Source organism: Nocardia brasiliensis, from assembly GCF_042691675.1.
In the GTDB taxonomy this organism is placed as follows: domain Bacteria; phylum Actinomycetota; class Actinomycetes; order Mycobacteriales; family Mycobacteriaceae; genus Nocardia; species Nocardia brasiliensis_D.
Map to the genome: position 1 here is coordinate 1,817,738 of NZ_CP170507.1, position 57,671 is coordinate 1,875,408.

Below are 57,671 nucleotides of genomic sequence, written 5' to 3' on the forward strand. Positions count from 1 at the left end.
GCCGGGGCGGGCGGCGCCGATCATCCGGCCTGCTGGTGTCGGACCCGCACCGGCGCGGGCCGGTAGACCATGATGTTTCCGTGCGTCCCGGCCGGCCCGGGTGGTGGTTACCTGTCGCTCGTCTCGAAGGAGAGGGTCTGCACGATGCCATTGTCACGACGGAAATTCATCGGCGCGGCAGGGTTGGGTTCCGGCGGGATGTTCATCGGGTCCCGGGCCGGTGCGGTACCGGAGTCGGTCGCGGAGCCGACACCGAAGGTCGTCCCGCCCGGCGACCCGGAGTACGCACCGCTCACCCTTCGGGGCTACAACCGGCGGTTCGTTGCCCGACCCGCGAAGATCTATCTGCCCGCGGACGCCGAAGAGACCCGTTCCGCGGTGCGGAGCGCGGTCGCCGAGGGATCGCGGATCGCGACCCGTTCCGGTGGGCACTGCTTCGACGGCTTCGTCGACGACCCGGAAACCCGGGCGATCATCGATCTGAGCCGGATGCGCGGGGTGTACTTCGACGACCGTCACAACGCCTACTCCGTGGCCGCGGGCGCGGAGATCGGGGCGGTGTACGCGGCACTGTTGCGCGGCTGGGGCGTGACAATTCCGGCCGGGATCTGCCTGGGGGTGGGCATGGGCGGCTATTTGAGCGGCGGCGGTTACGGTCCGCTGTCTCGGCGGCTCGGGCTGGCCGCGGACCATGTGTACGGCGTCGAGGTGGTGACGGTCGACGCGACCGGCGCGGCGTCGGTGGTGGTCGCCACCAAGGACGGACCGGATGCCGATCTGTGGTGGGCGCATACCGGGGGCGGTGGCGGCAATTTCGGTGTGGTGACCCGGTTTCTGCTCCGTTCGCATGATGCCGACGGCACGGACCCGGCGCGTTTGCTGCCGAAAGCACCGGCGAACATGATGACGGCGCGGCTGGTGTTACCGGTCGCGAGCGAAGCGGCGTTCGTCCGCTTTGTCGGGAACTACTTGGCCTTCTTCGAACGGAACAGCCAGCCGGACAGCCGATTCGCCGGCCTCTACGGACCGCTGCATGTCAAGCCGTTCGCCGGGTCCTGCGACATTCTGGTCCTGCTCGATGCCGATGCGCCCGAGGCACGGTCCTGTTACGACGAATTCGTCGCGGCGGTGAGCGAGGGCGTCGTACCGCCGCCGATCGCGCTGCCGCTCGAGCAGAAGTCCTACGCGGACACCGTGGCGCAGGTGTATTACGCCAAGGGCGCGCAGCCGCCTCGGGTGAAAGTGAAGGCGGCGTATCTGCGTCGGTCGTACACGCCTGAGCAACTGCGGACGTTCTACCGGTACCTGACCGATGTTCGCTATATCGGTGAATCCCAGCTGGAATTCCTGCCTTTCGGCGGCGCGATCAATGCCCGGCCGCCCGGAGCGACCGCCATGCCGGTGCGTGACTCGTTCATGAAGATGCTCATTCACGCGGCATGGCGCGCACCGGCGGACGACGACAGATTCATTCAGTGGGCTCGCGAGATGTATCGCGATGTCTATGCCGCGACCGGCGGGGTTCCGGTGCCCGGCGAGGTCGACGGCGGGAGCTACATCAACTACCCGGATCCGGACCTTCGGGATCCGCGATGGAACACGTCGGGGATCCCTTGGCACACCTTCTACTACCGCGACAACTACCCGCGGCTCCAGCGGATCAAGGCGAAGTGGGATCCGCTCGACACCTTCCGGCATCAGCTGTCCATCGATCCGAATGAGTGACCTGTTCGTACGGCGGTCTCGGCTCAGGATTCCGGCAGCATCGACGGATCGGTGCTGCACGCCCGCAGTCGCCCCAGCATGGCGGCCCGGGACTGGGCGAACGCGGCGTCGCGATCCAGCAGGCGCGCGCGGGTGACCGCGGCATAGCCGAGCGCGTCGAGTTCGAAGGCGAGGACACCGGGATCGGTATCCGGCCGTAGCTGTCCGGCGTCGAGTGCGGCGCGAATAACGGAGTGCACGAACGCGTCCCACTCGCGAGCGAGCGCGACCAGGCGGTCGCGTACCGGGCCGGGTCGGTCGTCGAACTCGTGCTGGATGGCCACGAAAAAGCAGCCGCCGGGCAGTACCAGGTCGGCGTAGAACGCCAGGCGCGATTCGTGCAGCGCCCACAGCTGGCCTATCCCGGCCGGTGCTCGCAGCGCGGGTGTCACTACCTGTTCCACCCACTGCAGGCGTGCGCGTTCGATGGCCGCCAGCTGCAGCTCTTCCTTGTCGCGCCAGAGCGAGAACAGGCCGGATTTACTGACGCCCGCCTCGGCGGCGACCTGTCCCATGCTCAGTCCGCCGAGCCCTTCGACGGAAGCCAGCGAGACCACCGCGTCCAGCACTACGGTTCTGGATCGTTCGCCGCGAGCTCGGCGCCCGTCGGCCGGGTGCCTGTTTGTCATGTGAACATCCTATCGCAATAAGTCCGACCGATCGGTCGGAATAGTGGAGAGGTGTGCGAATTCAACGCGTGGGCGGGGCAGGAGTGGGCGCCTGACCCCGGGAGATCCACCGGAAGCGTACGTCCCATGGTGGATGGCGAAATGGGGGATTCCCCTGAGGCAGAAACGTATTCGTTTCGGATACCGTCGAGGTATCGAAATTGCCGCTCGAAATTGTCTGCCCGCCAATGCTTTAGACGTTTCGCGAGCAGGAATGGCCCAGTAGGCGGCCGCGGTGGAAAGAGTCTGTTTATCGGATCCGAACGCGATAGGTGCGTTCCCTGGGAACAAGAGGTCGATCGTGTCGATGACAAGTGTGAGCACCGGTAGGGCTCGACGGATGATGGTGCGAACCGTGGTGGCGGCGACCTTGGCGCTGGCTCCCGCCGCTGTCATCATTCCCGCGGCGTCCGCCAAGCCGTGCGTCACGCCGACGGAGATCGGCTGCCACGGCGGCTTCCACCACGACCCGCCCAAGAGCGGCCTCGATGACGACTTCTTCGGCTACGGCATGGATGGCTTCGATGGTTCCGGCCGTGACCGGTTCGGCCGTGATCGGTTCGGCTATGACCGAAGCGGTTACGACCGGTGGGGCTATGACCGAAGCGGCTATGACCGGAATGGCTTCTCCCGGCAGGGTTGTGCCCGGAACGGCGCGGACCGTCCCGATGCCGATCCCGTCCAATGTGAACGGTTGCGGTCGCGTCCGGCCACCGGCAGCAGCTCCTGACGGTTGCTGCTCGGCGGCGCTCCGAGGAGCCCGACTCGCCGAGCCGGGGTATCGCCGAAGCCGAGCGCCCCGGCTGTCGAGTTCGCTAGTTTCTATTCAGACGGTCATCGTCTTATCGAGTCTTCCGGCTGGTAAAGGGGATCCGTGATGAATGCTGACTGCTCCGGCTCCGAACGGGACGCGGACCGGTGGCGTACGACGGCGCGGCGGCGCGCGTTTCGGGCGGTGCTGGTATCGGCCGTCATGGCGGTCGTGTTCAGCGCCGTGACCGCGTGTGGCGATGAGAGAGATCAACAGCCGACCGACGCGGCGGTAGTGCAGACCCGGTCCGGGCCGGTGCGCGGGACCGTGACGGCCGACGAGCGCGCGTTTTCCGGAATCCCCTATGCGGCGCCACCGGTGGGCGAGTTGCGCTGGAAACCGCCTGTGGCACCGGCTGTTTGGTCGGCGGAGCGAGACGCGACCAAGCCGGGAGCCGAGTGTCTGCAAGCCGAAGACGCCGGTCGGCTCACCGGCAGTGAGGACTGCCTGTTCCTGAATGTGTGGACACCCAGTGGCGCTGACGACCGGAAACGCCCGGTGCTGGTGTGGATCCATGGCGGCGCGTTCACCACCGGCAGCGGAAGTTTGTACAACCCCGCGCGATTGGTGCGCACCGGCGACATGATCGTGGTGACGATCAACTACCGGCTGGGTGCGCTGGGTTTCCTGGGGCATCCGGCGGTGGCGCACGAGGACGGGCAGGTCGGCAACTTCGGGTTGCTGGATCAGCAGGCGGCGTTGCGCTGGGTGCGTGACAATATCGGCGCGTTCGGCGGCGATCCGGCCAAGGTGACCATTGCCGGTGAGTCGGCCGGCGCGATGTCGGTGTGTGACCACTTGGTGTCACCGGCCTCGGACCGGCTGTTCCACGGCGCGATATTGCAGAGCGGGCCGTGCGAAATGCAGACCGAGCGGCAGACCGCGGTCGCCAAGAGCGAGGAATACGCGGCGACGATCGGCTGCCCGGGTGCCGATGCCGCCCCGGTAGCACGGTGTCTGCGTGTGATACCCGCTGAGCAGGTGGCCGCGACGCCGTTGCACTTCACCGGGGAAGCCGGTGTCGGTCTGCCCAGTCCGATCTATGGCCAACCCGTGCTGCCGGACGACCCGATGGTCGCGTTCCGTGACGGCAAGGCCGCGAAAGTGCCGGTACTGATCGGCGTGAACCGGGACGAATACACCTATTTCGTTGCCGGACAGACGATCACCGCCGAGCGTTATCCCGACCTGTTGAAGATGCTCGGCCCGCATGCCGACGCCGTCGGCGCGCAATATCCGCTCGACCGCTACGCGCAACCGGAGCTGGCCTGGTCGGCGGTGATGACCGACTATGTCTTCGCGTGCCCGATCGCCGACAACACGAAATCCCTCACCCGTACCGGCCCCGTCTACGCCTACGAATTCGCCGACCAGGATGCCGCACCGCTCCCCGGGTTACCGTCCCCACCGCCCTTCCCCTTGGGCGCGGCCCACGGCTTCGAACTGCCCTACCTGTTCGACCTCGACCAGACCCCGTCCCCGGCCACCCCGGCCCAAAAAGCACTGTCCGACAAGATGATCCGCTACTGGTCGGCATTCACCCACACTGGCGACCCGAACACCGACGGCCTCCCGGACTGGCCCCGCCACACCGGCGACCAGTCCCTGGTCCTGCACCCCGACACCACCGCCACCACCAACATCCCCGAAGCCCACCACTGCGCCCTCTGGACCCAAATCCCCACTCCATGACAGGTGTGGTCGTTCGTCTCGCGGGGGCGACGCTGACCTTGCGGCCGCGCCACGGCCTGCGAATGATCGCCCGGCGCAGGTAGGCATCACCGGGGTATCCGCTGCCGTCGGGCACGACGAGCTGACCATATTGTCCGCCGCACCCTTCGACGAGTTACCGGTGCTGACGGGACCGGCGGCGACGGCGCTGCGGGCGGAGCCGGGTGGTGGCCTGGCGCCAACCGCGTCCGGACCGGCCGCCGGTGTACATGAGTAGTGCCCCGATGATCAGGACGACGATGCCCGCGCCGGTCATCAGGGATATGCCGAGTAGGAGTCCGGCGAGCAGCAGGGCGGCTCCGAGAGCGAGACGGCGCCGAAATTCATCAGTAGATAGCGGTTCTCCAACGTAGATATCTAGTGTAGACCTACACTGTTGACACAGCGGTCCGGACGGCGTCTACTCAGAGGACGACCGAGTAGCGATGTTTCGGTCGCCGCGGATAGCGCCCAGTCCGTCGTGGCTGTCCGGATTCCCGACCCTGTCGACATCAGCTGGATCCGAGGCGGCACCGATGACCGAAACGCCGACACCGACTCGCGCGAGAACTCGACGCGCACACCGCCCTACCGATGACTACGACCAACTCGAACCGCTCTTTGCCCAGCTCGTAGCGTTGGCCGCGGGCGATCCGCGCCGGACTGCCTTGCGGGAGGCACTGATCAAGCGCTCCCTGCCGTTGGCCGAGCACATCGCCCGCAAGTACGCGGGTCGTGGCGAGAACTTCGACGACCTCCTGCAAACCGCCAGGGTGGGTTTGGTGGCGGCGGTCGATCGGTTCGACCCCGAGTACGGTGCGTCGTTCGTGTCGTTCGCGGTGCCGACGATCATGGGCGAGGTCCGTCGCCATTTCCGTGACTTCACCTGGGCCGTGCGAGTACCGCGGCGGCTGAAGGAGCTCCAACTGAAGATCGGACCGACCGTCGACCTGTTGTTCCAGCGACTCGGCCGGATGCCGAAAGCCGGGGAGATCGCGGCGGAACTCGATGCCGACATCGTCGACGTGACGCAGGCGATGATCGCGAGCAATGGCTACCAGACATCCTCGTTCGACGGTGCGGCCGCGAACGACGGCGCGGGCGCATCGCTTTCGCTGCTGGACACTCTCGGCGTGGAGGAACCGGCCTTCCGCACCGTCGAGGATGTGCTGGCGGTGCGGCCGTTGATCGCGGCGCTGCCGGAGCGGGAACGTGAGGTGCTGTTCATGCGTTTTTTCGCGGCGCAACGCCAAGCCCAGATTGCCGCGCGTTTGGGCATCTCCCAGATGCAGGTCTCTCGCATCCTCGCGCAGACTTTGAACTCGGTGCGGGAGAAGGCGTTGCGCGACTGAGTCGGCTGGCAGCCGACCGCCGCGGCGGCAAGATCAGTACCAGTGATGTGCTTGCCAGAACTCCCAGGCGCGGATGGGGTTGCCGTAGCGCTTGTTCATGTAGTCGTAGGTCCAGCGGATCTGAGTTACCGGGTTGAACGCCCAGTCGGGCCCGTGGGTACCCATCTTTTCGGGCGGGAGGGCTTGGCCGAGGCCGTAGGCGCCGCTTTCCGGGTTGATGGCGAAAACATTCCAGCCGCTTTCGCGGGTGATGATGTTGTCGAACGCCCAGAAATGGTGCGGCGGCACGATTGTCATCGCAAGAATTTTGACCGTTGCCCGGGGTAGGGATAGCGAGGAGCCGGCCGAATGGGTTTCCCAGGTGCGCGATGGCGTCGCGCAAATCGGGGGCGCATCGGGAGCCGCGCAATCCGTGGCGACGGCGTTTGCCGGAGCGGCGCAGAGAAAAAGCGCACTGACGGCTGCTGCGAGGGTAGGAATGAAGTACCGCATCGTCGATTCGGTCCTTTCGTATCCACTGATTGAAACTCGAAGCCGGTCGTGCTAATTCAGCAAATCACTAGTGACCGGTGTTGTTGCGCAGCCGCTCCGGAGTGTCATTCAAATGAATGCGGAAACATGGCCGCGTGGCGACGCGCGACAGTGATGTGTTTCAGCTATTGTGGCTGTTCATGACGACTACCCCGGGTCGGACTCGAATGCGAAGCCGTCTCGCCGTGTCGGTGGTGGGTGCGATCGTGGCGGTGCTGGTCTCGCCGCCGTTGGCGACCGGGCAGCCGGCACCGGAGGCCGAGCCGAAGACGACGCCGAAAACGGCGCCCGAGGCCCCGCGGGCGCCGGCGCCGCCGCGCATTCGCGGCACCAACTGGGCCGGATATGTGGTCACCGGGAGCTTCAAGAGCATTTCCGCGGAATGGGTAGAACCCGAGGTGACCTGCACCGAAACCGGCGTTATTCAGCGCGTTGCGCCCTGGGTCGGCTTGAACGGGACGCTGGTGAACGGCAAGCAGGCCTTGCCGTTGATGCAGACCGGTGCCGAAGCGATCTGTGTGAGTGTGGCGGGTGCGCTGGCGTCGCTGCCCGGGCTGGCCATCGTGAACCTGGCGAGCGCCACCGTCGTCAATAATCCCGCCTGGTTCCGCAATGCGATCAGGGCCGCGGAAAGTGCGAACACCACGCTGGGCCGGGCCACGTCAGATGTGTGCGCGGGCATCGGCAGCGCTTCGGCCCAAGGTGCCACGGTATGTACACAAGAGACGTATCGGATGGCGTTATGGGAGGCGTACCCGGCGAATCCGGTGATATACGAGGGCGTGACATCGGCGCCCGGTGACAAAATGCGGGCCTCGGTCAGCTTCGACGGCTCCGCCTACACCATGACGGTGGCGAATCTGACCCAGAATTGGACGCGGACCACCGTCGCGGAGTCCGACGCCCCGGCATTGAGCGCGGAAATCATTGTCGAAGGTCACCTCAACAGTGCCCTGCCATCGTTCAGCCCGATCACCTTCACCAACGTGCAGATCGACGGAAAGCCGTTGACGGCCTTCGAGCCGGTCAGCTATTCGATCGGCGCCACCAACGGTGAACTCGGTCCTGGTCCGATCTCCGAGGACGGCACCAGCTTCACCATCGCCGAATAGGCGGGCTACTCGCCCGCAGGCGTGCGGCCGTCAGTCGAGATCGGTCGCGACCTCGGTGGCCGATGCGGCGATCGCGCCGGGCGTGCGGTCGCAAGCGGCGCCGCAGGGCGTTGCAAAACGACGAGAAAGCCGGACCCCGCGGTCTGATGCGGCACCCATCGCAGCGCAATCAGCGAAACATTAAGAGTCCCGCGATATCTCGGTCAGGATATGCGCCACGCTGCTAACGTGGGCCGTCCCGGGGCCGACGGTAGACCGGCTCTGCTGACAGGTGGAGATAACGCATGGCACAGTCCGGAATGAAGGAACTTATCACCCTCGGGCACGAACAGAAGTACATAACGCATGCTGAGATCAACGAGTATGTTCCGGAAGCCATCGGTGATCGGGATCAGTTCGTCGGCATCATCCAGATGCTCGACGCCCGGGGTATCCCCGTGTACGAGTCGGATCCCGTCTCCGGCGAATAGCGCCGGGTCAAGCGGGCAGTAACTCCGCGATCAGTTTCTCGATCCGATCGCGAATCTCATCGCGGATGGGTCGCACGGCATCGATGCCTTTGCCCGCGGGATCCGCGAGCACCCAATCTCGGTAACTCACCCCGGGAAAGTACGGGCAGGCGTCGCCGCAGCCCATGGTGATCACCACGTCGGAGGCTGCTACCGCGTCGGCGGTGAGGATCTTCGGCGACTGGGCGGAGATGTCGATGCCGAGTTCGGCCATGGCCTCGACCGCGGCGGGATTGATCGAGTCGGCCGGTGCGCTGCCGGCCGAGCGGACCTCGATGGCGTCTCCGGCCAGGTGGGTCAGGAACGCCGCTGCCATCTGCGAGCGGCCCGCGTTGTGCACGCAGACGAACAGAACGCTGGGCTTGGTTGCCATGGTCGGCCTTTCGATTACCGGGTCGGGGCGTCGTTGCGGCGCCGGACAGCGCGGTCGGTGCCGCTAGACGGCGGAGCTGACGGTGGAGGCGTTGTCCCGGAACCGCTTTCGCAGCGCGAGGGACACGTAGACGAGGCCGACGAGGACGGGTACCTCGATGAGGGGCCCGACGACTCCGGCGAGTGCTTGGCCCGAGGTGGCGCCATAGGTGGCGATCGCCACGGCGATGGCGAGTTCGAAGTTGTTGCCCGCGGCGGTGAACGCCATCGTGGTGGTGCGGGCGTAGCCGAGGCCCATGACGGCGCCGAGCAGGTAGCCGCCACCCCACATCAGGGCGAAGTAGATCAGCAGCGGGATGGCGATCCGTACCACATCCAGTGGCTGCGAAGTGATCTGCTTTCCTTGTAGCGCAAAGAGAATCACGATCGTGAACAGCAGCCCGTACAGCGCCCACGGCCCGATGCGCGGGAGCAGCGTCGACTCGTACCAGTCACGGCCCTTGGCGCGTTCACCCAGGCGGCGGGTCAGGTATCCGGCGAGCAGCGGGAGGCCGAGAAAGATGAGCACCGACTTCGCGATCTGCCACGGCGAGGTGTCGATGGTGGTCTGTTCCAGACCGAGCCAGCCGGGCAGCACCGACAGATAGAACCAGCCCAGCACGGCGAACATGATCACCTGGAATACCGAGTTGAGCGCGACGAGGACCGCGGCGGCCTCCCGGTCACCGCATGCCAGGTCGTTCCAGATGATCACCATCGCGATGCAGCGGGCCAGGCCGACGATGATCAAGCCGGTCCGGTACTCGGGCAGATCCGGCAGCAGCAGCCAGGCGAGCGCGAACATCAGTGCGGGACCGAGCACCCAGTTCAACACCAGCGAACCGACGAGCAGGCCACGATCACCGGTGACCGTGTCGAGGCGGTCGTAGCGAACCTTGGCCAGCACCGGGTACATCATGATCAGCAGCCCGATCGCGATCGGCAGCGAGATGCCGTCGATCTCGACCGCGCTCAGTGCGTCGCCGAGCCCGGGGATCAGCCGTCCGAGCCCGAGTCCGAGTACCATCGCGACTCCGATCCACACCGGCAGGAACCGGTCGAGCGTGGACAGCTTCGCAACGACACCCTGCTCGTTGCCCATGGTGTCCACGCTCATGCGGTCACCCCGGCCGCGGTGCCGCTTTCGGTCAGCAGCACCTGCGAAAGTCGTTGCAGTGCTTCGGGAAGCACTCGGTAATACACCCAGGACGCGCGGCGCTCGCTGTCGAGCAGTCCGGCCTCGCGCAGCACCTTTAGGTGATGGGAGATCGTCGGTTGGGTCAGGTCGATACCCTCCGACAGATCACACACGCATGCCTCTTGTCCTTCGCGGCTGGCGATCGCACTCAGCAGGCGCAGCCGAATCGGATCCGACAGCGCCTTGAACACCCCGGCCAACGCACCCGCGGCCTCGGCGGTCAGGGGTTCACGCACGATCGGTGTGGCGGTACACGACTGCACCGGCGTCACCACCAGCTTTGACTTCGACATTCGCCTATATTGATCGATATCTAATCCATGAGCAAGCAAACAGTCGGTGAACCTCGCGCGGCCGCCGAGTGCAACGGCACTCGGCGACCTCAGTTGATCGGCGATCGCCGCTCGATCAGGACCGTGTCGTGCCACACGTCATCCAACCGGGCGATGCGTTCGCGGATGCCGACGGTGCGATACCCAGCGGCGTGGTGCAGCGCGATGCCGGCCCGGTTCTCGGTGAAGATCGCCGCCTGCAGGGTCCACAGTCCGGCGGTGTCGGCTTCGGTGACCTGCTTGTGCAGCAACGCTTTTCCGACCCCGCGGCCGCGGTAGCCGTCGCCCACGAATACCGCGGTTTCGGCGACGCCCGTGTAGCACTCGCGGGTGGACACCGGGCTCGCGGCGGTCCAGCCGACGACTCGGCCGTCGATCTCGGCGACCCAGCGGTGCTCGGGCAGCCAGTGCGCGTCGAGGCTGGCGCGACTCGGCACGGTGGTTTCGAAGGTGGCCAGGCCGGTGCTGATGCCCTCGGCGTAGATGCGGCGCACGGCCGTCCAGTCGGCGGGTCGGAGCGCCCGGACGGTGACGTCGGCGGGTACCTCGTCGGGGCAGCACGGGCGCGGGGCGAGCAGGCCCATGACCGCGTCGGCGGCGTGCGGCAACCCGGCGCAGCAGGCCTCGTTGACGGTGACGATGGTGGCCGTGCCCTCTTTGTGCAGGCGGACGAATCCGACGTCGGCGAGTTTGCGCACGTGATGCGAGGTGGTGGACTGGCTGGTGCCGAGGATTTCGGTCAGCGCGCCGACGGTGATGCCCTTCGGGGTGGTGGCGACCGCGTGTAGCAGGCGCACCCGTACCGGCTCGGCCAGGCAGGCGAACCACTCGGCATAGGTGGTCGCCTCGCCGGTGGGCAGGACCTGGGCTCGGGGTAACGCGATGGCCATGGCCGCCAGTATATCGATCTGGATCGATGGTTGCATCTATCGACCCCGGTCGATACTCTCTGCATTGATTAATCGATACGGATCGATGAAAGATGGTGTGCGATGAATGCCCTTCCTGTCGTTGTCGTTGGAGCGGGCCCGGTCGGGCTGGCCGCTGCCGCCGAACTGACCGCCCGCGGGCTGCCGGTGCTCGTCCTGGAGCGCGGGGACCGAGCGGGGGCCGCGGTGGCGCAGTGGCGGCACGTTCGACTGTTCTCCCGGTGGGCCGAGCTGATCGCGCCCGCCGCCCGGCCGCTGCTCGAATCGCGGGATTGGCAGCAACCCGACCTCGACGGGTACCCGACCGGTTCGGAATGGGCAACGCGGTACTTGAGCCCGCTGGCCGAGGCGCTGGGGGACCGCGTCCGGTTCGGTGCGGAGGTGATCGGCGTGGCCCGGCGGGGGCGGGACCGGGTGGTCGATGCCGGGCGCGACACCGAACCGCTGGCCGTGCACGTTCGTACCGCCAACGGCGAGGAACGGATCGCGGCCCGCGCGGTGATCGACGCGTCGGGAACATGGACAACACCGAACCCGCTCGGCGGTGACGGTCTGCCCGCCATCAGGGAAACCGCTGCGGCGGACCGAATTTCTTACCGCGTCCCGGATCTCGCCGCGCCGGACACCGCCGCTCGGTACGCGAACAAGCACGTCGTGGTCGCCGGAAGCGGGCACTCCGCGCTCACCGCATTGGTCGCCTTCGCGGCCCTCGCGGACGAACATCCGGCAACCCGGCTCACCTGGCTGCTACGTCGCGGCGACATCGGCGCGACGTTCGGTGGCGGACAGGCCGATCAACTCCCCGCCCGTGGCGCGCTGGGTCTACGGGCACAGTCCGCCGTCGAGGCCGGACGTATCAGCGTGGTGACGGGATTCCGCACCGAAACCGTCGAACGCGACGACTCGGGTCGGCTGATACTCGTTCCCGCCGAGGGAGATCCGGTAACCGCGGTCGATGAGGTCGTGGTGCTGACCGGGTTCCGCCCTGATCTGTCGTGGCTGTCGGAAATCCGGCTCGGGTTGGACGCCACCTTGCAGGCCCCGACATCGCTCGCACCGCTGATCGATCCCAACGTCCACTCGTGTGGGACTGTGTATCCGCATGGGGTGAAGGAACTCTCGCATCCGGAGCCGGACGTTTTCCTGGTCGGTATGAAGAGCTACGGCCGCGCCCCGACGTTCCTGGCGATGACCGGCTACGAGCAGGTCCGCTCCATCGCCGCCGCGCTGGCCGGAGATCAGCAGGCCGCCGAACGGGTGGAGCTGGTGCTGCCCGAAACAGGCGTCTGCGGTGGGTCCGGGCTGTTCGACGCGCCCGCCGAGGAGTCGAGCGGCGGCTGCTGCACCGCTCCGACGGAGGCGCACGAGTTGTCGTTGTCCGCGCCGGTCGCGATCCAGGACCTGACCCTCTCCGCCACCACTTCCCGCTGAACCCCTGTGCTGGAAGCTGTTTCGGCGCCATCGGTGCCCGCCGCAACCGATACCGGGTTGCGGCGGGTGCTACTGGTGCTGTGCGTCACCGAGGTCACCAGCTGGGGCGTCCTGTTCTATGCCTTCCCTGTACTGCTCGGCAAAATAACTACCGCCACCGGCTGGTCGGCGACCGCATTGACCGCCGCGTTCTCGGCGGGACAGCTCCTCACGGCGCTCGTCGGGATTCTGGTCGGGCGGTGGCTCGACCGCCATGGTCCGCGCGGGGTGATGACCGTGGGTTCGCTGCTGGCTGTCGCGGCGCTGGTCCTGGTGGCGTCCGCATCGAGCCTGCGGTGGTTTTTCGCCGGGTGGCTGCTGGTCGGCGTGGCGATGGGGGCGGTGCTGTACCCGCCCGCCTTCGCGGCACTGACCCGCTGGCACGGCCCGGACCGGGTCAAGGCGTTGACCGTGCTGACCTTGGCCGGGGGACTGGCCAGCACGGTGTTCGCTCCGCTCACCGCCGCGCTGTCGGCGCATTTCGACTGGCGTGCAACCTATCTCGTGTTGGCGGTGATTCTCGCGGTGGTCACCGTGCCGGGCCACTGGCTCGGGCTACGGCTGCCGTGGCCGCCACGCCCGGCCGCTGAGCCCGGGCCCGCGCACCTCGCCGATCCGGGCCGAATCGGGCGTAGTCCCGTATTCCTCACGCTGGCAATCGCATTGAGTATTACCGCGTTTGCCTCCTTCGCCGTGATCGTGACCATGGTGCCGCTATTGACCGAACGCGGCATCGATAGCGGCACCGCCGCGATGGCACTCGGTCTCGGCGGCGTCGGTCAGGTCGCCAGTCGCCTCGGTTACGGGGCGCTGGCGAGTCGCACCAGTGTCCGCACCCGCACGCTGCTGATCCTGCTCGCCATCGCGGTCACCACCATCCTCCTCGGCGTGCTCACGACCGCGGCGGCGTTGATCGCCGCGGCGGTCCTGGGTGGCATGGCCCGCGGCGTGTTCACGCTGTTACATGCCACCGCCATCACCGATCGCTGGGGCACCGCTCATTACGGCCACCTCACCGGGCTGCTCTCCGCCCCGCTCACGATCACCAGGGCGCTGGCGCCGTTCGCCACCACCGCACTGGCGGCCGCGGTCGGCGGCTACGCCGCTGTTTACCTGCTGCTGGGCGGACTGGTCTCCGCCGCCGCAGTCCTGTCGTTGGTAGCTATCCCGAAACATGCACGGAAAGAACCACTTTCATGATCGACGCCTCGTCATCGGTGCCGGACAATCCGGCCTCACCGCCGCCCGCACACTGCAGAAGCACGGCCTCGCGCCGGTGATTGTCGAAGCCGGACCCGAGCCGACAGGCTCGTGGTCGCACTACTACGACACAGCCGGAATCGTGGCCGCCACCGGGTCGTTCACCAACCCGCATATCCCCGACCCGCCCGGCCGAGACGAATTCAGCGGTGCTCTGCCGCATGTCGCCGACTAGCTCAATCCCAAACCCTATGTGGGGCAACGCATTGTCGTCGTCGGGGCAGGCAACTCCGCCATTCTCCAACACACTCCGCGGCGTCCACCGCGATGCCGACCATGTCATCGGCGCGCTGGCCGCGCATGTCAAGAAGGCACCGGCAATGGTCGGGTTGTAGTGCCCACGATTGAACTCGCGGAACGCGGGGTATGCGGCGAGTAACGGGCTGGTTCGGGCTCGGTTCGCGGGTAGGCGGGCCGGGTCCGAAGCGGTCCGGAAGTCGCACCCGGCATCGTCAATGGCGACGAGCCACTCAATGTCGAGCAGGCACGGCGGGGCGGCTATACAGTTGGATCGTTCGGCGTTGCGGTAGTTGGATACCGTGCTCGCCCCTGAGAAAGGGGACACGGTTGTCCTTTCCGTTGCAGAATTCCGACGGCACCTTGCCGGAGCACGTCGCGGTTTCCCTGGGCTGGGATCCGTCCGATCAAGCCCTGTTCGTCGATTTCGACGGCACGGTCACCCCGGGCAACCGTATCGACTTGAATTCAGCGGCTTTGGTTTTCGCCGGTGAGGTACTGGTGGACACCGTCTACCACGAGCAGTTGGTGTCGCGAGACGGATCGATCTCGCACAGTGGGGACAGCCCGACGGGGGAGGGCGTGGGGGACAACGAGGTGATCACCGTCGATCTGGCGCGGTTGGCACCCGAGGTGACGGCCGTGATTTTCCTCGTAACCTCCTATTCGGGACAGAGTTTCGGGCAGATCGACAACGCGTACTACCGGCTGCTCGACACCACGCCCGGCACCGAGATCACCCGATATCTGCTGAGCGGTGGCCCGCACACCGGGCAGGTGATGGGCAAACTGCTTCGTACCCCACAGTGCTGGTATTTCGTCGGGATCGGCGAGGGTATCTACGCGCATCACCTGTCCGAAGCGGTCCCGCAGATGGCGCGGTATCTGCCATAGCGTTGAAAAGCGCCGTCAGAGGGGCTGGAATCCGGCACCGATCTCGCCGCGAGCGTTCAAGTCGTGCACGATGGCGCTGATATTGGTACCGACCTCGGGACCGAGACAGCCGATGCCGAGATAGGCGTTCACCATGCCGACCAGCGTGGTGCCGACCATGACGGGCGCCCCGGAATCGCCCTTCATCACACACATCTGGGTCCAGGTCTCGGTGTTGGTGGCACGGACATCACCCCAGGCGACGCCGCAACTCGTTCCGGTGGTGCTGCCCCGCTTGCACACCACCGTCGGGAACTGCGCGGGCGCACCGAGCCCGGTGATGGTGGTTCCGCCGACCCGGTTCACCGGAGTGACCCGCTGCTCATCGAATTCGATGACCGCGTAATCCAGGGTGCGGTCGGAATAGACGAACCGGCCCACCGCCGTGCCGTCGGGATCGGCCTCGACGACGACGGTCGCGCCCGGCTCTCCGCAGTGTCCCGCGGTCAAACCGACCAACCGCTGCGCGCTGTCCCGGCCGATCGTCGTCAGCGTGCACCCGGCCCGCGCGTCGACCACGATGCCGGAGCCGCCGCCGATCGTCGGTGGCGTGTCGGCTGCCTGGGCTTGCGCGGACGCGGATCCGGCGGCGAGCACTGCGGCGGTGGCGGCGAAGGCGAGCGCGGTTCGTGTCATGGGCATGACTCCTCTGGTTCGGTCGCCCGGCACCGTCGCACCGGGGTGTTCGCGACATTCCCGACTCGACCGATTCCAAACGGGCTATGTCGCAACCGAATTCACATAGGCGCTGTGGACCTCCGTCAGGTATTGCCGATGCGGGCCGCCCTCAGCTGACCAGCCCGCGCCGGATCAGCAGCGGCTCGATCGCGGGCGCGCGGCCACGGAACGACTCGAAGGCCGCCAGCGGGTCCACCGATCCACCCCGGGACAGCAGTTCGCGTCGGAACACCGTGCCCTTCTCACGGATCGACGTGGCACCGTCGTTGAACCAGTCGACCGTGTCCGCGTCGAGCACCTCGCTCCAGATGTAGGAGTAGTAGCCCGCGGCGTACCCGCCCGAGAAGATGTGCGCGAAGTACCCGGTCCGGTACCGCGGCGGAATCGCCTCGATGGCCAGGCCCGCTTTTCGGAGCGCCGCTTCCTCGAACGCCTCGGCGTCGGCTCCGGCCAGCGCCTCGGCTCCGGGTACGCGGTGCCATGCCCAGTCCAGCAGTGCGGCACCGAGGTATTCGACGGTGCGGAAGCCCTCGCCGAACCGCTCGGCCGCCACCATGCGCTCGACCAGTTCGGCGGGCATCGGCTCGCCGGTCTCGAAGTGCCGCGCATAGTTGGCCAGCACGTCCGGCTGAGCCATCCACATCTCGTTCACCTGCGAAGGGAACTCGACGAAGTCCCGCGGCACCTCGGTCCCGGCGAAGAACGGATATCGCACATCCGAGAACAGCCCGTGCAGCGCGTGCCCGAACTCATGGAAGAGCGTTCTGACGTTGTCCCAGGTCAGCAGGGCAGGTTCGGCCGCGGGCGGCTTCACCACATTGAGGTTGTTCACTACCACCGGCAGCGTTCCCAATAGCCGGGATTGGCTGACGAGCTCGTTCATCCAGGCCCCGCCGTGTTTCGACGGCCGGGCGAAGAAGTCACCGAGGAACAGCCCCAGCGCGCTGCCGTCCGCGTCGAACACCTCGAAGACTCGGACCTCAGGGTGGTAACCGACCAGATCCTCGCGCTCCCGGAAGGTGATCCCGTAGACCTGCTCGGCGGCGAAGAACACCCCGTCCCGCAACACCCGCTCGAGCTCGAAGTAGGGGCGCAGTGCCTCGGCGTCTACCGAGAACCGTTCGGCGCGCACCCGTTCCGACCAGTACAGCCAGTCCCAGGAGCGGAGTTCGCCGTCGTGGTCGGTCGAGTTCGCCCGCATTGCCGCCGTCAGCTCGGACGCCTCCCGCTCCGCGTTGGCCACCGCGGGCGGCACGAGCCGCCCGAGCATTTCCTCCACCGCCTCGGCCGAGCGTGCGGTCTGGTCCTCCACCGCGTACGTCGCGTGATCCGGGTAGCCGAGCAAGGCGGCGCGTTCGGCCCGCAGGGCGGCGATCCGGACGGCGAGCACATCATTACCGTCCGCGCCGAATCCGCGCCCCAGCGAGGCCGCCATCATCCGGCGCCGCACCTCCCGGTCGGCCAGTTCCCGCAGGACGGGCTGGTTGGAGACGTTCTGCAGGCTGAGCGCCCACGCCCCTTCGCGGCCGAGCGACCGCGCGTTCTCGGCCGCGGCGGCGACCGCCGCGGGAGCGAGTCCGGCCAGTTCCTCGACGTTCTCCAAGACCAGCACCGCGGCGTTTCTGGCCGCCACATTGTTCTGCCCGAATTCGGTGGCCGCCGCGGCGATTTCGGTGTTGAGCGCGCGCAACCGAGCCTGCCCGTCGGCGTCGAGTCCGGCACCGGCCCGGACGAACCTGAGGTGGTACTGCTCCAGCAACCGCAATTCCTCGGCGGCCAAGCCGAGTTCGTCGCGGCGTCCATACAGCGATTCGATCCTGGCGAAGAACGCGGGATCGAGATAGATGGCGTCCCGGTGCGCGGCCAGCCTGGGCGACATCTCGGCCTCGATCGCGTCGGTACCCGGGCTGGAGTCCGCGGAGGCGATATTGAAGAAGGCATTGGACACTCGGGTGAGCAAGGCTCCCGAACGTTCCAGCGCTACTACGGTATTGGGGAACGAGGGCGCGTCGTCGACGGCGGTGATGGCGGCGACCTCGGCCAACTGCTCTGCCATGCCGCGCTCGAACGCGGGCACGTAGTGCTCCTCGCGGATCTCGGCGAACGGCGGCAACTGGTAGGGGAGCGTGCTCGGCTCGAAGAACGGGTTGCTCGTCATAGCTGAAACCTTATGCCGGAACGGTGTACGACGGTGTGGGCGCTGCTACCGGTCGGAAGTGTCTGACTAGGATTGGCTTCTTTGTCGGTCCGTGGGCGTGTGAAGGGAATCCGTATGGCTCGCAAAGTGGTTGTGACGCTGGTCGACGACTTCGATGGGGAGTCGCAGGCCGAAGAGACGGTGATGTTCGCCGTCGACGGTGTGGGATATGAGCTGGACTTGTCTGTGCTCAACGCCAGCAAGCTGCGTGGTGTCTTCGAGGAATGGACACCGCATGCCCGCAAGGTCGGCCGGGTGCCGCGCGGCAAGAACGGTGCGGTGCGTCCAGCGGGGGATCGGGCGCAGACCGCGGCGATTCGGGATTGGGCGAAGCAGAGCGGTATCGAGGTGTCGAGCCGGGGACGGGTATCGGCGGAGGTCGTCGAGGCGTACAGCAAGGCGAACGCCTAGTCCGAGTTCGACGTAGCGGATCGCGTGCTCCGACCGGCGTCTGTCGCCGGCGGCACGCGATCTTTTTTCTCGGCAAGGTTATGCCGTATGCCATATTGCCTACTCAGCGGACTAGCTGTTACCGTGCGTCACGTCAAGGTCCAGACGCGCGCATAACCGAAGGTCACGGGCTCGCACAGACAGCGGAGAAGGTCATGAAGAGTGCCTGGGTGTACGGCGTTGTAGTCCTGGTTCTAGGTGTGACGGCTCTCTTCATAGCCCGGCTGCGGCTGAGTGAGATCCCGGATTTGGCGATCGGGCATTCGACCCCGCCGCCGGTGCTGGGGCGGCCGAGCGAACAGGTCATCGACTACGAGATCGACGGGCCGAGCGGAACCTCGGTGCGGCTGTCGTATCTCGATGCACAGGGCCAGGTTCGCGATGTGTCGACCGGCCTGCCGTGGCGGACCTCGATGCGCACCGACAGGCTGACCCTGCCGACGGGCGTGGTCGCGCAATCGGATGCCGATCATGTGTCCTGCCGCATCGTCATCAACGGGGAGCCAAGGGACGCTCAGGTGTCGGATGGGCCGTTCGCCGCGGTCAACTGCAAGGTGCCGGTGTCATGAGCGCCGTGCGGGCCCGGCTGCGGGAGCTACTCGTCAAGATTCGTGGCGAGTTCGCGGTGCCGTTCGACAGGCAACATCTGCGCCGCAGGCCGGGCCGACCGATTCTCGCGCGACTGATGTACACGTTCTCGGTGCCGATCATCGCCGTGTGGTTGATAGCGGCAGGCGGGCTCAATTTCTTCGTTCCCCAGCTCGAGACGGTGGTCAAGGGACATGCCCAGTCCTTTCTGCCGGACGAGGCCTCATCGGTGCAGGCGATCGTCAAGATGGGCCACTATTTCGGCGGGGCGGGGACGAACAATTTCGTCTATGTCCTGCTGGAAGGGGACGCCCCGCTCGGCAATGACGCGCACCGCTATTACACGGCGCTGCTGGATCGCCTGACTCAGGACAAAGCGCACATCAATTCCGCGATGGACCTGTGGTCCAACCCGGACTTCTCTCCGGCGAGTGAGAGTTCCGACGGAAAGGTGTCGTATGTGCTGCTCAACCTGGCGGGAAATATGGGCACCGCCATGGCCATGGAATCCACCCAGGCGGCCAGGGACATCATCGCCGATTACCCGCCGCCACCAGGGATCAAGGTCCATCTGACCGGTCCCTCCGCGGTTGTCAACGACGAACTCGTGGCGATCAACGATTCCATGTTGCTGCTCATCGTCGTGTGCGCCGGGCTGGTCGGGGCGGTCCTGATCTGCGTATACCGTTCGCCGATCACGGCGGCGATGCCGCTGCTCACGGTCGGCATGGGCCTCGCCGTCGCCCGGCCCGTGGTGGCCTACTTCGGCGAGCATCAGATGATCGGTGTCTCGATCTTCGCGTCCGCGCTGCTCGCGGTGATCGTGCTCGGGGCGGGCACGAACTATGGCATTTTCCTGCTCGGTAGGTATCAAGAGGCCCGGCGTGCCGGTGTGGATCCCGAAACCGCGTATTACACGGCGCTGCGCGGGGTTCTGCACATCATCGTCGCGTCCGGCCTGACGGTTGCCGGGGCGACGGCCTGCATGTCCTTCACCAGGCTGGCGATCTTCAGCACCTCCGGGTTGCCCTGCACGATCGCGGTGATGGTCACCCTCGCCGCCGCACTGACGCTGGGGCCCGCGCTGCTGGCACTCGGGAGCCGCCTCGGCTTTTTCGAACCGCGCGCGCAGTCGTCGCAGCGTAGGTGGCGGCGGATCGCGACCACCGTGGTCCGCTGGCCCGGCCCGGTGCTGGTCGCCGCCCTCACCGTGCTGGTGCTCGCCATCCTGGTGCTGCCCACGTTCCGGCCCAGCTTCAACGAGCGCATCGCGCAACCCAGCGACTCGCTGGCGAACCAAGGATTCGCGGCAGCCGACCGCCATCTACCGCCGAATATCATGGCGCCCAGCATCTTTCTCGTCGAATCCGATCACGACCTGCGCAATCCCGCGGATCTGATCGCACTCGCGAAACTGACCAATGCCGTGTTGAAGGTCCCCGGAGTAAGTGCGGTGCAGGGGATTACGCGTCCGTTGACGACACCGTTGGAGCAGGGCACGCTCACCAACCAGGCGGGTTACATCGGCAACCGCTTCACCCAAATGACGACCATGCTCAGCCAGCGGCTCGACGACCTCACCACCCTCGCCGGGCGCATCGATCAGCTGAATCTCACGGTCAAAGGTGTGGAAGACGCACTGAGCACTGGCAAAGCGGGCTTCGACGAGGTGAACAGCAATGCCGCCGCGCTCCAGACCGACGTTGCCGGAGTGGTCGACAAACTGAACTCGTTGCGGGATACGGCCGGGCCCGCAAGACAATTCGTCAGCTCGATCCCGCAATGCCATGACGTGCGGGCCTGCCAGGCCGCGCTGACCGGGTTCTCTCTCTTCGACGATGTCGGCAAGCTCGACACCGTCGTCGACGGTCTGGTGCAGGGCGTGCATTCCGCCTCGCAAGCCTTCCCGCAGCTCGCCGCGCAGCTGGCGAGCGTCAAGGACTTCATCGCACAGGTGGAAGGCATTCTCGCGCCATTGCAGAGCACGCTGAACATGCTGCTCCCGCAGGTATCGGACATCAGCCAATTCCTGGGAGAAGTCAGCAAGAGCTTCACCACGGGAGACCCCGACGACTTCTTCTTCATGCCCAGCCAGGCATTCGACAGTCCGCTCTTCAAGAGCGCACTGCCCTATTTCTTCTCGCCGGACGGCAAGGTGACCCGGATGATCGTCACACCGCAGATGGAAGGATTCAGCCGCGAGGCAATGGATCTCAGCGCGAAGATCATCCCGGCGTCCTTGCAAGCGATGAAGGGCACCTCGCTGGCGGGCAGCACGGTCAGTATCGGTGGACCCGGCGGCACGCTGCTCAATATCGAGGCCTTCGTCCGCGAGGACTTCATCACCAGCGTCGTCGCCGCGTTCGCGTTCGTGTTCTGTGTGGTCCTGATCCTGCTGCGCAGCCTCGTCGCGGCCGTCGCGGTGATCGGCACGGTGGCACTGTCCTACCTGTCCGCTTTGGGCCTGACCGTCCTGATCTGGCAGCACCTCATCGGCAATCCGTTGCACTGGTCGGTGGCGCCGGTTTCGTTCATATTCCTGGTCGCCGTGGGCGCGGACTACAACATGCTGCTGGTGAGCAGATTCAAAGAGGAGCTCGCAGCGGGCATCAATACCGGAATCATCCGGTCGATGGTCAATACCGGCGGGGTGGTCACCACCGCGGGGTTGGTATTCGGTTTCACGATGTTCGCCATGCTCGTCAGCTACGCGCACAACATCGCCCAAATCGGCACCACCGTCGGGATCGGGCTCTTCCTGGACACCCTGATAGTCCGGTCCTTCGTGGTCCCCACCATCGCGGCGCTGGCCGGTCGCTGGTTCTGGTGGCCGATCAACATTCAGCGGACCGCGACAACTGGCCGACCGTGATACACCGGACAGTATGCGGTTGCTGATCATCTCCGACACCCACGTGCCCAAGCGCGCGCGGGATCTGCCGGAGTTGTTGTGGCGCGAGGTGGACGCGGCCGATGTGGTCGTGCACGCGGGCGACTGGGTCGAGGTGGCGTTGCTGGATCAGCTTGAGGCCCGCAGCAAGCGCCTGATCGGCGTGTACGGCAACAACGATGGCCCGCGGCTGCGCGCCAGACTGCCCGAGATCGCCCGCACCGAATTGGCTGGGCTGCGGCTGGCGGTGGTGCACGAAACCGGACCCGCGAAGGGCCGGGAGCAGCGGTGCGCACGGGACTTCCCGGATACCGATGTGCTGGTGTTCGGGCACAGCCATATTCCGTGGGACAGCGTTGCCGAGAGCGGACTGCGGCTGCTCAACCCCGGTTCACCCACGGATCGACGACGGCAGCCCGAGCACACCTACCTGACAGCTCGGGTCCGTTCGGGTCGGCTGTGTGAGGTGGAACTGCACGCCATTCCGCCGCGGTGAGAGCTCACCGGGTCGCGAGGTAGATCGTGTTGCTCGATCGGCTCCCGGTGAGCGGGTTGTCGAAGAACACCCGCTGGGCTTCGACATCGGTGAAGACGGCTTCCAGGGTCGCCACGAATTGGTCGTCCGGGGCGTCGTCGGACCACAGGGCGAAGGTGCCGCCCGGGGCGAGAAACGCGGACATGGCGCGCAGGCCGTCCGGGGTGTAGAACGCGCCGTGCGGGTGATGCAGCACGTGGCGTGGTGAGTGGTCGATATCCAGCAAGATCGCGTCGTAGGTCCGGCCGGGCTGATCCGGGTCGAACCCCGCCGGGCCCGCGGCTGCCGCGAAGAAGTCCGCGCACACGAGCGTCACCCGGCTGTCGGCGGCCAATCCGGCAGTGTCGGGCAACAATTCGCGATTGTGCCAGTCGATGACCGCCTCGGAATATTCGACGACGGTCAGTGTCCGAATCCGTGGATCGGCCAGGGCTTCTCGTGCGGTGTAGCCCAAGCCGAGTCCGCCGACGAGCACGTCCAATTCCTCGCCGGGGGTACGAGCCAGGCCCAATCGGGCCAGCTCGCATTCCGCGACGGTGAACAGACTCGACATCAGGTACTCGTCGCCGAGCTTGACTTCATAGACATCGGTGCGCGCGGTGGGATCGAACCGGCGGCGCAGGCTGATCTCGCCCATCGGCGTCGGCTGCCAGCCGAGTTCCTCGAAGTGTGCGCTCATCGCAGTGACGATAGGCCCAGGGAGTCGACTGCCCTCGGCCGCGGCTTGCTGCCCAGTGGTCGCTGGTTGGAGGACGCATCTACTATCGACACATGATCCGGCTGACCGATCCGCGGCCAGTGCCTTCTGCTCTAACCAGCCCTCGGCCGTTGCGGCCGACGGCGGATGATCTTCCCGATGATCGTCTCCGTGGCTGGCTTGTCACCGCATTCCTTACCGTCATCGCGGCGATTACGCGTTTCATCAATCTGAATTATCCGACCGATGGTGGATATCCGGTATTCGATGAAAAGTATTACGCATCCCAGGCTTGGGAGATGTTGACCAATGGGATGTGGATCGATGACAATCCCGCGTTCCCGGTAATCGTTCATCCGCCGGTCGGTAAGATGGCGATCGCGCTCGGTGAAGCGATTTTCGGCTACAACGCATGGGGCTGGCGGTTTTCCGCGGCGGTAGCGGGAACTCTGTTGGTGCTGATCGTGATCCGGATCGCGCGGAGGTTGGCCCGGTCGACCATGGTCGGCGCGATCGCGGGTATTCTGATGGTTGCCGACGGGGTCACTTTTGTGCAATCCCGCATCGGTATGCTGGACATCTTTCTCGCGTTGTTCGCCACTGCGGCATTCGGCTGTCTCGTGGTGGACCGTGACGAAATTCGGGCGCGGATGGCACACGCCGATGTGGCCGGTCGCACCACCTCGACGCCATATGGTCCAAGGTTAGGGGTGCGCTGGTGGCGGTTCGGTGCCGGCGTATTCCTAGGGCTCGCCTGCGGGACGAAATGGTCGGGCATCTACTTCGTGGTCGCGTTCTTTCTGCTGTGCCTGGTATTCAGTGTGACCGTGCGGCGTTCCTACGGGGTGACGCGGCCGTGGGTCGGTACCTTCGTGCGCGACCTGGTCCCCTCGGTGTACGCACTGATCGTCATTCCGATGGGTGTCTACCTCGCCTCGTACGGCGGTTGGTTTGCCAGTGAGACCGGCATCAACAGATACGCGGTCGGAAATCAGATCGGAACGGGCGGGTTCTTTTCTTTCGTTCCCGATGCGCTGCGATCCCTCTGGTATAACAGCGGCGAAGTTCTCAACTTCCACACGCATCTGACGAACTCCGCGGGCAACCATCATCCCTGGGAATCGAAGCCGTGGACTTGGCCCATGGGGCTGCGCCCGATGCTGTATTACTTTCCTGACCCCGGTACCGCGAGTGGCTGCGGCTATTCGCCGTGCGTGAAAGCCATGATGCTCCTGGGGACACCCGCCATCTGGTGGCTGGCATTGCCGGTGCTCTTGTGGGCGGCTTGGCGATCCATCACTCGTCATGACTGGCGATACGCGACAGTACTTGTCGGCTACCTGGCGGCATGGCTGCCGTGGTTCGTGTCGCTGGATCGGCAGATGTATTTCTTCTATGCCACCGCGATGGCGCCGTTCCTGATGATGCTGCTCGCGATCGGGCTCGGCGATATCATCGGCCGGGCACCGCATTCCGACGAGCATCGGCGATTGCGGCTCCTGACCGTATGCCTGTATCTCGGCATTGTGGTGGCCAACTTCATCTGGATATGGCCGATTCTCACGGCGATGCCGATTTCGATGGATACCTGGCAGCGCGAGTTGTGGTTGCCGAGTTGGCGGTAGCGTGTCAGCCGCCGTTCGGCGGTGTACAGCGCCCGCGCAAGGTGGGCACGCCGGGTCCCATGAGGTCGTCGCAATAGGCATGTCGGCCGGCCATTGCCATGGTGAGCGCGATGGTCGTCCCGCGCACCAAGGGCCCGGTGCCGACGGCGAAGGGGCCGTCGGTCGCCTCGAGGCGTAGGCCCTCGATGATGCCGCGGCTGGCAACGGTGAAATCGCGACCGGCGAAGAACCGCGCAACCTCGGTGGTCGCCGCGACCGACGGTGTGCGCGTCAGCCCGAGCGGCCGCCGAATGTCCTGGGCATGGACAACCACCTCCCCGAGCCAAGCCGCCGTATGCCCCGAGGGCGCGGTGGTGGACGTGACGACCGCCCGGAACCGTTCGAGTGTTTCGGCCGGCGTCGCCCCCCGATGCTCGGCTAGTCGCCGATCATTGTGCCGATCGAAATCGAAGCGGGCACCGAGCACACTCACCAGCCACCGCATCCGCCCGACACTCGCCCCCGCGGTGAGGTGCGCAACAACCTCCTCCACCACCCAGCGCCCACACAACGACCGCCGCCCCCACTGCCCGTCATCCAGTCCCGCGAGATCCTCGGCCAACGCGGCCCGTTCCGCATGCGCCATAGCCCAAAGACCCTCGCGAGACACAACATCCGACACCAAGCATTCCTCCACTTCGAACGAAGCCGCCGAGCAAAGACGACCCTGCGACTGATCCGCTCCCGTTGGGCGCGCGGTTCATCATTCGAGACGATCGCGCTCGCTCGAATTCATCGGTCGTGCGGGGAGTTGCACCATTTGCGTGGATTCAGACGTCCATGCCGGTCAGGCGGGGCGATCGACGGCGTAGACGGTGACGGGATGACCCGCGAGAGTGTCCTGGCGGCGCGGCGTGAACCCGATACGTTCTGCGACCCGGACGGATTGGTCGTTGCCTTCACGGATCATCGCGGTGATGTAGTCGAGGTCGAGTGTGTCGAATCCCCAGTCGAGGCAGGCTCGGGCGGCTTCGGTGGCGTAGCCGCGTCCCCAAGCAGCGGGATCCAGGGTCCAGGCCGCCTCCACTTCGTCGAACTGCTCCCAGTAGTTGAATCCGCATCGGCCGATGAACTGGCCGGTATCGTTCAGCAGGATCGCGAACAGTCCGTGACCACGTCGGGCCCATTGCCGTTCGACTTCGGCGAGGCGTTGTACCGCGCGTTCACGCGGGTATGGGTCGAGGAATCGGGAGACTTTCGGATCCGCGTGTAGGGCGACGAAGGCGTCGACATCACCGGAGGTCAGCGGGCGCAAGGTCAGTCGATCGGTACTGATCACCCGGATGAGCGTAACTCGACGGTCGGCGAGCCACGGGAGGCGCCGCCCGGTGGTGGAATGACTTTGTGGCCCGGCCAACTACTTGCCGTCGTGGCGGTGGCCGATTTCCTTGGTGAGGGCGATGACGTCGGTCAGCATTGCGGGTGGTTGGCTGCATTCGTCGGTGGTGATGTTCTTGGTGGCGCCGTTGCTGTAGGTGACGGTCACGGTGAAGGAGAAGGCGTCGCGGCAGTCGTTTTCGGTGTAGGTGTCGTTCAATGCCAGGAACTGCTCGCTGCCGACCATGTCGAATAGGGGGGCGCGGCGCTGGTTGTCGACCTGGGCGTCGACGGTGTAGACCTCGTTGACGCCGGCGAAGCCGCCGGTCTGGTTCACTTCGACCCGGGTGGGCTCCGAAGTCCCTGTGCCGGGCGGGGTTCCGCCGGAGCCGCTGCAAGCCGCCGCCGTGAGGAACAGCGTGACGACTACCGCGGCCGGAAGAAACAGCAGTTGTGCGAGATGACGGCGGGACCGGAATTCGCCCATACCGCACAGTATCGGCGCGCGGAGTACGGCGAGGCAATGGAACTCTTAACTGGGGAAGCTTTGAGTGACTCCCGGGAAGCTATGACGCGCGTCACGTGATGTCACGTCTCGGGGAGTTGCGTTGTCCCATGGACATGACTGATCCCAACGATACCACCAAGGTCGTAGTCGTCGGCGGCGGCTACGCCGGCGCGGTGGCGGCCAATCATCTGCGGGTGCGCGCCGACATCGACGTCACCCTCGTCAACCCGCGCCCGAACTTCGTCGAACGAATTCGCCTGCACCAGTTCGTGGCCGGTACCAGCGAGGCCACCGCGGACTACGACACGCTGCTCGGTGACGGCGTGCGGCTGGTAATCGACAGTGCCACCCGCATCGACACCACCGCCCGGACCGTGCGCCTCGCATCGGGCCGCGCACTCGACTACGACTACGTCATCTACGCGGTGGGTAGCACCACCGCGCCCCCTGTCTCGGTGCCCGGCGCGGCCGAATTCGCTTACCCCATAGCGGAATGGGAGCACGCGCAGCGGTTGCGCGCCGCCCTCGACGAGGTGCCGCCGGACGCCCCGATCACCATCGTCGGCGGTGGGCTCACCGGCATCGAGACCGCCGCCGAGCTGGCCGAACAGGGCCGCGTCGGCACGCTGGTCTGCGGCGGTCTATTGGCTCCTTCGTTCGTGGCACCGGCCCGGCGGTCGGTGGCCAAATGGCTGGCCGGCCACGGAGTCGAGGTGCTCGAATCCGCGAAGGTGGCCGAGGTGCGGCCGGACGAGGTGGTACTCGCCGACGGCACCGTGCTGCCCAGCGCTGTCACCATCTGGACCGCCGGCTTCGCGGTGCCGGAGTTGGCCGCCCGCTCCGGCCTGCGCACCGACGCGCTCGGCCGTCTCCGCACCGACGAGACACTGACCAGCATCGACGACGACCGCATCATCGCGGCAGGTGACGCCGCCGCACCGTCGGGCCGGCCGCTGCGGATGAGCTGCCAAGCCGCCGGACCCCTCGGCGCCCAAGCCGCCGAGACCGTGCTGAGCCGCGTCGCCGGGGCGCAGCCCGCCGAGTTGGACGTGGCGTTCGTGGGTTCCGCTGTGAGTCTGGGGCGACGGGCCGCTACCGTGCAGTTCGCCCGCAAGGACGACACGGCGGTGAACTTCTACATCGGCGGCCGTCTCGGTGCGCCGCTCAAGGAGGCGGCGTGCAAAGGCACGCTGTGGGGAATCCGCCGAGAAGCCCGTAAGCCGGGCTCGTACGTTTCGCTGAAGGGCGCTGGCAACCGGCCGGTGACCGAGGTGGTCACGAACTCGTGATCACCGGCGCCGAGCGGTTCGCCCTGCCGCTGGCCATGAGCGCCTACGAAATACTGCACCCCGCAACCGAATCCGACGAATCGCTGCAAGGTCAGCCATTGAAAGGAACCCATCATGAAGGCAATCATCGTGTGCACCTCGGTATCTCACGGCAACACCAAGCGGATCGCCGAAGCCATGGGCCAGGTCCTCGACGCCCGTGTCGTCGACCCCGAGCAGGTCGACATGGCGGAGCTCGCCGCCTACGACCTGGTGGGGTTCGGCTCGGGTATCTTCCAGATGTCCTTCCATCCGCGGCTGCGCCAGTTCGTCCGTTCGCTCCCGAAAGAGCAGCGCCGCAAGGCATTCGTCTTCGCCACCAGCGGAATGCCCGAACCGCGTTTCCGGCGCTACACCCGCTCCTTCGCGCGCCTGCTCGAACAGAAGGGCTTCGAAGTAGTCGACACCTTCACCTGCCGCGGCCTCGACACCTGGCTCCCGTTCAAACTCGTCGGCGGCGTCAGCAAGGGACACCCCGACGCCACCGACCTGACAGCCGCGCGCGCGTTCGCCAAAGGACTCCGAGCCCGGATCGGCGCCACATCCTGATTGGTCAGGTCCACTTTGACAGCGCAGATTCGGTAGGCCCTGAGCCGTATCTCGTCCAGGCCCTGGCATCTTCTGTCACTTAGTGACATTCTGGCGTTTAGTGACGACCAGGAGAGGATCCCGTGCCTGACGCGACGACAACCGAGTCTCGACCCGGAGCGATGAGTGAGCATCGGCGCAGGCGCATCCGTCTGGAGATCTCCCGCGAGGCTGCACGCCTGTTCTGGGCCCAGGGCGTGGCCGCCACCAGCGGCGAGCAGATCGCGGAGGCGGTCGGGCTGTCGGTGCGCACCATCTGGCGGCACTTTCGCACCAAGGAGAGTTGCGCCGAGCCGATCGTGGCCAAGGGGGTCGAGTGGTTCGTCGAGGCGTTGCGCCGCTGGCCACCGCAGCTTTCCCTGGAAGAGCATTTCGCCGAGGTGCGGGCAACGATCCGCCGCACGCCGGAGGAGTCGGCCGATGACCTGGCCGGGGTGCGGATGATCGTGCTGGCCGAAACGGAGCCTGCGATCCGCTCGGCCTGGTTGATGGCGTGTGATCAGGTCGAGCGCGAGTTGGTCGCGATCATCGCGAGCCGACTGCGCCGCCCGGTCGCCGATGTCGAGGTGCGCAGGCACGCGGCCGCGGCCACCGCCGCCATCCGGGTGCTCAACGAAGCCTTCAGCCCTGCCGTTCTGGCGGGTGGCGACCTCACCGAAATCCCCGAGCCCTTCGAAGCCATGGCACGCGCGGTGCGGGTCGCCACCAGCGGGGTCGTCGGCGACCCCGTCGAGTCCTGAAAGCGGTAGCGACATGGCTTTACCCGAATTCATCTCGGTAGCGGACCTTTTCGACCCGCCCACCCGCGCGGCGGCGTCGATCTCGCCGGACGGTAAACGGATCGCCTATTTGGCGCCCTGGCGGAACCGGCTGAATGTGTGGGTCCAGGACCTCGATTCGGCCGAGGAACCGCGATGCATAACCGCCGACGCCAACCGCAGCATTTACGACTTCCACTGGACCGACGATCCACGGTGGCTGCTCTACGCCCAGGACGACAACGGCGACGAGAACTGGCATCTGTACCGCGTCGACCTGTCGCACCCGGCTGCCGCGGCGGTCGATCTCACCCCGTTCCCCGGCGCGATGATGCTCAGCCTCGAGCTGCCCCATGGCCGGCCCGGCACCGCGATCGTCACGCTGAACAGCAGGAAGGTCGACGAGTTCGATCTCTACGAACTCGACATCGCCACCGGCGCATTGACGATGCTCGTGCAGAACCCGGGTCGCGTCGGTGGCTGGAAAGTGAGCCACAACGGTGATCTGTTCGCCTGGTCGATGACCGACGACGGCGACCTCGAGTTGGCGCAATGGGACAGTGCCACCAACACATTGCGCCGAGTCGCGGTATGGGGCGGCGTCGATTATCCGATGGGTGTCTCACCGATCCAGATCACGCCGGACGGCACCGGGGCGTGGGTCGGTTCCAATCGGGACACCGACCGTACGCGCCTGGTCCGGGTCGACCTGACCACCGGGCAGGAGACCGAGGTCGACAGCCACCCGAGCTTCGATCTCGATTCCTCGTCGCCCCTCATTCTCGACCGGCACACCGGAAAGCTGATCGGGGCACGCTATCTCGGCGAACGACAGGTGATCCACGCCCTTGACCCGGACTTCGCCGCTGTGCTGGCGAACTTGCCCAAGCTGTCCGACGGCGATATCGGCACTCTGTCCTCGGACGACAGCGGGCAGCGGTGGATCGTCGACTTCGAGCACGACCGGGACCCGGGCGTCACCTACTACTACGACCACGCCACAGGCGAGAGCCGACTGCTGTTCCGGCCCTATCCCCACCTGGATCCCGGATCGCTCGCGCCGATGGCACCAATCACCATCCCTTCGCGCGACGGGCTAAGTCTCCCTTCGTATCTCACGCTGCCGGTCGGCGTGGAGCCGCAGGGATTGCCGTTGGTGCTGGTGGTGCACGGCGGTCCGTGGACGCGGGACCGCTGGGGGTTCGACGGTGCGGCGCAACTGCTGGCCAATCGCGGATACGCGGTGCTGCAGATGAACTTTCGCGGATCGACCGGTTACGGCAAGGCCTTCGTCAAGGCCGCCATCGGCGAGTTCGCCGCCAAGATGCACGACGATCTCCTCGACGGCGTGGCGTGGGCGGTCGAGCGGGGGTACGCCGATCCGGATCGCGTCGCCATCTTCGGCGGCTCCTACGGCGGTTACGCGTCGTTGGTCGGTGTCACCTTCACCCCGGACGTTTTCGCCGCGGCCATCGACTACTGCGGTATCTCGAATCTGGCGAACTTCCTGCGGACCATGCCCGCGTTCTCCCGGCCCTTCATGGCCAACAACTGGTACCTGTTCGTCGGGGATCCCGACGATCCCCGGCAGGAGGCGGACATGCTGGCTCGCTCACCGATCACCCGAGTCGACCAGATCCGCACGCCGCTGCTGGTGATCCAGGGCGCCAACGACGTTCGTGTCGTACAAGCCGAATCCGACAACCTCGTCGAGGCGCTGCGGGCGCGCGGCGTCGAGGTCGAGTACCTGATCAAGGACGACGAAGGCCATGGCTTCGTGAATCCGGAGAACGTCATCGACCTGTTTCACGCGGTCGAGCGTTTCCTCGCACAACACCTCGGCGGTCGCGATATCCCCGGGCATCGGAGAACGGCCGCGAACGACGTGGTCGGTGAAGCGGAATCGGCCGCCTAGTCAACAGAGCCCGTGCGGCGCAACACCATTCACCACGCGAAAGCATGAAAGGACATGACGTGCCCAACTATCGAGTCAGCTCCACCACCGCGGCACCCGTCGAGACCGTGTGGGGTCTCCTGATCGACGGTCGTAGCTGGCCCCAATGGTCGTCCGGGCTGGACGAACTGGTCGAGGAGCGCTCCAGCGGACTCGATCCGCACGGCCACGACGGGGTCGGTGCCGTCCGCGCGTTCCGTACCGGTCGGGCCGTCACCGGTGAGCGACTGACAGAACTGGTGCCGAACCGCCGCCTCTGCTACGAGGACGCCTTCAACTTCGCGATGAAGGATTACCGGGCCGCCGTCGAACTGGAGCCGACCGCCGCGGGCGGTACCACCATCACCTGGCACGGCACCTGGCGAATGCGGCCCGGCATCGGTTGGATCATGCCCTTCGTCCTGCCCCGGGTGATGCAGCGGATGGCGGACGACCTCGCCGAATACGCGGCCAAAGCGACTGGGGTGCATGACCGGCGACCGTGAGACTCTCAGGCGGCGACTGCTGCACCACTGCGGCCGCCGCCCGCCACGACGGCACGCACTCGCGCCACCTAGATGCTCATGGATTCTCGGATCGCTCCAGTTCTCCCGCCATCTTGGCGCCGATATCGGACAGCCCGAGCCCCAGCGCCCGCGCCATCTGCACGGGGGCGAGCTCCACGCCGGTCAGCCGACCGGCGCGCGCGGCGAACTCGACCGCCATCAGCGAATCCATGCCCAACTCCAACAGCGGCGTCTGCACATCGACCGCGTCGGGGGACACTCCCATGACCACAGCGAGTACACCGACCAGTTCGGCGGTGACCGCGGCGGGGCGTTCACCGGGCGGCAGTGCCACGATCCGCGCGCGCAATGCCGCCGACCCGCTACCCTCGGTGTCCGTTCCCCGGGCGTAGTCGGCGAAACGGGCCGACCGGGTCACCGCGGGCGTCGTGGCGGCGGCTGCCGCCCAGTCCATATCGACGATCGACGCGTGCGCAACCCCGAGCCGCAGGCACTCACCGAGGTAGTCGGCCCCGGTATCCATCGGTATCGGCCGCAGCCCCACGGCGGCGAGGTACCGCACGGTTTCGCTATCCGCCTCGGCCATGCCGCCGCCCGCCATCGAGCCCCAGTCCAGGCACAGTGCGGGCGCGCCGCGCCGGCGGCGGTGCTGCGCGAACGCTTGCAGCGCGGCATTGGCCCCGGCGTAGGCCATCTGCGGGAAGCCGCCGAGCAGCGCACTGACCGAGGACCAGAGGACAAAGCAATCCAGCTCGATCCCGGCCGTCCGCAAAGCGCTGTCGAGGTTGCGCGCGCCGTCGACCTTTCCGGCGAAGACCTGCGCGATCCGCTCCGGTGTCAGCGACTCCACGGGGGTGTTGTCGACAATGCCCGCCGCGTGGAAGACACCGCGCAGCGGTATATCCCGCGCCACAGCGCGCGCAACGAGAGCCGTCACCGCGTCGTAGTCGGCGATATCGGCCTTCTCCTCGACCACTTCCACTCCGGCGGCGGCGAATTCGGCCAGCTGCCGCTCGGCGTCCGCACCGGCCGCGCCCCGGCGGCCGACCAGTACGAGATGGCGTGCACCCGCCCGCACCAGCCAGCGCGCCGTCGCGAGACCGAAGGCACCGAACCCGCCGGTAACGAGATAGCTGGCAGCACAATGGATCCCGATCTCCGGGACACGGCGGCGGACGGAGGGACGCTGGTCGAGGTCGAGCACCACCCGTCCGATCCGCTTCGGCCGCACCACCGCCTCGAACGCCGCCGCAACCTCGGTGCTCGGATACACCTGGAACGGCAGATGCTGATAGATCCCCGCCTCGAGCTTCGCGACCAATTCTTGGGTGTATTTCCGAATGACCAACGGCCGGAACCGCATCAGGCGATCGAGGTCGACCGCGACGAAGGACAGATTGCGGTCGAACGGCCGCAGATCGATGACGCCACCGCCGTAGATGTCGGCTTTGCCGATTTCTACGATGCGCCCGAACTCCGCCGCCACATTGAGGTTCTGCCGGACGAATTCGCCAGGAACACTGCTCAATACGACATCGGCGCCGTACCCCTCGGTGATCCGCAGGACGTCGTCGACGAAGGTGACCGTCCGTGAGTCGATGACATGGTGGGCGCCCGCCGACAGCGCGTAGGCCCGGCGCTCCTCGCTACCGGCCGCCGCGATGACCACCGCGCCGAGCCGTCGCGCCACCTGGATCGCGGCCAGTCCGACACCGCCCGCGCCGCCGTGCACGAGCACGATCTCACCGGACCGGATGCGCGCCGCTTCGATCAGCGCGATCTCCGCGGTGAGAAAGGGCACCCATGAGCTGCATACCCCTGGTTCCCAGTGCGATGGCACCACGACCGCGAAGTTCTGATCGGTGGTGAGGAACCGGCGTGCCATATCGGGAGCGGACACGAGGACTCGATCCCCGACGGTGACGTCGCTGACTCCCGGACCGATATCGACCACGGTGCCGGTGCCCTCGAGGCCGATCCCTTTTCCGAAGAACGTGCCTTCCAGGTACTCATCGGTCAGCACGCCCAGCACTTTGTAGGCGTCTTTCGCATTGAGTCCGAGAGCGTCCATGCGGATTTCGATTTCGCCGTTGCCCGGTGGTGTGCGGTCGGTTTCGCGCCAGGCCAGGTCCTCGAGCAACCGCGTGCGAGGTGGCTCGAGCACGAACGACCCTGCGGAGTCGTCGGGTGCGCGCTGTTCGTCGCGGCAGCGCAAATGCTCCGCGAGGGTGCCACGGACACAGTGCGCCCATCGGGTGCCCGAGCGCAGGCACACTTCGTCATGCCCATCGCGATCGGTTGTGCTGTGCAGTAGTTCGCGGACAATCTGGTCCACCGACGTGTCCGGTTCGGTGTCGATCAGCCGCCACCGCCGCGACGGTTGTTCGTTGAACAGCGATCGGCGCGCCCCGACCAGCCCGCTGTGCGAAATGTCGAGCTCGGTCGCCCCGGCTGTCGGCAGGCACAGGCTATTCGCTGTCACCACGGCCCCGGTGATCGACTCTTCGAAAGGTGCTGCGGCCCTGGCGATCCGGGCCAGCGCGTACACATGGTCCGACGCCGTGAACCCGGCACCCGCGATGACTGTCAACCGCGCCCGGTCCACCTCGTCGTCCGCGAGCCCCGCCCGCAGTGCCGCGGCGATATCGGTCTCGACATCCGGTCCGAGGACGTCGGCGACCTCCAGCACGCCGGAATGCGGCCAGGCTCCGGCGATCGGCCTCGCGCGTGCCGCAGCGCTATTCCCCAGTGCGACAACCAATGCGAACTCCCGCTCCGGCACATCCGAAGCCTCGGCATCGAGCTCGTCCAGTTGCTCCCAACGCGGTTCGTAGAAGACCCGGGCCATCCGGTCGAGCACCGGCATCGGCGGTGACACCGGCCGGAACTCCACGCCGCCGAGCGCCAGTACCTGCCTACCGTCAACGTCGAGAATATCCACGTCCGCCCGCAGCCCGCCGCCATCGCGCCGCCGAACCAGGACGGTGGCCGATGGTGGGATCGGCCCGAAGCGCCGGACGGTACGCACCGCCGTCGGTACGACGGCGCCCGCGAAATCGGGCCCCGATCGCGCCGCCAAGGCCGCGACGCACTGCAACGCCGCATCCAGCACAGCCGGATGCGCAAGATGCGCACTACCTTTCGCCACCGAGGCATCGATCTCGGCGACGACGAAGTCCGCGCCGATGCGGGCCTCGATGACGCACTGGAACGCCGGACCGTACGAAAGTCCGTGCTCGGCGAGCACCGGATACAGATCGGCACCGCAAACCGTCGTCGTCTCGACGCCGGTGGGCAGTTCGACGATCCGGGGCCGCAGTGGGCCCTCGACGAGGCGGCCCGACGCGTGTGGGGTCCAGGTGAAACCTTGCGCGGACCGGGCGGACATGGTGAATCGTTTCGTCGACTCCTCGACGGTCGAGCGGAGCAGCGGCACGTCGTGCGGATCGATCACCAGCGGCGTGACGAACCGGATGTCCTCGAGCGCCAATTCCTCCCGACCGCTTCGGATCGCGGCCGCGCTCAGTGCGGCGTCGAGGTAGGCCGCGCCGGGCAAGACGACGGCGCCGCCGACGACGTGGTCGTGTAGCCACGGCAGCGAGCTGACCGAGAGTCCCGCGATCCACTCCGGTACAGCGAGTTCCGGCCGCTCGCCGAGCATCGGGTAGCGAATATCGGTGCCGAGCCGGTCCCGCAGCACCGGTTCCGTATCCGTCCATACCCGGGTCTTCTGCCACGGGTAGGCGGGCAAGGGGGCGTGCCGCGCGAACGCGGTGCCACCGGGGACCGAGGAACCGTCCAAGCTGCCCATGATGTACAGCTCGGCGATCGCGCGCCGCAGGCCGACGAGGTCGCCTTCTTTGCGGGACAGGGTGCCGATCGAGGTGCCCGTCTCGCCGGCCCGCACCAGGATCTCCCGGATATTGCCGCTCAATACCGGATGCGGCCCGACCTCGAGGAATACCCGATGTCCGTCCGCGACCAGATTTCCAACGGTGTCGGCGAAACGCACCGGCTCGCGGACATTCCGGCACCAGTACCGCGCATCCCATTCCGGCCCGTTCACCCGTGCGCCGGATACGGTGGAGAACAGCGGGATCCGCGGTTCCCGCGGCGCGAGATCGGCCAGCGCCGAACGCAACTCGTCGAGGATCGGGTCCATCAGGTGCGAGTGGTAGCCGACCTCGACATCGAGGGCGCGGACGAAGGCACCCGTCGCGGCCAGTTCCTCCCGCACCCGCGCGACCGTCGCCCGGTCACCGGCCAAGGTGACCGCGGTGGGGCTGTTGACGGCCGCCACCGACACGCCCTCGGTGTTCGAGAGTGCTTCCAGTGCTTCGTTTTCCGGCAGGCCCACCGCGATCATCGCGCCACCGGTAGTCGCCTGTAGACGTGCCCGGTGGTAGCTCACCAGGAGGGCTTCGCGCAGGCTGAGCATGCCGGACACGTAGGCCGCGCTGACCTCGCCGACACTGTGGCCGACGATCGCCGCGGGGCGCACACCCAACTCCGCGAGCTCGGCCGCCAGGCAGACCTGGATGAGGAAGTTCGCCGGCTGGGCGATCTCGGTGGTGGTGACTCGTGATTCTTCCTCCGGACGCAGCAGTTCTTCGATGAGCGACCAGCCCGAGATCGCGGCGAACTCGGTGTCGATCCGCTGCGCGGTCCGCGCGAAAACACCATCGGAGACCAACAGGTCGCGGCCCATCCGCCACCACTGCGGGCCCATCCCGCTGAAGACGAGTACCGGCCGCGCGGAACGCTCGGCGAGGGCGCGGAAGGGTGGCCGGTCCGCGCCCATGGCGAAGTTCTGCAGCTTGGTCTGCAGATCTGTCGAATCCGAGAAGTCGAATGCCGCGCGGAACGGATGGTGTGCTCGCCGCGTCCATGCCGCGGCGACCAGAGCGTGGATGTCGTGCTGCTGCTCGATCAGCGCGGCGAACCGGCGCGCCAGCTCGCGCGTCGCATCCGGAGTGCGGCCGGAGACCGGCAGTACCGGAAACACCGGGGGCGCGGGTTCTGTCGAGACCTGTTCGGGCGCTTGCACAATGGCGTGTGCGTTGGTCCCGCCATAGCCGAAGCTGTTCACCGCCGCGAGCACATTCCCGGTATCGGGCAGCTCGTTGACCTCGGTCGGCACTCGAACGTTCAACTCGGCGAAGGGAATTTCCGGATTGAGCCGCTGCAGCCAGCCTTGCGGCACGATCGTGCGATGGTAGACCGTCAGCGTGGCTTTGATCAGTCCCGCGATGCCCGCCGCCGCTTCCAGGTGCCCGATCGATGCCTTGACGGAACCGACATCGAGCGGCCGCTCCCGGCCGGACGCGGTGCCGTAAACCCGCCCGAGAGCGTTGATCTCGAGCGGATCGCCGACCGGTGTGCCGGTGCCGTGCGCCTCGACATAGCTCACTTCGTGCGGTGCGATACCCGCGTCGGCGCACACCGCCCGCGCCAGCTCTTCCTGCGCGACCGGGTTGGGTACGGGGATGGCCGCGGTCCTGCCGTCCTGGTTCACCCCGGTGCCGCGCACGATGGCATAGACCCGGTCGCCGTCCCGCCGCGCGGCATCGAGTCGTTTGAGCACCACGATCCCGGCGCCTTCGCCCCGTCCGTAACCATCGGCCGAGGCGTCGAATGCCTTGCAGCGGCCATCGGCGGACAGGAACCGGCCCTTGCTCATCGACACCGACGTCTCCGGTTGCAGCATCACATTGACGCCGCCCGCGAGCGCCGACTCGCACTCGCCGGCCAGAATCGCGCGCCTGGCCTGGTGCACCGCGACCAGCGAGGACGAGCACGCGGTATCGATGGTCATGCTGGGTCCCCGCAGGTTCAGCACGTAGGACAGCCGGTTGGACAGCAACGTGAACGTATAACTCATCGCCGTGTGCCCGGAAATGAACGGCCGTGCCGCGGGTGTGACGCGGGAAATCGCGTTGTCACTGGTGAACGCGCCGATGTACACCCCGACCGGCCGACCGTGCACGCGTGCGGTGAGACCGGCGTCTTCCAGTGCCTCCCAAGTCACTTCGAGCAGCAGCCGCTGCTGCGGATCGACGATCGAGGCCTCACGGGGTGAGATGCCGAAGAACTCGGGGTCGAAGTCCCACACCGAGTCGGTGAGGAACCCGCCGCGGCGGGAGTACATGCGCCCTGGCGCTTCCGGATCCGGGTCGTAGTACTTGTCGAGGTTCCAGCGGTCGGCGGGCACCTCGACGATGCCGTCCTTCTTGGTGCGCAACAGATCCCAGAAACTCGCGGCGTCGCGCACACCCCCGGGAAACCGGCACCCGATACCCACGATTGCGATCTGATCGCAGGACTGCTGATCCCCGCGCACGTCGCTGACTGTCATTGACTCCCCTTGTCGATAGCGAATCCCTTGGTACGCAACCCGAACCACCGGCACCGCCGGTGGTCAGGCACTCACGATTGCCCGGCCCTGGCCGGGGGCGATCCGGCGGTTGCGCCGACAGTCGACGAATGCCGATAGGCCAGACAGGCCGCGGAGGCGTCATAGGCGGCCAGGAACACCGTTGTCCGCGCGGCCGCCAACCGGCCCGACTCCTGCGCGGCGAGGTAGGCGTGCACCGGCGCCGCGGAGTACGGATCGCCTGTCCGCGGGTCGATCCCGGCGACGGCGGCGCGCGGAAGCCCTAGCGTGGTTGCCAGTCGCGCCGGAAAATCCCGGCTCGGCGCCGGCGCGAGGAGCACCGCCCGGCCTTCGGCGAAGTCGGATTCCGTGAGTCCCTCATCCGCGAGGCAAGCGCGCACCGCCTCGGCGGCCACTGGCAGCGGATCGTCACGGATGACGGCATGGCCGGTCGCGCGGCCGTTCGTACCGGCTTCTTCGAGGTCCACCCACACCGAGAGCTCGACCGGCCCGGTCGGCTCGACGGTATGCAGACGACCGAATCCTCCTGCGGTAGCGTCTTTTCCGAGCAGTATCGCGGCGCCGCTGGGGGTATACAGTGCGTCGGTGATGTCGCGCCGGGTCGATGGATGGGCGTCCCCGGCCACCAGCAGTACGTAGTTCACTTCCGGCCCGAGCAGGAAGGATTCGGCGACATCGATCGCGTGTATCAGACCGGCGGCGCCGTGCATGACGTCGAAAGAGAAGGCGGGTACTCGATCGGGCCGGTAATCGAGGCCGAGGCCGAGACGCTTCTGAACGATCGCCGCTACCGCTGGTTCGCAGAGATTGTTGTCCCGGAAAATGCCTGCGTTGACCAGCATTCCGACCTCGTCGACGCCGACGCGCGCACGTTCCAGGCAGGTCCGTGCCGCCCGCGTCGCCAGTTCGATGTAGCTGCCGGTGTCCCGATCGGTGTGCACCGCAGCGGCCAGGATGGCGGTGGGCACGGCTATGCCTCCAGGCGCGAGATGGTGGTGGCGAGACCGCCGGAGACGATGCCGGATGCCTGGGAGAACATCAAGATCTTCGACCCCTTGGGGATCCGCTGCTGCCGCAGGTGCTCGTGCAGCACCAGGAAATGCGATGTCGATCCGGTGTTGCCGTAATCGTGCAGCACATTGAGCACGGTCGGCACCGGATCGCCGAAGCGCTGTCCGGCCAGATCGTGCAGATACTCGATGACCGGCCCGCTGAACTGGTGGTAGATGCAGAAGTCGAACTTCTCCCGAGCCAGCCCGTTCCCGGCCTTCGCCATGACGGTGGCGATTCGATCGAGTCCCTGGCGGTAGTGGGTATCGGTCTGCATGGCGCGGTTGTCGGTGTAGAGCGCGATTCCGTTCGAGCGGTTACTGGGCATGCCGAGGCACAGTTCGGCGCCCTCGGCGAGTGTCATCAGTTCGACGTGGTGGATTTCGTCATCGTCGTCGCCGCGATCGTCGACCACCACGGCGACGCCGGCGTCGCCCAATGTCAGTGCCGAGAACTGCGGGTCCGACCGCGTGCTGATCTCGCGCACCGCCGTCTCGGCGGCCGGGGAGAGCTGCTCGCCGCTGACGACCAGACCGTTGCGCACGACGCCCGCCTTGATCATCCGGTCGAGCACCAGAACACCTGTGACCATCCCCGCGCAGGCATTCGAGACGTCGAGGCACCTGGCCCGGGTGGCGCCGATGGCATTGCGCAGCATCAGCGCGAAAGGTGGCGCACCGCAGTGGATTCCCTTGCCACGAGTGCGGGTGATCGACGCTGAGATGATGATGTCGAGTTCGTCCGCGGCGTAATCGGAACGGCGCAGGCAATCCGCGATAGCGTGCTCGGCCAGCTCGAACGAGGACTCGTACCGTTGCGGGTGCGAATCGCAGACCCGCCGGTTCTTGACCCCGGTCACCACGTCCAGATTGGTCACCCCCGGTACCGCCAAGGCCGCGACCAGCTCCTCGGTGGAACGCACCGTATCCGGGGTGTACCGGCCGATCGACTCGAAACGCGTCCGTCGCACTGCTGCTCCGTTCTGGTAATCGGTTGTGCCCGATGACATCCCGCCAGCGGTAGGGGGTCACACTCTGCGCAACTGGTCCAGCTCCGGCTTGTGTGTCGCACTGCCACGCGCGGACCCCGGAATTCGCGGGAACCACCAGTTCCATCGGCCCATGATCTGCATCAGTGCCGGAACCAGCACGAGACGGATCAGCGTGGCGTCGATGATCAGGGCCGCGGCGATGGCGAAGCCGAACTCTTGCAGCCCGACGATCCGCGAGACCAGCAGGCTGCCGTAGCCGACCGCGAGGATCGCGGCGGCCAGCGAGATCGGCCGCGCCGTGCTCTGCAGCCCGACCACGACCGCGCTCCGGTTGTCCCCGGTTCGCAGGAACTCCTCCTGGATGCGACGCACCAGGAACAGCTCGTAATCCGTGGAAAGCCCGAACAACAGCACGAACATGATCAATGGCACCTGTGGCCAGATCACGCCGGAGTCCACCCAGTGCTGGAACACCAGCACGGTCAGTCCGTACGCGGCGCCGGTGGCGAGCAAACTCATCACGATCGCCTTGAGCGGCAACAGCAGGCTACGCAGGATCGCGGCCAGCGCGACGAACATCATCGCCAGCACACAGCCGACCACCCACCACAACTTCCGCGATGCCTCGGTCACGATGTCGGCGACGTGGCCGCTCGGGCCGCCGACGATCACGGTGACACCGGGGGGCTGGTGCGCGGGAACGATTTCGGTGCGGATCCGCTGCACCAGCGGCACGACCGCCGGCGAGTCGATCGCGTGCTTTGCCACTACGACCATGCCGGTGAGGTCGACGCCGTTGTCGAGCGTGGCGATCGTGGTGACGTCCGGATCCGCGCGCAGCGCCGCCTGTAGCGCACTGCTGTCCGGCTCGGCGTCGCCGACCGGCCGTTGCAGGAGCACGATCACCGGGCCCGTCGCACCGGCCAACTCACCCTCGGCGAGGCTGAAACCCTCGAGATACGGCGTTCCGGACAGCGCGCGGCGCTCCAGGTTGATGCCCATCGCCAGATCGGCCGTCGGAATCGCGGCAACGAGTAGCCCGGCCGTGACGGCGAGGGCATACGGCCAGGGGTGGCGCATCAGGTGCTCGGCCCAGCGGGTCAGTCGACCAGTCGGTGCGGCGGAACTCGCGGCAACCGGAACTCGCGCCGATCGCCACCGGGGCCGCCACTCCAACCATCGCGTCACCGAAACCAGCAGGACGGGCAACAGCGTGACCGAGGCCACCAAGGTAATCGTGACCACGGCGAGCGCGCCGATCCCCGCCTGCGCGAAGACATGCCAGCGCACCATGAACAAGCTCACCAGGGCCAGCGCCAGGATCAGCCCCGAATAGAGCACGGTGCGCCCGGTGGTCGTGACCGCGGTCCCGACCGCCTGCTCGGGCGACGCGCCTGCCGCGAGTTCCTCCCGGTAGCGGTTCATGACGAACAACGCGTAGTCGATGCCGATGCCGAGGCCCAGCGCGCTGACTCCGACCAGCAGCATGCCGTCGACGGTGAAGATGTCGGTCAGCAACGCGAACAGTCCCAGGGTGGTCACCACCGACGCCCCTGCGATGAGCACGGGTATCAGTGCCGCGATCGGCCTGCGCAGACCCCACCACAGCACCACGATCGCCAGTGGCACCGCGACCAGCTCGATCCGCATCAGGTCGGTTATCTCGACCTTCTGGATCGCCTCGCCATATACCGAGACGCCGACCAGATAACCGCGCACGGCACCGCCGGACGCCGCCTGCATCTCCCGATCGAGCACGGCCTGCAGGACCGGGGCGCGCTCCTGCCGTTGCCGGTCGTCGCCGGAGACACCGACCATCAGGTACGCGAAGTGCTCGTCGTGCAGTAGTGGGCGGAGCGGCTCGAGCGCCTCGCCCAAGGCCAGTCGGCGGTCCGGGTCACCGGCCACCGGCAACAGCAGCAGGCCGGACACTCCGTCCTCGGCGGCCAACGCCGACTTACCCGCATCTATCGCCGCGCGGAACGCGGGATCGGTGGTCCGCAGCGCGTCGGAGTGCAGCACCACGATCATCTGTTCGCGGCCCAGCGACGGCATACCCTCGGCAAGGACTTGGCCCGCTCGCTGCGACTCCGAACCCGATACCTCGATCGGCGGAGCTTGCAACGATCCGAGCAAGTGTGGGAGGCCGATCAGGCCGACGGCCACAGCGATCAGCCAGCCGGCGTATACGCGACGCCGGTACCGCACCATTGTCACGGCGATCAGGGGTAGGACGCCGCGCGGCGGGGCTTGGCCTGTGGTCACATCGGTTTCGTGGCTGGTCTCGGTGGTCCACATACGAGCTGTGTTCTCCATCCTGTCGCCGCGGGCGGCCGCGGTCGTGCGGCCGTACCGTCCGGAACAGGCCGCGCCGCAATGACGTTCGCGGCGATAGACCTTCGGGTGTCCGAACGGGACGGCCCCGCAACGGGTTACGAGTGCCTCAGCAGATTGCTAGTCCTGTGGTTTGACCGAGGCGTTGCCCTTGACAGTGACGGTGGCAGCATCAGGGAGCGATGCGGCATCGCACGATTCCAGCTGCAATTCCGCGGCCGGAAAGTTGCCCTGGGCGGTCACGGAGTTTTTGCCATCCGGGCTATTCGGGTCGGTGACGAACTTGGCGCTGAACTTGCCCTGCTTGCCGCCACCATCCTTCAGTGGCACCGAGATCGTGACGTTGGCGTTTTCGCCTTTGCCCGTGCCTTCGACTCCCTCCTCGCCGCCCGGTTCTCCCTCCAGCGCCGAACCCTTACCCTTCGAGGACGTCAGCTCGCACATACCTCCGTTCACCTTGTACGAGACGTCCGTGATCTCACCGCTGGCCTCACCGATTTCGCACTCTTCGTCGGTCTTGGCCGCTTCATCGATATTCGAAGTCTCCGCGGTGAGGTTGTTGTCCTTCTTCGTCAACTTGACCTGTGCCGAGGCTCGGCAACTGAAGGGTTCGTTATCGTCGACCTTGGACTCGGCCTCCGAGCCCGGCGCGGCGAGAACGGCGAACGCGACGGCAGATGCTGCCAGCAGCCCCGTACCGAATGCGAAACGCTTGCCACGCCTTTCGTGCCGCGGCGCCGGACCCTGTAGCTTCCGCTCCATCGATCCTTCGTTACCCAAAGCAGACCTCTCCTTTCGACGAGACGAGCTCCAAAGCAGCAGCCGCTCGAGTGGGCAGCTGCCACGATCAGGACAGCGCCGGGCGATGCGTACCTCGACCGTGCTGACCCTCCCCATTCGTGCGAGTCGCGTCAGCACGGCACACGTCCGAACCCCGCGACAGAAGCGCGGTACTCGGACGGCGCGGATGAAAACGGCGACGCCACCTATTCGTTGTCACCGTGGGGGCGGATGGCTCGAACCTTCAGCACGCGCGGGCTGGGTGCCAAGGCGCGGGGTCGAGGAAGTTCGTAGAACACGACGGGAAGGGAGCAGGTTGCCCTGCTCCCTTCCCGGGTTCTGGAGTTGGTCGGGGTCAAGCCCCGACGGCTCGAGCGTAGATTCCCTGTAGCGTTCGTTCGGTCAGGAGGTCGCTGATCTGCACCTTCTGCCCGGTTTCCTGCTCCAGGGCGACGACCAGGCGCACCATCAGCATCGAGCTCCAGTTGACCACCTGATCCAGATCCTCGTCGAGGTCTTTGTCCGCGAGCGGCAGCGCCAGCTCGTCCCGGACGATCCGAATGAAATCGGCCTTACTGATCACGCCAAGCGTCCTTCCACACGATCCAGAAAATTCGAGGTGATCCGCACGTGGTCCGGTATTGCGGGAATGGTCCGCAGGTCGTGTCGGAAGGTCAATTCGCCTCCCGCGCCCTCCGCGACCGTGTCGAAACCCTGTGCCGGGTAGAACTCGCGAACCTTGCCGTTCTTGGCCGTCGGCAGGTAACGACCGTGTACGGCGCGCAATCCGGAATCGCGGGCATAGGTGAGCAATGTTCCCATCACGGCGTCTTCGATACCTCGGGCGAAGACCCGGCAGCTCAGCACCATGTTCTCGATATGCAGCTCGCCGTCGTCGCGGCGGGCGAAAAGCGCGCCGACCACACCGTTGTCGCCGAAGCGATCCGCTGATCGAATGCTCAGCACCAGGTGATCCGGATCGTTGACCCGGTCCGTCACATCGGCTTGCTGCCATCGCTGCGTGGTGAGGTTGAACTGGTTGGTACGCAACGTCAATTGCGCGACTCGTGCCACATCCGGCTGCTCCACCAGTTTCATCTCGACCCGAACACCCAACTGCCGCAAGTACTCCGCCATCGAGTCGGCGCCGGCCAGCAGATCCGTCCGGGCAGCTTCGCCGCGGTACAGCTCGCCTCGTGCGCGGTCCTCGTCCGTCAGGTCCAGCACATCGAACCAGCCGTCGGCGAGCAGCTTCGAAACATGCAGCGCCGGTTCGTCATCGAGGCACACCACGGCCACATTCGGCAGGCTCATGGCCACCAGCCCGGTCTCGAAAGATGAGTCGTCGGCGAACACGAAGCTGTCCACACCGAGATTGAGCCGCTCGGCGATATCGGTCAGATTGGTGTCCTTCGGCTCCCAGTTCGCGTTGATCCGGGCGAAATCGGTGTCGCGCAACACCATGTCCGGATGGTCGCGCAGCACGGCCAGGACCGGCTCGCGGTCGTTCTTGCTGCTGATGGCAAGGACGACACCCTGGGAACCCAATTGCTGGATCATCCGCTGGAACAGCCCGAACGCCTCGCCGCGGAAGGTGATGGCCGCGGCGATACCGTCCGCCCCGTCGTCCCCGAGGATGCCGTCCCACAATGTGTTGTCCAGATCGACGACCAGGACCTTCTTGGTTCGGCCGTGGAGGGCACGGATCAGATGGCCGACTTCCCTGGCATAACGCGACAGCACCTCATCACCCAGTTGGACCTTGGCGTACACGGCCATTCGCTGGTCATGTACCGGGCCGCCTTCGGCGATCAGCGGGTCCAGATCGATAACCTGCACCCGGGCGTACTTTTCGGACAATCCGAGCAGCGCGGTGTTGAACGAACGCCACGCCACACTCAAGCGGGTGCGGGACCGAAGATCCACCAGAGAATGAGTGTGTATGCGGTGCAGTGGCACCGTGTTGAGTACGAGAGTGGCTTCGGCGTGCCGGACATAGTTGCCGATCAGTCGATCCAACTGAGCCATTTTGGCGGTGATCGCCTGCTCCACGTCAGCAACGGACCACGGCTTCGGCAGCTCGTCGAAGATCATCTGCGGGTCGAGCACGATCAGTGCCAGCTCGGTATCCGGGCCGTACAGGTGGCTGCTCGGGTCCTGCAGATCGCGCAGATACGCGTCGAACTCGCCGACGCTGGGACGCAGAAGGTAACCGTGCCTGGCGAATTCGGCGGTGAGCGGCGCGACCAGCGGTTCGATGGTGGAGTGTCCGGTGACGGCTACAGTGATCGGTCGAACGGTTTCGCCGGAGTCCGCGGCTCGACGCAGCATCTCCTCCGGATCCCGTCGGGCGAGAATCTGTCCCGCTCTGGTCAGGTCTGCCAAACCCGCTGCGCCAGCGGCAATCTGGGCCAACAGCTGGACTACCGTCGCGTGGTCCTCGGCCAACCGGCCCGCCGCGCCGAGTTCGCGCAGCCGGGCCAGCGGGGACTGATCCACCGTGGTCATTCGGTGCTCACCGACCATTCGGGCTGCTCCAGGATCCGAACGAGCACGCAGCCGTAGCTGAAGCCCATACCGACACCGCACAGCGCCACGATGTCGCCGGGCCGCACCGCACGCGTCTCCAGCAGATGGGCCAAGCCCGCCGTCTGATCGCCGGCACCGATATGGCCGATCTGGCGGCCCCACTCCCACGTGGTCTGCGCCTCTTCGATGCCGATGCCCTTCCGGAACGTCCAATCCACCACTGTGAGACCGTGATTCGGGAAAACCCAGCGGGCGACGTCGGCGCTGGTCAGCCCGGCGTCGGCCAGTGCTATCGCCACGGCTTCTTGCTGGCGCCGGGTGACCGACTGCACGACCTCCACCAGGACGTCGCCGTGCGCTGCGAGGAATTGCTCACGGCGGGTACGCAAATCGACCGGCCGACCGCTCATCTGAGCGGCGTCCGTCCATGGCTCATCACCGATATAGGCGTCGCCCCAGGTGGTATCGCCGAGCAAGCCGGTCGACAGCAACTCGGCCACACCGGGCGACCGCGACAGCACCAGCCCGGTGGCACCATCGGAAAGCAGGATGCCCTTGTCGGATCGGTATCTGTCGTAACCGGGGTGGGCGAAGCGGTCGGCCGTCGTGATGAGCGCGGACGACGGCGCGGTCCGTGCGGTCAGGAGGGCCGCGGCCACCTCGATCGCCGCCAGTCCGCCGTTGGAGAACTGCCGTACTTCGAGGGCGTTGGCGGTGCCGCCGAGGGTGTGGTGCTGGATGTAGGACGCCGACGCGAAATGGTCGATGCCCGGATGGCCGCAGCTGGCATGCACGACCAGATCGACATCGTCTGCGGCCGCACCCGCTCGCTGCACGGCGAGTTTCGCCGCGTCGATGGCCATTTCGACAGCCGAGGCGCGTTTGTCCTCGACCCGGATCGCGAGATAACCGTCGACCTCGTTTTCCTCCGCAGCGTAACGGCCTTCGGCCACCGCGACTGCCGTCTCCTCCTTGCGGCCGAGTGATACCGCGGCGGCATTGAGATAAATGCCTTTCCACTGCATGGCTTTTCTCCTTCAGAAATGAATTTCGAGGTTCACCGGCATTGGCTGCTGCTCATATCGTTGTGCAGGCATGCGTCACCGATCAGTTGTCGTACGCGGAATTCCCCGGGCCTGGCGACTATGCGTGAATTCTGTTCGGATCGTACGTCGATCAGCTTGTCGGCCCAAGGGGTCGGCAACTCGATTCGGCCGTCCGCGGAGAATCCGCAACCGTCCCCCACGACAATTGCGGGCTTTTATTGCAGCACGCTATGTGCACGCTCGTACAGAGTGGCTTCGGCACGTCGGCGACGGCGCGCGGGCCCGGCTCCGGTACTCGGTGGGGACGGGGTAGGAAACGAGGATGCTGGTCCTGAGGGACAATACGGATGTGAGCTACGCAAGCAGGAAAAAGTTCAGAGATCAGCTCGAGGTTCCGACGGTCGTGGCGCTGACGGTTGCCACGGCATCCGTCGGGTGCTAGGTCGATGTCGGACCAGGAAGTGCCGGGACGGGAATCCTTGCCGGGGCCCGGCGAAAACAGGTTCGATGCGGTGGAACGGCTGCGCAGGAAGCTGGAAGGTCTGAAGGCGGCCGAGACCGGTGGCACCGAGGCGGGCGACGGCGCGTCGAAACTCATCCGGCTGCCGCATCGCCCGCGGCGCATGAGTGAGGACGTCGGCGGGCGTCCCCGCAAACCTTGGCAGTCGGCGGGTGGCTCCGCCTCCGATCCCGCCCCGACCAGGCCGGTATTGCGATCAGAACTGCAGCGGGAGACAGGGGCGTGGCCGATCGACCCCGCCCTGGCTCGGCAACCAGCCGCGGCGGACGATCCGGGCAGAGCCGAGCAGGACGGGAGTGTCATCGATCTCGGCGCAGTGCGGGCGAAACGTGCTGGTGATGATGTCCCGGCCAGCGGCACTCGGCGCATGGCCAAACCGCGCAGAATTAGACCTGACACCCCATAATCGCGCTCAGTCTCGCGTCCAGTCGAGCGGAGACAAAGCGGCCAGCGCCGAATCGTGCTGGGCGAAGTCGGCCAGCTGAGTTCGTATGGTGTTGTGGAAGTAGGCAATCTCCCCGTCGACGAGCACGACGGTTTGGATATTAGCTGTCGTACCCGCTCGCGGACCGTCCGGCACGAACAGTTCGGATATGGTGTTGAGCACCACCACGCGGTCGCTCAGATTTCTGGTCTTCTCGACCCGGATGCGCCACTTGCTACCGCGGTAGATGGTGTCGAATAATTTCTGGTGCTCATTCGCGACGACCGATCGTCCTTGCTGCACCCTCCCCAGGACATCAATGAAGGTTACGTCCTCCGCGAACGGAGCAGCGAAAGCGGCACCATCGCCACTGTGCCAGCCCTGTTCGAGTGCCCGCAGGATCTCATTCGTTTCCATCACCGACAACCCCTCCTTGCAACGCTTTTCGATGGCTACCTGCCTCGAACCTACGAGCTGAAGTAAACTCGAGGTCCAGCGATGGTGACCGAGGTCACACCGCCCAGGTGCCGCGGTGGCATCAGCGGATCTTGCGGCCCCAAATCCATTGGATCGTCCCGAGGCGGCGAGTGTCCACGCCACTGAGTCCGAAACCCTGGACGCTATCGGCGATCTCGGTTTCGGTGAACAACCGCGCGCCGCCGGCGCCGGGTACCCAGCGGCCGATCAGTTCGAGCGGGCCGGTGCGCACGGTGGGCACCAGCACGGCGAGGTAACCGCCCGGTCGTAGGACGCGGATCATCTCGGCGAGTGCGGTGTCCGGGTCGGGGATGAGCTGTAGCCCTGCCATACAGGTCACCGCATCGACGGTGTTGTCACGCAACGGGAGTCGCTGGGCATCGGCGCGCAGAAACGCAGTGTTGTCGGCGCGGTGCCGATGGGCGGCGCGGATGAGCATCGACTCGGAAATGTCGATGCCGACGGCGAGTCCGCCCGAACTCACCGTGCGGGCGAGAGCTGCGGTGATTTCCCCTGGGCCACATGCGATGTCGAGCACCGTATGGCCCGGCTGGAGGCAGAGTCGTTCGGCGGGCGATTGCAGGATGCCGACGACGCGTCGGGCGGCCGTGGCGGCGTGATCGTACAGCGATGCACCGATGCGTGAGCGCCACAGCGACTGCACGATGCCGGTGTTGACGGCTCGACCGTCCGCGGCCGGTTGCGGGCCGAGTTGGTCGAGGTAGCCGTGTGGCGTGATCGAAGCAGCCGTCGGGTCGGTGAGTAGCGGGAGAACCCGTTGCACGGCAGGCGAATTGGTGACGCTCATGCGGTCATCTCCTTGCGGTCCCATACCCGGACACTAAGCCCGGACCGCTCATACCTTCCAAGACCAGTTGTGCCATGAACTCATTCGCTTTCCGGCATGAGCTGCGCGAGCACAGCAGTCGGGGCGGGCCGGACTACCCGAGGTCGAGCACGGGGACTTCGGGCGCATTGCGAGTCACGGACTCGATCAGCTTGCCGCGGTCGAGCCTCCAGCCATTGACCGGCCGACTCGCCGCCACTATGTCAGGCGACACGTGCGGGATCAGGTGCGCGTTGACGCGAGTCATTCCCAGCCCGGGTATGACGGCGAGCCCGGGCGACCCTTCCCGCCTTGCCAGGCCGATATACGGCATCGCCGGACCGTGCGGCACCCACTGCTCGAACAGCACGACCGCGGTGATCTGTGACCACGGCACGAAGGCGGTTGTTCTGCGGTATCCCCAAACCGGGGAGCCGCCCAAGGTGATTCCGTCTTGGTCGACGCGCAGCGCGACCCGGCCCGACAGCATATTGAACAGGAAGGCCAGTCCGCCGCCGCCGAAAAGCAGCAAGAGCACACCTTGCAGGACGATCGGTATGCCGGGCAGGAACGCGATCGCGACAAAGCCCGCCGAACCGAGCACAACCGACACACCCTTGACTGTCGGCCCGAACCGAACTTGGTAGATGCCGCCGGTCAGCGGCCGATCCTGCTCTGACACACCCCTCCTACCCGTGCAAATGGGTATCCCTAGAGAAGCGTCTCAGCCGTTGCGATCGCCCACAACCCGCCAGAATGGCTGACCCCAATCCTTCGGGCCGGAAGGCCTGCGCCGATTTCTACGGTGCGGTCCACACCACCGTTCGCAGCGTCGCCGCGGTATCGACGAGGTGGGAGTGGTCAGGTGGTTCTCGAGGTGGCTTTTGATAGGAGTCGGTGTAGTTGTTGTTGTTCTTTGGTGGACAGTCGCGCCATGGGCGAGCGTGCGGTCATGGCCTCGACCAGCTTTCGCCGTTGTTCGATACCGGCCGCGGTGAGGGCGACCACTTTTACTCGCCCGTCGCGTCGGCTGGCGCGGCGTTGGACCGAGCCGCGTTTTTCGAGCTTGTCGACGAGGAATGTCACCGTCGAGGGATCACAGCCGAGGCGGTCGGCGAGGTGGGTCATCGACGGCGGATCGGTGTCGGGGTCGAGTAGCCAGAGCAGATTCGCCGACGGCTCGGTCAGGTCCAAGTCGCGTAAAGCGCTCCCCACCGCCGCGCTCATCTGGGTGGACACAGCATTGAACTGGGTGATCAGGAGGTAGCCCAGCCCCTGTTCCGGTAGTACGGCCGCCATCGAACCAGCCTATCAACTACTTGGATCATCCCAGAAATCTATTTGGAGTTTCAAAGCTTGACAAGATCGAGCGGTTGCCGCACCCTTGGTCGAGAAGCTTGAAGAATCCAAGCAATTCAGGGAGGTAGGCGGCCATGGCGACGCATCTATCGAACGTTTCGGGCAAGACCATCGTGATCACCGGCGCGGGCTCGGGTGTCGGGGCCGCGGCCGCGCGGGAGCTCCACCGGCGAGGCGCGGTGGTGGTGCCGGTCGGGCGCTCGCCGGTCAAGGCCGCCGCCCTCGCGGGCGAGCTCGGTGTGCGGGTCCGCACTGTGGACTTCGCGAACCTGGCCGACGTGCATCGTCTGGCCGATGAGCTCCTCGCCCGCTACCCGCGCATCGATGTGTTGGCCAACAATGCCGGCGGGTTGTGGTCGCAACGCATCATCACCGACGACGGGCACGAGCAGACCTTCCAGGTCAACGCGTTGGCTCCGCTGCTGCTGACCCAGCTGCTCACCGAGCGGCTACAGGAAAGCGGGGGTCGGGTCATCTTCACCTCCTCGGCCAAACACAAGAAAGCCACCCTCGACCTCGACGACCTCGACAGCGAGCACCGCTATCAGCCGGTGCAGGCGTACGCCAACAGCAAACTCGCCGCCGCTCTGCTCACCCGCGAATACGCCCGCCGCCACCCCGAGATCGGAGTAGCTGATTTCGATCCCGGCAGCATCGCCTCGGATTTCAACAGAGACATGGGCCGCACCGGCACCCTGCTACGCGGCCCGCTGGGTCGGCTGATCCTGTCGTCCCCGGAGAAGGGTGCGGAAACACTGGTCTATTTGGCCGGAACCAGTGAATCCCTGCACGGGCAGTACTACCTCAACAGCCGCATCGCCCGCGAATCCGCCGCAGCCCGAGACCCCGCCGAAGCGCAGCGCCTGTGGGACATCAGCAACGCCATGCTCGGCGTGAGCGCTCGATAGCCACGATCATCAGCAGCCGATTGCGTTGCACCCACCCGAACGAAGCCCAGCCTCCTGGGAAGGAAATTTCCGATGCCCATCATGCTCCCCAGCTATCACATCGGGATAGTCGTCGCCGACCTAGGCCGCGCCATGACCGAGCTGAGCGAGATCGGTCTGCAATGGCACGCACCGATCAGAAACGACACCGATCTGTCCTTCAACGGCACCACCGTCCACCACACACCGTGGATGACCTACTCCAAGCAAGGACCCCCCTACCTGGAGCTGATCCAGCAATCCCCGGGCACCATCTGGGCCGAAACCGGCCTACACCACCTGGGCCTCTGGGCCGACGACGTCGCCGCAGAATCCGACCGCCTCGCCGCCAACGGCATACCCCTGCTGCAGAAAGCCCATGACAACGTGGTCGACGCCCCATTCTGCTACCACCGAACCTCCGACGGCATACGCCTGGAACTGATGGACATCGCCCGAGTAGGCCCCGGTCTGACTACCTACCTCAGCGGAACCGCCGACGACTACCTCAACAGCATCGCCGCCGCGGCGCTCGGTAACCAGTAACGCCCGACCGAAGGGAACACGCTCATGAAACGCATCCATACGCAGTGGCTGACAGCTACCGCCACGATCGCCGCGGCCGTGGCATCGGCCGTGTTCACGCTCGTTCCCGCAACAGCGGATCCGGGCACACCCGCGGTGCAGGCGCGGCACAGCTTTACCGAATATCAAGGGATCGCGATCTCGATCTATGAATACGGGCCCAGCGCCGAGCAAGCGCCCACCATCGTCACGACCGGCGGCTGGCCGGGAGACTCAACGATATTCGAGGACGCGTCGCGCGAGCTCGGCACGAAATACCATGTGGTGCGCTACGACCATCGCGGTGAGGGCCTGTCCGGGCACAACACGAGCGATGAACTGAACAGCTTGGAAAATCTGGCCGGGGAGTTCGGCGCGGTGATCGACAAAACCGCCGCAGGCCATAGCGTGCACACCTACACCGAAGGATGGGGATCGTTCATCGCCGCCGAATACGCCCACCTGCACCCCGGACGTATCGCTTCGCTCAGCTCGATCGGGGCGCCCAGCCTGGATCTGGAACACTACGCCGTGCTCGAATCCGGTATCGACCCGGTGAAATTGATTCAACTGATGCCCGAGCTGGGCTACTTCGCCGCCATGTCGACACCGGTACTACCCGAGCTCTTCGCGGGCAGCGGGTTCGACCGAGCAGCATTCGGTGCCGCGATCGCGCTCACCGGAGAACAGTCCATCCATCTCTCGCAAGCCGACCTCACCTCTGGGGTGTCGATATACCGGGCGAACATACCGACCAGACTCGCTGGCACCCCGGAATACGACTACCTCACCGTGCCCGTCCTGCAAGTATTCCAATCCGAACAAGACACCCCCGAGTTGATCACCGGACTCGACAAGCACACCAACAACCTATGGCTGACCCAAATCCAAGGCAGTCACGCCAACTTCGGCCGCACCTCCTGGCCCCAGATCAGCACCGAACTGGACAAAGCGATCACCGCCACCGACCACCCCTGAGACCGACCCCGCCAACGGCAGTGATCACACGGACGGATCAGCAGGGCACCGGATCGGTGGTGGCTACTTCCAGGCGAATGGCGGGCGCGCACCCTAGCGCTGTCAGGATGTGCTTGTCAGCGATTCGGCCAGGTTCGCCCGAGGACGACACGCCGTAGCCGAGATCGCCGTCAGCTACCCGGACAATCTGGTCAGTTGGTACCGGACAGTGGATCATTTCCGGCCGCGGCGCATGTGTGGTGCTCGTTCGTGCCCGGTTCGGCAATCCCTTCGCGCGTCACCGACGAGGACGGTGCCGCTGGATCTGACGGAAGTATGCGCAGCTCAGCATGGGTAGTTACGGGCTGGCCCCGGGGTGGGTGACTGCCCTCCGAAACCCGACTCGAACAGGCGTCACCAACGCGGTGAATCTGTGCGCGAGAGGGGACTTGAACCCCTACGTCCGTGGACACCAGAACCTAAATCTGGCGCGTCTGCCAATTTCGCCACTCGCGCGTGATGGTACGACCGTCCAAACTCTACCGGGCTTGACCGACTTCGCGAAGCTCCGGGCGGGCGTGGCGTACTGGTCAGTAACCCTACCAGGGATTATAACGATTCGATAACTGTCAACATGAGGGGCGCTCATGTTTCCTACGTGTTAGTAACCCGGCGGACCAGCGGGTTCAAACATGAGGAAGGGTCATGTTTGCCTTCATTCTGGTACGCGAGTGCATGAATACTCGGCGGTAGACGCCTAGGCGACGAGCAAACGTGAGGCTTTCCTCATGATTTTGTGCCATCCTCGCCGTTATCAGGCCCCAACGCTGAGGAACACCTGCGCACCGGAGGGAGCGGCGTGTCTCGGAGGGCATGTCGCGAGGAGAAGGAAGTCGAATCGTCTTGACGATCAACGAGAGCACCGAGACCGGTACCGGACCGAGCGCGAAGGTGGTCGCCGCCGCCCAGGGGGGCGGGAACCGATCGCCGCTGTTGGATCGTCTGCTGAGCGGGACGCCGTACGCGCTCGCTTTCGGCGGACAAGGCGCCCAGTGGCTCGACGAACTGGAAGAGATCGGCCGCGACAGCGCGCTGGAGCCCGAATTGACCGCATTGGTCAACGAGGCGGAAGCGCTGCTGGAACCCGTTGCGGCACAATTGCTCGTGGTCCGCCCCGTCGGCTTCGACCCGATCGGGTGGATGCTCGAGGACGAACTGGTCGACACCGACCAGGGTGAGGTTTCCGCGGCCCCGTCGCCGCGGGTATTGCGTTCGGCCGCCGTGTCGATGCCCGGCGTGCTGCTGTCGCAGATAGCGGCGATGCGCGCGCTGCGACTGCAGGGCCTGGATCCGACCCAGCACGCGCCGGTGGCCATCGTCGGCCACTCGCAGGGGCGGCTGGCGGCGACCGCGGTCGAGGCCGGTGGCCGACGCGACGCCGAGTTGCTTGCGGTGGCGCAATTGATCGGTGCCGCAGCGGGTCTGGTGGCGCGGCGCCGCGGCTTGATGCCGGTGGGCGAGCGTTCGCCGATGGTCGCGGTATCGCACGTCGACCCGGCGCGGCTGCGCGCGGTGGTGGCAGAGGTATCCGAAGGCGTCGATCCGGCCGCGGCCGCGGTGGTGTCCATTCGCAACGGACGCAGGCGCGCGGTGCTTTCCGGTACACCGGCACAGCTGGAGCGGGTGCGGCAGCGCTGCGCGCAGATCCATGACGAGCAGACCCGCGAGCGCGACGCCAAGGTACGTGGCGGCGCCATCTTCGCGCCGGTCTTCGAGGACGTGGCCGTGGATGTCGCGTTCCATCACCCGGCGCTGGCCGACACGGTCGATCTGGTGACCTCATGGGCGAACCAGTGCGGACTGGACGCGGCACTGGCCGGTTCGCTCGCGCAGGAGATCCTGGTCGATCCGATCGACTGGGTGGAGATCGTCGACGGCATGGTTGCCGCGGGCGCGCAATGGATTCTGGACCTCGGCCCCGGCGATCTGCTGTCCCGGTTGACCGGCGGCTCGCTGAAGGGCACCGGCGTCGGCATGGTCGCCGCCGCCACCAGGGCCGGGCAGCGCAGCCTGCTCACCCCGGGCGCCGCGCCGGAGACGGCCGCGCCGTGGACGGCGTTCGCGCCGCGTCCGGTGCGCCTGCCGAACGGGCGGATCGTGGTGGAGACCGCGTTCACCCGGCTCACCGGTCGTTCACCGATTCTGCTGGCGGGCATGACACCCACCACCGTCGACGCGAAAATCGTTGCGGCGGCGGCGAATGCGGGACACTGGGCGGAGCTGGCCGGTGGCGGTCAGGTGACCGAGCAGATCTTCGCCGATCGGGTGGCCGAGCTGAAGACACTGTTGCAGCCGGGCCGCGCGGTCCAGTTCAACTCGCTGTTCCTCGACCCCTACCTGTGGAAGTTGCAGCTGGGCGGCAAGCGCCTGGTGCAGAAGGCTCGCGCCGCGGGCGCACCGTTCGACGGCGTGGTTGTCACGGCGGGCATTCCGGAGCTCGACGAATCCGTCGCGCTGATCAAGGAACTCACCGAGGTCGGCATCTCGCACGTCGCGTTCAAGCCGGGCACCGTCGCCCAGATCCGCGCCGTGCTGCGGATCGCCGCCGAGGTGCCGGACTACCCGGTGATCATGCACATCGAGGGCGGCAAGGCGGGCGGGCACCACTCCTGGGAAGACCTGGACGACCTGCTGCTGGAGACCTACGCCGAACTGCGCAACCACGAGAACGTGGTGGTCTGCGTCGGCGGCGGCATCGGAACCCCCGAGCGCGCAACGGAATACCTGACCGGTGAGTGGGCCACCCCGCACGGCTACCCGGTGATGCCGCTGGACGGCGTGCTGGTCGGTACGGCCGCCATGGCGACGCTGGAGGCGACCACCGCGGCCGAGGTGAAGCAGTTGCTCGTCGACACACCGGGCACCCCCGACTGGGTCGGTGCGGGCACCGCGTCCGGCGGAATGGCCTCGGGCCGTAGCCAATTGGGCGCCGACATCCACGAGATCGACAATGCCGCGTCGCGTACCGGCCGACTGCTCGACGAGGTCGCCGGTGACGCCGACGCCGTCGCCGCACGCCGGGACGAGATCATCGCGGCGCTGAACGCCACGGCCAAGCCGTATTTCGGCGATGTGGCGTCGATGACCTACCTGGACTGGCTGGAGCGCTACATCGAGCTCGCGGTCGGCCTGGACCGCCGCAAGGACTTCGACTGCGGCAGCGATATCGGCGACGCGATCACCGAAGCCACCCGTTCGGTGTGGCTCGACATCACCTGGCGCGACCGTTTCGCGGAAATGATGCGCCGCACCGAAGCTCGCCTGCATCCCGCCGATCGCGGCGAGATCCCGACGCTGTTCACCTCCGACGAGGACTTCGAGAACCCGGTCGGCGCGCTGTGCAAGCTGAAGGAGCAGTACCCGGTCGCCGAGCAGACGCTGCTGCATCCGGCCGACGTCCCGTTCTTCGTCACGCTTTGCAAGACCCCGGGCAAGCCGGTCAACTTCGTGCCGGTCGTCGACGCGGATGTGCGCCGCTGGTGGCGCTCGGATTCGCTGTGGCAGGCCCATGATCCGCGCTACTCGGCCGACCAGGTGTGCGTCATTCCCGGCACCGTCTCGGTCGCCGGCATCACCCGGGTCGACGAGCCGGTCGGCGAACTGCTCGACCGGTTCGAGCAGGACACGGCGTACTCGCTGGTGCGCGCCGGTGTGGTGCCGGTGGCGATCGACGCCCGCCGGGTCGCGGGTGTGACCACCGGACCGATCGACACGGTGCTCGCCGCGCCGGACATCGAATGGTCCGGGCGCACCACCGTCAACCCGGTTCACCGGCTCGGTGACCTGGCCGACTGGACCGTGGACGGCAAGGGCGCGGTGCACCCGCCGAGCGGGGCCACGCTCACCGAGACCACCGGACCCGAAGCCGACAACGCCTACGTCGAACTGACTGTTCCGCTGTTGGGCAGCAACGTGGTTCGCATTCGCATCACGGTGCCGACCGCCACCTACAACGGCGGCGCTCCGGTCGTCACCGAGGCCGACGCGCACGACGCGATGACCGCGATGCTCGCCGTTGCCGCCGGACAGCCGCTGCCCGAGGTGAAGGGCAAGGTCGCCCACCTCAACATCGCCTGGACCCCCGATCTCATCGCCGACCACGCCGGGGTGACCGGCTCGGGCCTGCCCGCGGCGCTGAGCACGCTCGGCCGCACCGTTCCCGACGTGCTGGTCGGCGCTTGCTGGCCCGCCGTGTTCGCCGTGCTCGGCGCGGCGCGGGCCGCCGATGGGGCGAGCGTCATCGAAGGCATGCTCGACTTGGTCCATTTGGACCACCAGATCGAGCTGGCGGGCGAATTGCCCACCAGCCCCAGCGTTCTCGCGGTGCGGGCGGAGGCGGGCGAGACGCTCGACACCGACCTCGGCCGCGTCGTCGAGGTGCGGGTGCGCATCGCGGGCATGCTCGACCGCCCGGAAACCGGGCTGTCCATGCCGACGGTCGCCACCCTCACCGAGCGGTTCGCCATCCGCGGCCGCAACGGCGCGGGCGAGCTGACCGATCCGCCGCGCGCGGCGGGCACACTGTCCGATGCCGCCATCGACACCCCGC

At 66.4% G+C, this 57,671-nt stretch carries 49 protein-coding genes and 1 tRNA gene (1 of these 50 cut by a window edge); 25 read left to right on the forward strand and 25 right to left on the reverse strand.

What is annotated here, in order from left to right; genetic code table 11:
- Positions 1–144 precede the first annotated feature (144 nt).
- Positions 145–1,725, forward strand: a complete 1,581-nt coding sequence (locus ACFK0J_RS08450; protein ID WP_378738139.1) for an FAD-binding oxidoreductase — start codon at positions 145–147, stop codon at positions 1,723–1,725.
- A gap of 23 nt (positions 1,726–1,748) precedes the next feature.
- Here ACFK0J_RS08450 and ACFK0J_RS08455 read toward each other — a convergent pair whose 3' ends face one another.
- On the reverse strand, positions 1,749–2,393 hold the full coding sequence (locus ACFK0J_RS08455) for a TetR/AcrR family transcriptional regulator (protein ID WP_378738142.1): 645 nt from the start codon (positions 2,391–2,393) through the stop codon (positions 1,749–1,751).
- Positions 2,394–2,772: 379 nt separating this feature from the next.
- Here ACFK0J_RS08455 and ACFK0J_RS08460 point away from each other — a divergent pair, with 379 nt between their 5' ends.
- The 3 genes from ACFK0J_RS08460 (at position 2,773) to ACFK0J_RS08470 (ending at position 6,305) form a co-directional block, all read left to right on the forward strand.
- The gene (locus ACFK0J_RS08460; RefSeq protein ID WP_378738144.1) at positions 2,773–3,162 is read left to right on the forward strand and encodes a hypothetical protein; all 390 of its coding nucleotides are present in this window, start codon (positions 2,773–2,775) and stop codon (positions 3,160–3,162) included.
- A 147-nt stretch (positions 3,163–3,309) separates the two neighbouring features.
- A complete protein-coding gene (locus tag ACFK0J_RS08465; RefSeq protein ID WP_378738147.1) occupies positions 3,310–4,935 on the forward strand; it encodes a carboxylesterase/lipase family protein in 1,626 nt (541 codons plus the stop codon).
- 554 nt (positions 4,936–5,489) lie between these two features.
- Entirely contained in the window at positions 5,490–6,305 is an 816-nt protein-coding gene (locus ACFK0J_RS08470) for a SigB/SigF/SigG family RNA polymerase sigma factor (protein ID WP_378738149.1), read from the forward strand.
- Between the two features lie 33 nt (positions 6,306–6,338).
- On the opposite strand, the gene ACFK0J_RS08475 is transcribed toward ACFK0J_RS08470, so the two are convergent.
- Positions 6,339–6,602 (reverse strand): transglycosylase SLT domain-containing protein, encoded by a 264-nt coding sequence (locus ACFK0J_RS08475; protein WP_378738151.1) that lies wholly within the window; start codon positions 6,600–6,602, stop codon positions 6,339–6,341.
- Between the two features lie 374 nt (positions 6,603–6,976).
- Between ACFK0J_RS08475 and ACFK0J_RS08480 the strand changes: the two genes are divergently transcribed.
- Entirely contained in the window at positions 6,977–7,948 is a 972-nt protein-coding gene (locus tag ACFK0J_RS08480) for a G1 family glutamic endopeptidase (protein ID WP_378738153.1), read from the forward strand.
- 284 nt (positions 7,949–8,232) lie between these two features.
- On the forward strand, positions 8,233–8,418 hold the full coding sequence (locus ACFK0J_RS08485; protein ID WP_218474769.1) for an RNA polymerase sigma factor region1.1 domain-containing protein: 186 nt from the start codon (positions 8,233–8,235) through the stop codon (positions 8,416–8,418).
- A gap of 7 nt (positions 8,419–8,425) precedes the next feature.
- Here the strand turns inward: ACFK0J_RS08485 and ACFK0J_RS08490 are convergent, their stop codons facing one another.
- The 4 genes from ACFK0J_RS08490 to ACFK0J_RS08505 all read right to left on the reverse strand — a co-directional run bounded on the left by ACFK0J_RS08490 (position 8,426) and on the right by ACFK0J_RS08505 (position 11,288).
- Positions 8,426–8,830 carry an arsenate reductase ArsC gene (locus ACFK0J_RS08490; RefSeq protein WP_378738155.1) on the reverse strand — a complete coding sequence of 135 codons (405 nt, stop codon included), beginning with the start codon at positions 8,828–8,830 and terminating at the stop codon, positions 8,426–8,428.
- A gap of 63 nt (positions 8,831–8,893) precedes the next feature.
- Positions 8,894–9,985, reverse strand: coding sequence for an ACR3 family arsenite efflux transporter (arsB, locus tag ACFK0J_RS08495; protein WP_378738157.1), 1,092 nt, complete (start codon positions 9,983–9,985; stop codon positions 8,894–8,896).
- Positions 9,982–10,359, reverse strand: a complete 378-nt coding sequence (locus tag ACFK0J_RS08500; RefSeq protein WP_378738159.1) for an ArsR/SmtB family transcription factor — start codon at positions 10,357–10,359, stop codon at positions 9,982–9,984. Before ACFK0J_RS08500 ends, arsB begins: the two co-directional genes overlap by 4 nt.
- A gap of 89 nt (positions 10,360–10,448) precedes the next feature.
- Entirely contained in the window at positions 10,449–11,288 is an 840-nt protein-coding gene (locus ACFK0J_RS08505; protein WP_378738162.1) for a helix-turn-helix domain-containing GNAT family N-acetyltransferase, read from the reverse strand.
- A 102-nt stretch (positions 11,289–11,390) separates the two neighbouring features.
- Between ACFK0J_RS08505 and ACFK0J_RS08510 the strand changes: the two genes are divergently transcribed.
- The 4 genes from ACFK0J_RS08510 (at position 11,391) to ACFK0J_RS08525 (ending at position 15,188) form a co-directional block, all read left to right on the forward strand.
- The gene (locus ACFK0J_RS08510) at positions 11,391–12,758 is read left to right on the forward strand and encodes an FAD-dependent oxidoreductase (RefSeq protein ID WP_378738163.1); all 1,368 of its coding nucleotides are present in this window, start codon (positions 11,391–11,393) and stop codon (positions 12,756–12,758) included.
- A gap of 33 nt (positions 12,759–12,791) precedes the next feature.
- Entirely contained in the window at positions 12,792–13,997 is a 1,206-nt protein-coding gene (locus ACFK0J_RS08515; RefSeq protein ID WP_378738165.1) for an MFS transporter, read from the forward strand.
- The gene (locus tag ACFK0J_RS08520; RefSeq protein WP_378738167.1) at positions 13,972–14,232 is read left to right on the forward strand and encodes an NAD(P)-binding protein; all 261 of its coding nucleotides are present in this window, start codon (positions 13,972–13,974) and stop codon (positions 14,230–14,232) included. The genes ACFK0J_RS08515 and ACFK0J_RS08520 overlap by 26 nt, the downstream gene beginning before the upstream one ends.
- Before the next feature lie 191 nt (positions 14,233–14,423).
- Positions 14,424–15,188 carry a TerD family protein gene (locus ACFK0J_RS08525; protein WP_378738169.1) on the forward strand — a complete coding sequence of 255 codons (765 nt, stop codon included), beginning with the start codon at positions 14,424–14,426 and terminating at the stop codon, positions 15,186–15,188.
- 15 nt (positions 15,189–15,203) lie between these two features.
- Here the strand turns inward: ACFK0J_RS08525 and ACFK0J_RS08530 are convergent, their stop codons facing one another.
- Both ACFK0J_RS08530 and ACFK0J_RS08535 read right to left on the reverse strand, forming a co-directional pair.
- On the reverse strand, positions 15,204–15,863 hold the full coding sequence (locus tag ACFK0J_RS08530; protein WP_378738171.1) for a S1 family peptidase: 660 nt from the start codon (positions 15,861–15,863) through the stop codon (positions 15,204–15,206).
- Between the two features lie 151 nt (positions 15,864–16,014).
- Positions 16,015–18,063 (reverse strand): M3 family metallopeptidase, encoded by a 2,049-nt coding sequence (locus tag ACFK0J_RS08535; protein ID WP_378738173.1) that lies wholly within the window; start codon positions 18,061–18,063, stop codon positions 16,015–16,017.
- Positions 18,064–18,177: 114 nt separating this feature from the next.
- On the opposite strand from ACFK0J_RS08535, the gene ACFK0J_RS08540 reads away from it, so the two are divergent.
- The 4 genes from ACFK0J_RS08540 (at position 18,178) to ACFK0J_RS08555 (ending at position 22,526) form a co-directional block, all read left to right on the forward strand.
- Positions 18,178–18,513 carry an Lsr2 family protein gene (locus ACFK0J_RS08540; protein WP_378738175.1) on the forward strand — a complete coding sequence of 112 codons (336 nt, stop codon included), beginning with the start codon at positions 18,178–18,180 and terminating at the stop codon, positions 18,511–18,513.
- 194 nt (positions 18,514–18,707) lie between these two features.
- Positions 18,708–19,121, forward strand: a complete 414-nt coding sequence (locus tag ACFK0J_RS08545; protein WP_378738177.1) for an MmpS family transport accessory protein — start codon at positions 18,708–18,710, stop codon at positions 19,119–19,121.
- Positions 19,122–19,237: 116 nt separating this feature from the next.
- A complete protein-coding gene (locus ACFK0J_RS08550; protein ID WP_378742705.1) occupies positions 19,238–22,012 on the forward strand; it encodes an RND family transporter in 2,775 nt (924 codons plus the stop codon).
- 13 nt (positions 22,013–22,025) lie between these two features.
- Positions 22,026–22,526 carry a metallophosphoesterase family protein gene (locus tag ACFK0J_RS08555; protein WP_378738179.1) on the forward strand — a complete coding sequence of 167 codons (501 nt, stop codon included), beginning with the start codon at positions 22,026–22,028 and terminating at the stop codon, positions 22,524–22,526.
- Between the two features lie 4 nt (positions 22,527–22,530).
- Here ACFK0J_RS08555 and ACFK0J_RS08560 read toward each other — a convergent pair whose 3' ends face one another.
- Complete coding sequence (locus tag ACFK0J_RS08560) at positions 22,531–23,244, reverse strand: spermidine synthase (RefSeq protein ID WP_378738181.1); 714 nt, start codon at positions 23,242–23,244, stop codon at positions 22,531–22,533.
- A 92-nt stretch (positions 23,245–23,336) separates the two neighbouring features.
- Between ACFK0J_RS08560 and ACFK0J_RS08565 the strand changes: the two genes are divergently transcribed.
- The gene (locus tag ACFK0J_RS08565; RefSeq protein WP_378738184.1) at positions 23,337–24,887 is read left to right on the forward strand and encodes a dolichyl-phosphate-mannose--protein mannosyltransferase; all 1,551 of its coding nucleotides are present in this window, start codon (positions 23,337–23,339) and stop codon (positions 24,885–24,887) included.
- Positions 24,888–24,891: 4 nt separating this feature from the next.
- Here ACFK0J_RS08565 and ACFK0J_RS08570 read toward each other — a convergent pair whose 3' ends face one another.
- The 3 genes from ACFK0J_RS08570 to ACFK0J_RS08580 form a co-directional block, all read right to left on the reverse strand.
- Positions 24,892–25,512 carry a maleylpyruvate isomerase family mycothiol-dependent enzyme gene (locus ACFK0J_RS08570; RefSeq protein WP_378738186.1) on the reverse strand — a complete coding sequence of 207 codons (621 nt, stop codon included), beginning with the start codon at positions 25,510–25,512 and terminating at the stop codon, positions 24,892–24,894.
- Between the two features lie 201 nt (positions 25,513–25,713).
- Positions 25,714–26,205 (reverse strand): GNAT family N-acetyltransferase, encoded by a 492-nt coding sequence (locus ACFK0J_RS08575; protein WP_378738188.1) that lies wholly within the window; start codon positions 26,203–26,205, stop codon positions 25,714–25,716.
- Positions 26,206–26,283: 78 nt separating this feature from the next.
- On the reverse strand, positions 26,284–26,730 hold the full coding sequence (locus ACFK0J_RS08580; protein ID WP_378738190.1) for a protealysin inhibitor emfourin: 447 nt from the start codon (positions 26,728–26,730) through the stop codon (positions 26,284–26,286).
- A 134-nt stretch (positions 26,731–26,864) separates the two neighbouring features.
- On the opposite strand from ACFK0J_RS08580, the gene ACFK0J_RS08585 reads away from it, so the two are divergent.
- The 5 genes from ACFK0J_RS08585 (at position 26,865) to ACFK0J_RS08605 (ending at position 31,864) form a co-directional block, all read left to right on the forward strand.
- The gene (locus ACFK0J_RS08585; protein ID WP_378738192.1) at positions 26,865–28,040 is read left to right on the forward strand and encodes an NAD(P)/FAD-dependent oxidoreductase; all 1,176 of its coding nucleotides are present in this window, start codon (positions 26,865–26,867) and stop codon (positions 28,038–28,040) included.
- 114 nt (positions 28,041–28,154) lie between these two features.
- Entirely contained in the window at positions 28,155–28,628 is a 474-nt protein-coding gene (locus ACFK0J_RS08590; protein ID WP_378738194.1) for a flavodoxin family protein, read from the forward strand.
- 161 nt (positions 28,629–28,789) lie between these two features.
- On the forward strand, positions 28,790–29,407 hold the full coding sequence (locus ACFK0J_RS08595) for a TetR/AcrR family transcriptional regulator (protein ID WP_378738196.1): 618 nt from the start codon (positions 28,790–28,792) through the stop codon (positions 29,405–29,407).
- Between the two features lie 13 nt (positions 29,408–29,420).
- The gene (locus ACFK0J_RS08600) at positions 29,421–31,340 is read left to right on the forward strand and encodes an alpha/beta fold hydrolase (RefSeq protein WP_378738198.1); all 1,920 of its coding nucleotides are present in this window, start codon (positions 29,421–29,423) and stop codon (positions 31,338–31,340) included.
- Between the two features lie 59 nt (positions 31,341–31,399).
- Positions 31,400–31,864, forward strand: coding sequence for an SRPBCC family protein (locus tag ACFK0J_RS08605; RefSeq protein ID WP_378738200.1), 465 nt, complete (start codon positions 31,400–31,402; stop codon positions 31,862–31,864).
- 76 nt (positions 31,865–31,940) lie between these two features.
- On the opposite strand, the gene ACFK0J_RS08610 is transcribed toward ACFK0J_RS08605, so the two are convergent.
- From ACFK0J_RS08610 to ACFK0J_RS08645, 8 genes are all read right to left on the reverse strand, one after another.
- On the reverse strand, positions 31,941–38,240 hold the full coding sequence (locus ACFK0J_RS08610) for an SDR family NAD(P)-dependent oxidoreductase (protein ID WP_378738202.1): 6,300 nt from the start codon (positions 38,238–38,240) through the stop codon (positions 31,941–31,943).
- Positions 38,241–38,311: 71 nt separating this feature from the next.
- Entirely contained in the window at positions 38,312–39,247 is a 936-nt protein-coding gene (locus tag ACFK0J_RS08615; protein ID WP_378738203.1) for a hypothetical protein, read from the reverse strand.
- 2 nt (positions 39,248–39,249) lie between these two features.
- Entirely contained in the window at positions 39,250–40,299 is a 1,050-nt protein-coding gene (locus tag ACFK0J_RS08620; protein ID WP_378738205.1) for a 3-oxoacyl-ACP synthase III family protein, read from the reverse strand.
- A 57-nt stretch (positions 40,300–40,356) separates the two neighbouring features.
- Entirely contained in the window at positions 40,357–42,636 is a 2,280-nt protein-coding gene (locus ACFK0J_RS08625; protein WP_378738207.1) for an MMPL family transporter, read from the reverse strand.
- 138 nt (positions 42,637–42,774) lie between these two features.
- Positions 42,775–43,416: a hypothetical protein gene (locus tag ACFK0J_RS08630; RefSeq protein ID WP_378738209.1), complete on the reverse strand. Its 642-nt coding sequence runs from the start codon at positions 43,414–43,416 to the stop codon at positions 42,775–42,777.
- Between the two features lie 373 nt (positions 43,417–43,789).
- Positions 43,790–44,017 carry a phosphopantetheine-binding protein gene (locus ACFK0J_RS08635; protein WP_378738212.1) on the reverse strand — a complete coding sequence of 76 codons (228 nt, stop codon included), beginning with the start codon at positions 44,015–44,017 and terminating at the stop codon, positions 43,790–43,792.
- Positions 44,014–45,942 (reverse strand): HAD-IIIC family phosphatase, encoded by a 1,929-nt coding sequence (locus ACFK0J_RS08640; protein ID WP_378738214.1) that lies wholly within the window; start codon positions 45,940–45,942, stop codon positions 44,014–44,016. Before ACFK0J_RS08640 ends, ACFK0J_RS08635 begins: the two co-directional genes overlap by 4 nt.
- A complete protein-coding gene (locus ACFK0J_RS08645; RefSeq protein WP_378738216.1) occupies positions 45,939–46,988 on the reverse strand; it encodes a ketoacyl-ACP synthase III family protein in 1,050 nt (349 codons plus the stop codon). The genes ACFK0J_RS08640 and ACFK0J_RS08645 overlap by 4 nt, the downstream gene beginning before the upstream one ends.
- A 467-nt stretch (positions 46,989–47,455) precedes the next feature.
- On the opposite strand from ACFK0J_RS08645, the gene ACFK0J_RS08650 reads away from it, so the two are divergent.
- A complete protein-coding gene (locus tag ACFK0J_RS08650; protein ID WP_378738218.1) occupies positions 47,456–47,935 on the forward strand; it encodes a hypothetical protein in 480 nt (159 codons plus the stop codon).
- Between the two features lie 6 nt (positions 47,936–47,941).
- On the opposite strand, the gene ACFK0J_RS08655 is transcribed toward ACFK0J_RS08650, so the two are convergent.
- The 4 genes from ACFK0J_RS08655 to ACFK0J_RS08670 all read right to left on the reverse strand — a co-directional run bounded on the left by ACFK0J_RS08655 (position 47,942) and on the right by ACFK0J_RS08670 (position 50,555).
- Positions 47,942–48,370, reverse strand: coding sequence for an SgcJ/EcaC family oxidoreductase (locus ACFK0J_RS08655; RefSeq protein ID WP_378742707.1), 429 nt, complete (start codon positions 48,368–48,370; stop codon positions 47,942–47,944).
- Positions 48,371–48,491: 121 nt separating this feature from the next.
- On the reverse strand, positions 48,492–49,238 hold the full coding sequence (locus ACFK0J_RS08660) for a methyltransferase domain-containing protein (protein WP_378738220.1): 747 nt from the start codon (positions 49,236–49,238) through the stop codon (positions 48,492–48,494).
- Positions 49,239–49,371: 133 nt separating this feature from the next.
- Positions 49,372–49,938 (reverse strand): hypothetical protein, encoded by a 567-nt coding sequence (locus ACFK0J_RS08665; RefSeq protein WP_378738222.1) that lies wholly within the window; start codon positions 49,936–49,938, stop codon positions 49,372–49,374.
- Between the two features lie 179 nt (positions 49,939–50,117).
- Positions 50,118–50,555, reverse strand: a complete 438-nt coding sequence (locus tag ACFK0J_RS08670; protein WP_378738224.1) for a MarR family winged helix-turn-helix transcriptional regulator — start codon at positions 50,553–50,555, stop codon at positions 50,118–50,120.
- Positions 50,556–50,689: 134 nt separating this feature from the next.
- Between ACFK0J_RS08670 and ACFK0J_RS08675 the strand changes: the two genes are divergently transcribed.
- The 3 genes from ACFK0J_RS08675 to ACFK0J_RS08685 all read left to right on the forward strand — a co-directional run bounded on the left by ACFK0J_RS08675 (position 50,690) and on the right by ACFK0J_RS08685 (position 53,083).
- A complete protein-coding gene (locus ACFK0J_RS08675) occupies positions 50,690–51,523 on the forward strand; it encodes an SDR family NAD(P)-dependent oxidoreductase (protein ID WP_378738226.1) in 834 nt (277 codons plus the stop codon).
- A 72-nt stretch (positions 51,524–51,595) separates the two neighbouring features.
- Positions 51,596–52,087, forward strand: a complete 492-nt coding sequence (locus ACFK0J_RS08680) for a VOC family protein (protein ID WP_378738229.1) — start codon at positions 51,596–51,598, stop codon at positions 52,085–52,087.
- 24 nt (positions 52,088–52,111) lie between these two features.
- Complete coding sequence (locus tag ACFK0J_RS08685) at positions 52,112–53,083, forward strand: alpha/beta fold hydrolase (protein WP_378738232.1); 972 nt, start codon at positions 52,112–52,114, stop codon at positions 53,081–53,083.
- 413 nt (positions 53,084–53,496) lie between these two features.
- Here ACFK0J_RS08685 and ACFK0J_RS08690 read toward each other — a convergent pair.
- Positions 53,497–53,578, reverse strand: a tRNA-Leu gene (locus ACFK0J_RS08690).
- A 387-nt stretch (positions 53,579–53,965) separates the two neighbouring features.
- Here ACFK0J_RS08690 and ACFK0J_RS08695 point away from each other — a divergent pair.
- Positions 53,966–57,671: the 5' end (the start) of a fatty acid synthase subunit beta domain-containing protein gene (locus ACFK0J_RS08695; RefSeq protein WP_378738234.1), read on the forward strand. The gene runs 5,660 nt beyond the window's last position; only the first 3,706 of its 9,366 coding nucleotides appear in the window; it begins with the start codon at positions 53,966–53,968; its stop codon lies off the right edge, out of view.

Coding starts and splice junctions, on each gene's coding strand:
- ACFK0J_RS08470 (WP_378738149.1), top strand. CDS start 5,490: ATGACCGAAACGCCGACACCGACTCGCGCGAGAACTCGACGCGCACAC.
- ACFK0J_RS08545 (WP_378738177.1), top strand. CDS start 18,708: ATGAAGAGTGCCTGGGTGTACGGCGTTGTAGTCCTGGTTCTAGGTGTG.
- ACFK0J_RS08485 (WP_218474769.1), top strand. CDS start 8,233: ATGGCACAGTCCGGAATGAAGGAACTTATCACCCTCGGGCACGAACAG.
- ACFK0J_RS08680 (WP_378738229.1), top strand. CDS start 51,596: ATGCCCATCATGCTCCCCAGCTATCACATCGGGATAGTCGTCGCCGAC.
- ACFK0J_RS08650 (WP_378738218.1), top strand. CDS start 47,456: ATGTCGGACCAGGAAGTGCCGGGACGGGAATCCTTGCCGGGGCCCGGC.
- ACFK0J_RS08565 (WP_378738184.1), top strand. CDS start 23,337: ATGATCCGGCTGACCGATCCGCGGCCAGTGCCTTCTGCTCTAACCAGC.
- ACFK0J_RS08520 (WP_378738167.1), top strand. CDS start 13,972: ATGCACGGAAAGAACCACTTTCATGATCGACGCCTCGTCATCGGTGCC.
- ACFK0J_RS08640 (WP_378738214.1), bottom strand. CDS start 45,942: ATGACCACGGTGGATCAGTCCCCGCTGGCCCGGCTGCGCGAACTCGGC.
- ACFK0J_RS08555 (WP_378738179.1), top strand. CDS start 22,026: ATGCGGTTGCTGATCATCTCCGACACCCACGTGCCCAAGCGCGCGCGG.
- ACFK0J_RS08655 (WP_378742707.1), bottom strand. CDS start 48,370: ATGGAAACGAATGAGATCCTGCGGGCACTCGAACAGGGCTGGCACAGT.
- arsB (WP_378738157.1), bottom strand. CDS start 9,985: ATGAGCGTGGACACCATGGGCAACGAGCAGGGTGTCGTTGCGAAGCTG.
- ACFK0J_RS08475 (WP_378738151.1), bottom strand. CDS start 6,602: ATGACAATCGTGCCGCCGCACCATTTCTGGGCGTTCGACAACATCATC.
- ACFK0J_RS08625 (WP_378738207.1), bottom strand. CDS start 42,636: ATGGAGAACACAGCTCGTATGTGGACCACCGAGACCAGCCACGAAACC.
- ACFK0J_RS08610 (WP_378738202.1), bottom strand. CDS start 38,240: ATGACAGTCAGCGACGTGCGCGGGGATCAGCAGTCCTGCGATCAGATC.
- ACFK0J_RS08500 (WP_378738159.1), bottom strand. CDS start 10,359: ATGTCGAAGTCAAAGCTGGTGGTGACGCCGGTGCAGTCGTGTACCGCC.
- ACFK0J_RS08455 (WP_378738142.1), bottom strand. CDS start 2,393: ATGACAAACAGGCACCCGGCCGACGGGCGCCGAGCTCGCGGCGAACGA.
- ACFK0J_RS08525 (WP_378738169.1), top strand. CDS start 14,424: ATGCGGCGAGTAACGGGCTGGTTCGGGCTCGGTTCGCGGGTAGGCGGG.
- ACFK0J_RS08450 (WP_378738139.1), top strand. CDS start 145: ATGCCATTGTCACGACGGAAATTCATCGGCGCGGCAGGGTTGGGTTCC.
- ACFK0J_RS08580 (WP_378738190.1), bottom strand. CDS start 26,730: ATGGGCGAATTCCGGTCCCGCCGTCATCTCGCACAACTGCTGTTTCTT.
- ACFK0J_RS08510 (WP_378738163.1), top strand. CDS start 11,391: ATGAATGCCCTTCCTGTCGTTGTCGTTGGAGCGGGCCCGGTCGGGCTG.
- ACFK0J_RS08490 (WP_378738155.1), bottom strand. CDS start 8,830: ATGGCAACCAAGCCCAGCGTTCTGTTCGTCTGCGTGCACAACGCGGGC.
- ACFK0J_RS08550 (WP_378742705.1), top strand. CDS start 19,238: ATGTACACGTTCTCGGTGCCGATCATCGCCGTGTGGTTGATAGCGGCA.
- ACFK0J_RS08670 (WP_378738224.1), bottom strand. CDS start 50,555: ATGGCGGCCGTACTACCGGAACAGGGGCTGGGCTACCTCCTGATCACC.
- ACFK0J_RS08630 (WP_378738209.1), bottom strand. CDS start 43,416: ATGGAGCGGAAGCTACAGGGTCCGGCGCCGCGGCACGAAAGGCGTGGC.
- ACFK0J_RS08660 (WP_378738220.1), bottom strand. CDS start 49,238: ATGAGCGTCACCAATTCGCCTGCCGTGCAACGGGTTCTCCCGCTACTC.
- ACFK0J_RS08530 (WP_378738171.1), bottom strand. CDS start 15,863: ATGACACGAACCGCGCTCGCCTTCGCCGCCACCGCCGCAGTGCTCGCC.
- ACFK0J_RS08675 (WP_378738226.1), top strand. CDS start 50,690: ATGGCGACGCATCTATCGAACGTTTCGGGCAAGACCATCGTGATCACC.
- ACFK0J_RS08600 (WP_378738198.1), top strand. CDS start 29,421: ATGGCTTTACCCGAATTCATCTCGGTAGCGGACCTTTTCGACCCGCCC.
- ACFK0J_RS08585 (WP_378738192.1), top strand. CDS start 26,865: ATGACTGATCCCAACGATACCACCAAGGTCGTAGTCGTCGGCGGCGGC.
- ACFK0J_RS08480 (WP_378738153.1), top strand. CDS start 6,977: ATGACGACTACCCCGGGTCGGACTCGAATGCGAAGCCGTCTCGCCGTG.
- ACFK0J_RS08505 (WP_378738162.1), bottom strand. CDS start 11,288: ATGGCCATCGCGTTACCCCGAGCCCAGGTCCTGCCCACCGGCGAGGCG.
- ACFK0J_RS08560 (WP_378738181.1), bottom strand. CDS start 23,244: ATGAGCGCACACTTCGAGGAACTCGGCTGGCAGCCGACGCCGATGGGC.
- ACFK0J_RS08595 (WP_378738196.1), top strand. CDS start 28,790: ATGAGTGAGCATCGGCGCAGGCGCATCCGTCTGGAGATCTCCCGCGAG.
- ACFK0J_RS08590 (WP_378738194.1), top strand. CDS start 28,155: ATGAAGGCAATCATCGTGTGCACCTCGGTATCTCACGGCAACACCAAG.
- ACFK0J_RS08535 (WP_378738173.1), bottom strand. CDS start 18,063: ATGACGAGCAACCCGTTCTTCGAGCCGAGCACGCTCCCCTACCAGTTG.
- ACFK0J_RS08540 (WP_378738175.1), top strand. CDS start 18,178: ATGGCTCGCAAAGTGGTTGTGACGCTGGTCGACGACTTCGATGGGGAG.
- ACFK0J_RS08645 (WP_378738216.1), bottom strand. CDS start 46,988: ATGCAGTGGAAAGGCATTTATCTCAATGCCGCCGCGGTATCACTCGGC.
- ACFK0J_RS08460 (WP_378738144.1), top strand. CDS start 2,773: ATGATGGTGCGAACCGTGGTGGCGGCGACCTTGGCGCTGGCTCCCGCC.
- ACFK0J_RS08685 (WP_378738232.1), top strand. CDS start 52,112: ATGAAACGCATCCATACGCAGTGGCTGACAGCTACCGCCACGATCGCC.
- ACFK0J_RS08570 (WP_378738186.1), bottom strand. CDS start 25,512: ATGGCGCATGCGGAACGGGCCGCGTTGGCCGAGGATCTCGCGGGACTG.
- ACFK0J_RS08465 (WP_378738147.1), top strand. CDS start 3,310: ATGAATGCTGACTGCTCCGGCTCCGAACGGGACGCGGACCGGTGGCGT.